Annotated in this window: 55 protein-coding genes and 1 pseudogene (2 of these 56 cut by a window edge); 29 read left to right on the forward strand and 27 right to left on the reverse strand. The window is 69.0% G+C overall.

What is annotated here, in order from left to right; genetic code table 11:
• Positions 1-1,128, forward strand: the 3' portion of a protein-coding gene (locus tag ACWGE0_RS26840) for an ATP-binding protein (RefSeq protein WP_452263662.1). It extends 1,002 nt beyond the left edge of the window; the window shows 1,128 of its 2,130 coding nt (coding positions 1,003-2,130); its start codon lies beyond the left edge, outside the window; it ends in the stop codon at positions 1,126-1,128.
• A gap of 275 nt (positions 1,129-1,403) precedes the next feature.
• Here ACWGE0_RS26840 and ACWGE0_RS26845 read toward each other — a convergent pair whose 3' ends face one another.
• The 3 genes from ACWGE0_RS26845 to ACWGE0_RS26855 all read right to left on the reverse strand — a co-directional run bounded on the left by ACWGE0_RS26845 (position 1,404) and on the right by ACWGE0_RS26855 (position 3,397).
• Complete coding sequence (locus tag ACWGE0_RS26845) at positions 1,404-2,096, reverse strand: DUF6319 family protein (RefSeq protein ID WP_452263663.1); 693 nt, start codon at positions 2,094-2,096, stop codon at positions 1,404-1,406.
• An 89-nt stretch (positions 2,097-2,185) separates the two neighbouring features.
• A complete protein-coding gene (locus ACWGE0_RS26850; protein ID WP_452263664.1) occupies positions 2,186-3,097 on the reverse strand; it encodes a DUF1996 domain-containing protein in 912 nt (303 codons plus the stop codon).
• Between the two features lie 96 nt (positions 3,098-3,193).
• Positions 3,194-3,397: a hypothetical protein gene (locus ACWGE0_RS26855; protein WP_452263665.1), complete on the reverse strand. Its 204-nt coding sequence runs from the start codon at positions 3,395-3,397 to the stop codon at positions 3,194-3,196.
• A gap of 262 nt (positions 3,398-3,659) precedes the next feature.
• On the opposite strand from ACWGE0_RS26855, the gene ACWGE0_RS26860 reads away from it, so the two are divergent.
• Complete coding sequence (locus ACWGE0_RS26860; protein ID WP_452263666.1) at positions 3,660-4,289, forward strand: hypothetical protein; 630 nt, start codon at positions 3,660-3,662, stop codon at positions 4,287-4,289.
• On the opposite strand, the gene ACWGE0_RS26865 is transcribed toward ACWGE0_RS26860, so the two are convergent.
• From ACWGE0_RS26865 to ACWGE0_RS26875, 3 genes are read right to left on the reverse strand one after another with little or no spacing between them, the layout of a single operon-like run.
• Entirely contained in the window at positions 4,277-6,874 is a 2,598-nt protein-coding gene (locus ACWGE0_RS26865) for an NACHT domain-containing protein (RefSeq protein ID WP_452263667.1), read from the reverse strand. The genes ACWGE0_RS26860 and ACWGE0_RS26865 overlap by 13 nt on opposite strands.
• Positions 6,875-6,905: 31 nt before the next feature.
• The gene (gene ligD, locus ACWGE0_RS26870; protein ID WP_452263668.1) at positions 6,906-7,916 is read right to left on the reverse strand and encodes a non-homologous end-joining DNA ligase; all 1,011 of its coding nucleotides are present in this window, start codon (positions 7,914-7,916) and stop codon (positions 6,906-6,908) included.
• Between the two features lie 9 nt (positions 7,917-7,925).
• Entirely contained in the window at positions 7,926-8,525 is a 600-nt protein-coding gene (locus ACWGE0_RS26875) for a TetR family transcriptional regulator (RefSeq protein ID WP_319966879.1), read from the reverse strand.
• 59 nt (positions 8,526-8,584) lie between these two features.
• Here ACWGE0_RS26875 and ACWGE0_RS26880 point away from each other — a divergent pair, with 59 nt between their 5' ends.
• From ACWGE0_RS26880 to ACWGE0_RS26895, 4 genes are read left to right on the forward strand one after another with little or no spacing between them, the layout of a single operon-like run.
• Positions 8,585-9,736, forward strand: a complete 1,152-nt coding sequence (locus ACWGE0_RS26880; protein ID WP_452263669.1) for an acyl-CoA dehydrogenase family protein — start codon at positions 8,585-8,587, stop codon at positions 9,734-9,736.
• A 10-nt stretch (positions 9,737-9,746) separates the two neighbouring features.
• Positions 9,747-10,916 (forward strand): acyl-CoA dehydrogenase family protein, encoded by a 1,170-nt coding sequence (locus ACWGE0_RS26885; protein ID WP_452263670.1) that lies wholly within the window; start codon positions 9,747-9,749, stop codon positions 10,914-10,916.
• A gap of 16 nt (positions 10,917-10,932) precedes the next feature.
• Entirely contained in the window at positions 10,933-11,679 is a 747-nt protein-coding gene (locus ACWGE0_RS26890) for a MaoC/PaaZ C-terminal domain-containing protein (RefSeq protein ID WP_452263671.1), read from the forward strand.
• A complete protein-coding gene (locus tag ACWGE0_RS26895) occupies positions 11,676-12,236 on the forward strand; it encodes a LuxR C-terminal-related transcriptional regulator (protein ID WP_452263672.1) in 561 nt (186 codons plus the stop codon). Before ACWGE0_RS26890 ends, ACWGE0_RS26895 begins: the two co-directional genes overlap by 4 nt.
• Position 12,237: 1 nt before the next feature.
• On the opposite strand, the gene ACWGE0_RS26900 is transcribed toward ACWGE0_RS26895, so the two are convergent.
• Together ACWGE0_RS26900 and ACWGE0_RS26905 are read right to left on the reverse strand one after the other, a co-directional pair.
• Positions 12,238-12,366 (reverse strand): hypothetical protein, encoded by a 129-nt coding sequence (locus ACWGE0_RS26900; protein WP_452263673.1) that lies wholly within the window; start codon positions 12,364-12,366, stop codon positions 12,238-12,240.
• Between the two features lie 103 nt (positions 12,367-12,469).
• The gene (locus ACWGE0_RS26905) at positions 12,470-14,422 is read right to left on the reverse strand and encodes a LuxR C-terminal-related transcriptional regulator (protein WP_452263674.1); all 1,953 of its coding nucleotides are present in this window, start codon (positions 14,420-14,422) and stop codon (positions 12,470-12,472) included.
• A 198-nt stretch (positions 14,423-14,620) separates the two neighbouring features.
• Between ACWGE0_RS26905 and ACWGE0_RS26910 the strand changes: the two genes are divergently transcribed.
• Positions 14,621-15,001 carry an SsgA family sporulation/cell division regulator gene (locus ACWGE0_RS26910; RefSeq protein ID WP_452263675.1) on the forward strand — a complete coding sequence of 127 codons (381 nt, stop codon included), beginning with the start codon at positions 14,621-14,623 and terminating at the stop codon, positions 14,999-15,001.
• On the opposite strand, the gene ACWGE0_RS26915 is transcribed toward ACWGE0_RS26910, so the two are convergent.
• The 3 genes from ACWGE0_RS26915 to ACWGE0_RS26925 are packed head-to-tail and all read right to left on the reverse strand — an operon-like array spanning position 14,993 to position 19,190.
• Positions 14,993-17,326 (reverse strand): helix-turn-helix domain-containing protein, encoded by a 2,334-nt coding sequence (locus tag ACWGE0_RS26915; RefSeq protein ID WP_452263676.1) that lies wholly within the window; start codon positions 17,324-17,326, stop codon positions 14,993-14,995. The two genes, ACWGE0_RS26910 and ACWGE0_RS26915, sit on opposite strands and share 9 nt — an antisense overlap.
• A 33-nt stretch (positions 17,327-17,359) precedes the next feature.
• Positions 17,360-18,526 carry a helix-turn-helix domain-containing protein gene (locus ACWGE0_RS26920; RefSeq protein WP_452263677.1) on the reverse strand — a complete coding sequence of 389 codons (1,167 nt, stop codon included), beginning with the start codon at positions 18,524-18,526 and terminating at the stop codon, positions 17,360-17,362.
• Positions 18,527-18,536: 10 nt separating this feature from the next.
• Positions 18,537-19,190: a GntR family transcriptional regulator gene (locus ACWGE0_RS26925; RefSeq protein ID WP_452263678.1), complete on the reverse strand. Its 654-nt coding sequence runs from the start codon at positions 19,188-19,190 to the stop codon at positions 18,537-18,539.
• Between the two features lie 118 nt (positions 19,191-19,308).
• On the opposite strand from ACWGE0_RS26925, the gene ACWGE0_RS26930 reads away from it, so the two are divergent.
• The 9 genes and pseudogenes from ACWGE0_RS26930 (at position 19,309) to ACWGE0_RS26970 (ending at position 28,542) form a co-directional block, all read left to right on the forward strand.
• A complete protein-coding gene (locus ACWGE0_RS26930) occupies positions 19,309-20,262 on the forward strand; it encodes an asparaginase (RefSeq protein ID WP_452263679.1) in 954 nt (317 codons plus the stop codon).
• 186 nt (positions 20,263-20,448) lie between these two features.
• Positions 20,449-20,739 carry a hypothetical protein gene (locus tag ACWGE0_RS26935; RefSeq protein WP_452263680.1) on the forward strand — a complete coding sequence of 97 codons (291 nt, stop codon included), beginning with the start codon at positions 20,449-20,451 and terminating at the stop codon, positions 20,737-20,739.
• 122 nt (positions 20,740-20,861) lie between these two features.
• Positions 20,862-21,284, forward strand: coding sequence for a peptide-methionine (R)-S-oxide reductase MsrB (gene msrB / locus ACWGE0_RS26940; RefSeq protein ID WP_093605244.1), 423 nt, complete (start codon positions 20,862-20,864; stop codon positions 21,282-21,284).
• Between the two features lie 258 nt (positions 21,285-21,542).
• Entirely contained in the window at positions 21,543-22,439 is an 897-nt protein-coding gene (locus ACWGE0_RS26945; protein WP_452263681.1) for a TIGR04222 domain-containing membrane protein, read from the forward strand.
• A gap of 89 nt (positions 22,440-22,528) precedes the next feature.
• Positions 22,529-23,071, forward strand: a pseudogene (locus ACWGE0_RS26950) (TIGR04222 domain-containing membrane protein); the annotation flags it as partial.
• 106 nt (positions 23,072-23,177) lie between these two features.
• Positions 23,178-24,110 (forward strand): TIGR04222 domain-containing membrane protein, encoded by a 933-nt coding sequence (locus ACWGE0_RS26955; protein WP_452263682.1) that lies wholly within the window; start codon positions 23,178-23,180, stop codon positions 24,108-24,110.
• Positions 24,110-24,928: a DUF692 domain-containing protein gene (locus ACWGE0_RS26960; protein WP_452263683.1), complete on the forward strand. Its 819-nt coding sequence runs from the start codon at positions 24,110-24,112 to the stop codon at positions 24,926-24,928. The genes ACWGE0_RS26955 and ACWGE0_RS26960 overlap by 1 nt, the downstream gene beginning before the upstream one ends.
• A gap of 1 nt (position 24,929) precedes the next feature.
• A complete protein-coding gene (locus ACWGE0_RS26965; protein ID WP_452263728.1) occupies positions 24,930-25,292 on the forward strand; it encodes a hypothetical protein in 363 nt (120 codons plus the stop codon).
• A gap of 175 nt (positions 25,293-25,467) precedes the next feature.
• Positions 25,468-28,542: a S8 family peptidase gene (locus ACWGE0_RS26970; RefSeq protein WP_452263684.1), complete on the forward strand. Its 3,075-nt coding sequence runs from the start codon at positions 25,468-25,470 to the stop codon at positions 28,540-28,542.
• Between the two features lie 55 nt (positions 28,543-28,597).
• On the opposite strand, the gene hemQ is transcribed toward ACWGE0_RS26970, so the two are convergent.
• The 3 genes from hemQ to hemE are packed head-to-tail and all read right to left on the reverse strand — an operon-like array spanning position 28,598 to position 31,775.
• Positions 28,598-29,290, reverse strand: coding sequence for a hydrogen peroxide-dependent heme synthase (hemQ, locus tag ACWGE0_RS26975; RefSeq protein WP_319966897.1), 693 nt, complete (start codon positions 29,288-29,290; stop codon positions 28,598-28,600).
• Positions 29,291-29,313: 23 nt separating this feature from the next.
• Positions 29,314-30,741, reverse strand: coding sequence for a protoporphyrinogen oxidase (gene hemG / locus ACWGE0_RS26980; protein ID WP_452263685.1), 1,428 nt, complete (start codon positions 30,739-30,741; stop codon positions 29,314-29,316).
• On the reverse strand, positions 30,741-31,775 hold the full coding sequence (gene hemE / locus ACWGE0_RS26985) for a uroporphyrinogen decarboxylase (RefSeq protein WP_452263686.1): 1,035 nt from the start codon (positions 31,773-31,775) through the stop codon (positions 30,741-30,743). The genes hemG and hemE overlap by 1 nt, the downstream gene beginning before the upstream one ends.
• A gap of 72 nt (positions 31,776-31,847) precedes the next feature.
• Here hemE and ACWGE0_RS26990 point away from each other — a divergent pair, with 72 nt between their 5' ends.
• Positions 31,848-32,390, forward strand: coding sequence for a DUF3000 domain-containing protein (locus ACWGE0_RS26990; protein WP_030479951.1), 543 nt, complete (start codon positions 31,848-31,850; stop codon positions 32,388-32,390).
• Between the two features lie 16 nt (positions 32,391-32,406).
• Here the strand turns inward: ACWGE0_RS26990 and ACWGE0_RS26995 are convergent, their stop codons facing one another.
• Positions 32,407-33,558, reverse strand: a complete 1,152-nt coding sequence (locus ACWGE0_RS26995) for a dipeptidase (protein ID WP_452263687.1) — start codon at positions 33,556-33,558, stop codon at positions 32,407-32,409.
• Between the two features lie 255 nt (positions 33,559-33,813).
• Between ACWGE0_RS26995 and ACWGE0_RS27000 the strand changes: the two genes are divergently transcribed.
• Together ACWGE0_RS27000 and ACWGE0_RS27005 are read left to right on the forward strand one after the other, a co-directional pair.
• Positions 33,814-34,530, forward strand: a complete 717-nt coding sequence (locus ACWGE0_RS27000; RefSeq protein WP_015099292.1) for a response regulator — start codon at positions 33,814-33,816, stop codon at positions 34,528-34,530.
• 70 nt (positions 34,531-34,600) lie between these two features.
• On the forward strand, positions 34,601-35,875 hold the full coding sequence (locus ACWGE0_RS27005) for an HRDC domain-containing protein (protein WP_452263688.1): 1,275 nt from the start codon (positions 34,601-34,603) through the stop codon (positions 35,873-35,875).
• Positions 35,876-36,004: 129 nt separating this feature from the next.
• On the opposite strand, the gene ACWGE0_RS27010 is transcribed toward ACWGE0_RS27005, so the two are convergent.
• Positions 36,005-36,646, reverse strand: coding sequence for an O-methyltransferase (locus ACWGE0_RS27010; RefSeq protein WP_452263689.1), 642 nt, complete (start codon positions 36,644-36,646; stop codon positions 36,005-36,007).
• Between the two features lie 69 nt (positions 36,647-36,715).
• Here ACWGE0_RS27010 and ACWGE0_RS27015 point away from each other — a divergent pair, with 69 nt between their 5' ends.
• The 3 genes from ACWGE0_RS27015 to ACWGE0_RS27025 all read left to right on the forward strand — a co-directional run bounded on the left by ACWGE0_RS27015 (position 36,716) and on the right by ACWGE0_RS27025 (position 41,063).
• Entirely contained in the window at positions 36,716-37,321 is a 606-nt protein-coding gene (locus ACWGE0_RS27015) for a TetR/AcrR family transcriptional regulator (protein WP_452263690.1), read from the forward strand.
• The gene (locus ACWGE0_RS27020; protein WP_452263691.1) at positions 37,308-37,793 is read left to right on the forward strand and encodes a GNAT family N-acetyltransferase; all 486 of its coding nucleotides are present in this window, start codon (positions 37,308-37,310) and stop codon (positions 37,791-37,793) included. The genes ACWGE0_RS27015 and ACWGE0_RS27020 overlap by 14 nt, the downstream gene beginning before the upstream one ends.
• A gap of 81 nt (positions 37,794-37,874) precedes the next feature.
• On the forward strand, positions 37,875-41,063 hold the full coding sequence (locus ACWGE0_RS27025; RefSeq protein WP_452263692.1) for a S8 family serine peptidase: 3,189 nt from the start codon (positions 37,875-37,877) through the stop codon (positions 41,061-41,063).
• A 37-nt stretch (positions 41,064-41,100) separates the two neighbouring features.
• Here ACWGE0_RS27025 and ACWGE0_RS27030 read toward each other — a convergent pair whose 3' ends face one another.
• The 3 genes from ACWGE0_RS27030 to ACWGE0_RS27040 are packed head-to-tail and all read right to left on the reverse strand — an operon-like array spanning position 41,101 to position 43,041.
• A complete protein-coding gene (locus ACWGE0_RS27030) occupies positions 41,101-41,853 on the reverse strand; it encodes a hypothetical protein (RefSeq protein WP_452263693.1) in 753 nt (250 codons plus the stop codon).
• On the reverse strand, positions 41,850-42,350 hold the full coding sequence (locus ACWGE0_RS27035) for an RNA polymerase sigma factor (protein WP_452263694.1): 501 nt from the start codon (positions 42,348-42,350) through the stop codon (positions 41,850-41,852). Before ACWGE0_RS27035 ends, ACWGE0_RS27030 begins: the two co-directional genes overlap by 4 nt.
• A gap of 46 nt (positions 42,351-42,396) precedes the next feature.
• The gene (locus tag ACWGE0_RS27040) at positions 42,397-43,041 is read right to left on the reverse strand and encodes a MerR family transcriptional regulator (RefSeq protein WP_452263695.1); all 645 of its coding nucleotides are present in this window, start codon (positions 43,039-43,041) and stop codon (positions 42,397-42,399) included.
• Positions 43,042-43,100: 59 nt separating this feature from the next.
• Here ACWGE0_RS27040 and ACWGE0_RS27045 point away from each other — a divergent pair, with 59 nt between their 5' ends.
• The 4 genes from ACWGE0_RS27045 to ACWGE0_RS27060 all read left to right on the forward strand — a co-directional run bounded on the left by ACWGE0_RS27045 (position 43,101) and on the right by ACWGE0_RS27060 (position 47,840).
• Positions 43,101-43,982 (forward strand): hypothetical protein, encoded by an 882-nt coding sequence (locus tag ACWGE0_RS27045; protein WP_452263696.1) that lies wholly within the window; start codon positions 43,101-43,103, stop codon positions 43,980-43,982.
• Complete coding sequence (locus tag ACWGE0_RS27050; protein ID WP_452263697.1) at positions 43,979-44,428, forward strand: ABA4-like family protein; 450 nt, start codon at positions 43,979-43,981, stop codon at positions 44,426-44,428. Before ACWGE0_RS27045 ends, ACWGE0_RS27050 begins: the two co-directional genes overlap by 4 nt.
• A 92-nt stretch (positions 44,429-44,520) precedes the next feature.
• Positions 44,521-45,735, forward strand: a complete 1,215-nt coding sequence (locus tag ACWGE0_RS27055) for a thiolase family protein (RefSeq protein WP_452263698.1) — start codon at positions 44,521-44,523, stop codon at positions 45,733-45,735.
• A complete protein-coding gene (locus ACWGE0_RS27060) occupies positions 45,732-47,840 on the forward strand; it encodes a 3-hydroxyacyl-CoA dehydrogenase NAD-binding domain-containing protein (RefSeq protein ID WP_452263699.1) in 2,109 nt (702 codons plus the stop codon). The genes ACWGE0_RS27055 and ACWGE0_RS27060 overlap by 4 nt, the downstream gene beginning before the upstream one ends.
• Positions 47,841-47,909: 69 nt before the next feature.
• Here ACWGE0_RS27060 and ACWGE0_RS27065 read toward each other — a convergent pair whose 3' ends face one another.
• The 6 genes from ACWGE0_RS27065 to ACWGE0_RS27090 form a co-directional block, all read right to left on the reverse strand.
• Entirely contained in the window at positions 47,910-48,122 is a 213-nt protein-coding gene (locus ACWGE0_RS27065; protein ID WP_452263700.1) for a hypothetical protein, read from the reverse strand.
• A 398-nt stretch (positions 48,123-48,520) separates the two neighbouring features.
• Positions 48,521-49,372, reverse strand: a complete 852-nt coding sequence (locus ACWGE0_RS27070; protein WP_452263701.1) for a type VII secretion target — start codon at positions 49,370-49,372, stop codon at positions 48,521-48,523.
• 3 nt (positions 49,373-49,375) lie between these two features.
• The gene (locus ACWGE0_RS27075) at positions 49,376-49,738 is read right to left on the reverse strand and encodes a YbaB/EbfC family nucleoid-associated protein (protein ID WP_452263702.1); all 363 of its coding nucleotides are present in this window, start codon (positions 49,736-49,738) and stop codon (positions 49,376-49,378) included.
• Between the two features lie 72 nt (positions 49,739-49,810).
• Positions 49,811-50,134, reverse strand: coding sequence for a hypothetical protein (locus ACWGE0_RS27080; protein ID WP_452263703.1), 324 nt, complete (start codon positions 50,132-50,134; stop codon positions 49,811-49,813).
• 78 nt (positions 50,135-50,212) lie between these two features.
• Positions 50,213-51,112 (reverse strand): hypothetical protein, encoded by a 900-nt coding sequence (locus tag ACWGE0_RS27085; protein WP_452263704.1) that lies wholly within the window; start codon positions 51,110-51,112, stop codon positions 50,213-50,215.
• Between the two features lie 5 nt (positions 51,113-51,117).
• Positions 51,118-51,462 (reverse strand): hypothetical protein, encoded by a 345-nt coding sequence (locus ACWGE0_RS27090; protein WP_452263705.1) that lies wholly within the window; start codon positions 51,460-51,462, stop codon positions 51,118-51,120.
• A gap of 20 nt (positions 51,463-51,482) precedes the next feature.
• Between ACWGE0_RS27090 and ACWGE0_RS27095 the strand changes: the two genes are divergently transcribed.
• From ACWGE0_RS27095 to ACWGE0_RS27105, 3 genes are all read left to right on the forward strand, one after another.
• Complete coding sequence (locus tag ACWGE0_RS27095; RefSeq protein ID WP_452263706.1) at positions 51,483-54,416, forward strand: tetratricopeptide repeat protein; 2,934 nt, start codon at positions 51,483-51,485, stop codon at positions 54,414-54,416.
• A complete protein-coding gene (locus ACWGE0_RS27100; RefSeq protein WP_452263707.1) occupies positions 54,417-55,139 on the forward strand; it encodes a CHAT domain-containing protein in 723 nt (240 codons plus the stop codon). It abuts the gene before it with no gap.
• An 88-nt stretch (positions 55,140-55,227) separates the two neighbouring features.
• Complete coding sequence (locus ACWGE0_RS27105; RefSeq protein ID WP_452263708.1) at positions 55,228-55,401, forward strand: hypothetical protein; 174 nt, start codon at positions 55,228-55,230, stop codon at positions 55,399-55,401.
• Between the two features lie 33 nt (positions 55,402-55,434).
• On the opposite strand, the gene ACWGE0_RS27110 is transcribed toward ACWGE0_RS27105, so the two are convergent.
• Complete coding sequence (locus ACWGE0_RS27110) at positions 55,435-55,842, reverse strand: PIN domain-containing protein (protein WP_452263709.1); 408 nt, start codon at positions 55,840-55,842, stop codon at positions 55,435-55,437.
• Positions 55,830-55,864: the final stretch of a type II toxin-antitoxin system Phd/YefM family antitoxin gene (locus tag ACWGE0_RS27115; protein WP_452263710.1), read on the reverse strand. 253 nt of this gene lie beyond the right edge of the window; 35 of the gene's 288 nt are visible here — the last part of the coding sequence; its start codon lies off the right edge, out of view; its stop codon occupies positions 55,830-55,832. The genes ACWGE0_RS27110 and ACWGE0_RS27115 overlap by 13 nt, the downstream gene beginning before the upstream one ends.

The raw sequence follows: 55,864 nt of genomic DNA on the forward strand, positions 1-55,864 counted from the left end.
GCCCTGCCGCAAGCGAAACGGCTCCTGCAGACGCTCGCCGCGGCACACCTCATCCAGGCGAACGGTCCAGGCAGGTACCGGTTCCACGACGTGCTTCGCCTCTACTCGGCCGAACTGGCCGAGTCGGAAGAGCCGGCCGAGTCCCGTCTCGAGGCGGCTCGCCGCATGCTCGGCTGGTACCTCCACGCCGCCGGCGCCGCTGACCACCTCCTGCTGCCGCTGTTCACGGCACCCATGGTCGAACTGCCGGAAATGCCGGCCGCTCCCCCACCCTTCACCTCACGTCGCGAAGCCCTGGCGTGGTGCGAGACCGAAGGGGCCAACCTCGCGGCGGCGGCCCGCTACGCGGCCCAGCTCGGCGAGCACTCACTGGCCGCGAAGTTCCCTCGAGTGCTGTGGAGCTACTACGACCTGCGTAAACCGTGGACCGACTGGATCGCCACCTACGAGCTCGGACTGTCGTCCGCCCGGTTCCTGGGCGATGACAGGAGCCACGCCTGGATCGTCAGGTCGCTCGGCGTGGCGTACTACGACCTCCAGCGCTTCGACAAGGCCGCTGCGCTCTTCGAGGAATCATTGACGATTCGCCGGAACATCGGCGACCTCGCCAGTACTCCCGGCAGCCTCGACATGCTCGGCTCCACCTACCGCAAGCAGGGGAACGTCGACGCCGCGCTCGAATGCCACCGCGAGGCACTCGCGATCCGGCTCGAAGGCGGCAACAAGCGTGGTATAGCCGTCACGCTGAACCGGCTGGGTTCCACCTATCGTGACCTCGGACGCTTCGACGAGTCACTCGATCACCTGAACAGATCGCTCGCGCTCAGGCGGGAGATCGGCGATCTGCACGGACAGGGTTTCGCTCTCCACAGCATCGGAGCCACCTACGAGCAACTCGGCCAGCTGAACGAGGCCATGGAGGCCTACCGGCAGTCGCTGGTCGTCCGCACGGAAATCGGCGACAGGCGCGGGGAGGCCGAGATCCTCTACTGCCTCGGGAGCATTCAGCTCCGCAGAGGTCAGGCCGACCAGGCGCGCCAGGCGTGGACGGAAGCTCTGGCGATCCTCAGTGATCTCGGCGCGCCTCAAGCCTCAGATGTGCGCCGGCAACTGGAAGCACTCGCGTAGCGGCCGAGCATGATGCTGGGGAGCCTTCCGCGTGACCACGACGCGGAAGGCTCCCCAGCCGAATCTTGGTGTCAGCAGCTCGAACAGCAGCCGCAGCCGGGACCCGTGCACCCGGAACAGCACCCACACGTACCCATCAGGGCCTCCCCGTCCTCCAAGCCGGACCTGCGCGGGACCTCCGCGCATCCCACGGTCCGCCCCGGCACCAGCCCTGGGAACCCCTCTCACCCGAACGCGTACGGACAACTACCGGGGAGTCGCAGCGCGTGACGCCGCTATGCGCCCAGGTCGTCCAAAGCCTTCTGCGCTGCCTCCAGTTCGGCCCGCAATTGCTCCACCCGAGCCAGTTGCTGAGCACGCGCCGCGTTCAGAACGCCCTCGACGATCTCGGCGACCTCGGGCGTCAGCAGCTTCGAGGCCTGCGACACCGAAGCAGGTGACACCGGGGTCGGGCGGACCGCCCTTCTGGTGCCCTGCAACACCTCCACGGTCCACTCGCCGTCGCCCGTCGACACCAGGGTCACCGTGACCTCGGGTGTCGCGCCCTTCGACGACGGCTTGCGCGCGGGTTTCGCGGCGGCAACGGGCTCGGCCGCGGGGGCGGCCGCGGGTTTCGGCTTGGGGGCCGCGGGTTTCACCGGCGCCTCCGGGACGTAGGGGTGAATGATCTCAGTCTCGCGCGGCGGCTCCGGTGGCGCAGGAGGTGGGGTCGCCGGCTTCTTGCGCGGCGGGGGTTTCTCCAGCGTCAGCTCGGCCGGGGAGAAGGACATCTCGTCCTTCGAGCCCGTGGGCCGGACCTGGATGAAATCGCCCTCTTCCGGGTCGGTGAACGCCAGCAGCTTCGCCGACCTCCCCGCCTCCATGCCCACCGCGGCCGCCGTGAACCACACCAGCGGCTGGGTGCCTCCATCCAGCTGCGAGCGCAGGCTGTCGACGTCGTCCGCCGACAGCCCGCTCTTCTTCGCCATCGCGCTGCCTCCCCAACCGTTCGAACACCTGTGCCCCAGCATGCCCTACACCCCTGACAATTCTGAGCACCGGGTCGGCAGCAAGATCACTAAGGGTTCCCGTTGGTCCCGCAGATGTAACCCGCGTTGATGCAGTTGCGGACCCGTCGTTCCAGCTCGGCGGGGTCCCAGGCGTTCATGAAGTCACCGTGGAACGTGTAGCCGGGCGCGCTTGTCACATTGGCTCCGCCGACCGTGCCGCCCAATGACAACCCGGCGCCGTTCACCGGATAGGTGATCAGCAGCTCCAGCCGCGGCACCACCACAGGATGCGACGACGGGCAGACCAGCCCCACCGCGAACGTCATGTGGTCACGATGGTTCGCCGAGTCGAGATCCCTGCCGTTCCAACAGGTCGGGAAGTCCAGATAGGTCTCGACCTTGGTGCCTGCCGGGCAGACCAGGAAGTCGCGGCTCGACGGCGACTGCGTCGTGCACGACCACCGCGCCGCGGGGTTCTCCGCGGGCGACGCGGCCTTGGAATTCCCCACCACGTAACGCAACCCCTGCGGATGCGCGACCGCCCGCGTGCGGTCGTGAATGCCCTGGTAGTAGATCGTCACGCTGTCCGGTGCGACGGGCTGACCGTTCTTGTACAGCGTCGGCACCCAGTACGCCGACTTGTCCGAGATCGGATCGCAGTTCGTCGTCCCGGCCCGCAACGACGTCAGCGTCGAGAACGCGTTCGTCGTCCGGTTGCCGAAGAACTCGTGCATGTGGGAGACACCCGACTGGTTCTGAAACACGATCGGGTCATTCTGCCCGCGATGACTGGACGCACAGGTGACCCGGAACTCGGACCCCGGGATCGCCTGTTGCTCGACCATCGCCCGCGCCTGCTCAGCGCTGTAGACGTGACTGTGCCCCGCGTGCGACACCGCCGGCCGCTGTCCCACCACGAGCCCTGCCGCCACGAGCGACATCGCCACCGCCGCGATGCCGATCGCTCCTCGAATCCGCACGTGCATTGAAACTCCTCTCGCACCACAGTGTGTGAGAGCGCTCTCATGACAGGTACGGTAAACCCGGTTGCCTGTGCATGTCCACGTGAGGGTTGCTCAGTCTTCTTCTTCGGCGCGCAGCCGGTACTCACATCCGTACTCGACCGCGTACGACAGGTCGTAGACGTGCACGATCTTGGGCCCGCCGTGCAGGTGCACGTGGGTGACGGTCCGCTTCGGGTCCTCCGGCGCTGACGGCAGCGAGTCGACCCGGCCGTCGAGGGGACCGCCGACGTACCGCACAACATAGGCCTGGGACATCGCGACCTCCTCTCGTATCCGTCTCATTCTACGAGGTCGGCCGCTGGATCCGTTCCCGATACAGCCAGTTGGCTCACATCCCGAACCACCAGACGGCGCGCTCATCGCCTCCATGCCAGGAGCCTCACCCGACCACCGCAGAACACAACCGGATTAACCCCTACGGCCGTTTCGATCGCATCATGCTCTGTATCAGCGTTGTCACATGCTGTGGCATCTGCTCACTCAGGCAACCCGTGACCAGCTGCTCGGGAACTGCGCCGTGTACCAGAAGTTCCTGGAGCACCACTCCGACGTTTCGTTCAGAAGCGCACAAACCGACTGGCGTGTGACCCATTGGAACGATCACACAGTGGTTCGTTCCAACGGCGATGCGGTGATCAACCTTCAGATCCGCGTGCGGGCCGCTGCGCAAGGGGCCAGATACTTCCAGATAGTGCTGGGCTCCGGTCGAGATGACCTGGAATGGCAGGAGATGAGGTACGTCCGGGCAGCGGTCGAGGTACGAGGCGGCGATTCCCGGTGGTACAGCACCACCCGATGGCTCCCGAACGACAAGCTCCAGATAGGAATCCATTGCTTCGCCGCACATCTTCAGATGGGAGAAGAACTACGGCTCTGCTACACGGTGAGCTGGCCTGGCAGGGACCAGGTCCTGATGTCGGGCGAGCCCGACGCTTTCACGTACTACTGGAACTACCCGGTCCCCTACCTGCGCTACCTGGTGGAACTTCCCGAGGGAAGCCGAGTTCACCCTGAGCTGGTGTCGTTGAACCCGGTCGACGACAACTATTCCTTCAGCATCAAGAAATCCGCGGTCGAGCTCATCGTCCACGAGATAGCCGCTCGCCGCAGAGTCGGCATGAGGCTGCAGCTGCTTCAGGCGTTGTAGGCGACGAACGACACGTGCCCGGACTTCCAGGACAGAAGCAACTCGCGGACGGGCTCCATCTCCACGCCCTCACCAGAGTAGAGCCGCATCCGCTCGCCGAACGCCAGGCGTCCGGCCGGACTCGGCGCCGCTGGAACGGGCACCCGGAAGTGGTCGAGCAACCGAACCGGCAACTGCCACGGAACGTTCGCTTCGAAGGCAGCGGTCCCGAGCACGGCGATGAGCCCGGCGAACCCGTCCAGCCCGAACCCGAACGTCTTGACCAGGTGTGCCACCGCAACCCGGTCGAACTCGGCGATGATCGCCGGCAGCGCCGATCGCGGGAGAGGCAGCACCGCACGCCAGCTGGGCGCGAGCACCTTCAACGCGGGATTGGGCGCCCTGCCGTCACCGATCGCCTTGACCACGGGCCCGGCCACGTACTCCACCGGCTCCCCCGGCAACAGGGCGTACACCAGCGACGCCACCCCGTGCCGGGCCACGAACGCACCGGGCTTCATGAGGCTGTGCCGCGCTTCCCCCAGGTCAGCCTCGTAAGCGGCCGCAGGCACTCGTACGACCATTCCGGCGCCCTGCCGCAGGTCTGTCCGAGCGGCACGCTGGGACGCGGTGCGTGCCAGGATCGCTCGAGCCACGGTGGCGGTGCCGGTGCGTTTGACGAACCGAACGGCCCGCAGCGAGGAGTACAGGAACCGGTCACCGGTTCTGCCGAGCAGCCCGAAAGCGTGCTCCAGCAAGGCTTCCGCCGTGCTCCGGCGAATGTTGTTGTGTTCGAGGAACGTCACGCAGAACGTGACGACCGCGAGCTCCGCTCCGACATCCGGCCGGCGCCGCACATCCTCCAGGAACAAGCGAACGCACGCGTCGCCGCCATCAGCCCGGTTGACGTCGTACATCTGCAACGCGATCTGCGGCACGACCGAGCTCTTGCCGGACGTGATCATGGGCAGCAGATACCCGGCGATCTGTTCCGAGCTCTCACAGGTCCGGAGGACGTAGCAAGCGGTGTAGTACTCCATGAACGTGCGGTGGGTGAAGCCGAACCGCCGCTCGCCGTCCAGCGAGGTGTCGACCTGGGTGAGCACCCAAGCCCGCTCCGCGCAGTAGTCCAGGAAGTCCCGCGCCTGCTGGTGGTACGACCGCGCGCCCTCCTCCTCCCGCTCGCGCAGATGAGCGACCACGAGCCGCAGGAGTGTCGTCTCGCCCTCGTCGCCCTGCCCGCCAAGGGTGAAGAAGAAATGTTGCGCCAGTTCCTGCACCAGGAACTTCGCGAGCTTCACCGATGACCTGATGACCGACGGCACCTGGCTCACGGAGTCCCAGCGCACCAGCATGAGCTCGGAACACTCGCGGTAGACGTCGGCGGTGTTCTCCGGGATGTAGCCCTCACTTTGGTACAGCATGCAGAGCAGGGAAAGCATCAACGGATTCGACCGCAGGTCCAGCACGTGGGCGCTGTCGCGCAGAAACGCCGCCGCACGCGACTCACCTCCGTCCACAACCCCGTGCACCAACGAGAACCACATGCGGGCGTAGTACTCGACCTGGTCGCTGTCGAAGTCGGGAAGCCAGTGCACGGGGAACTTGACGGCGTCGAGCATCGCGACCGGGTAGCTCTCCTCCCGGCACGTCACCACGATGTGCGCCAACGGAAAACGTGCGGCGAAGGCCTCGATCGCCACCACCGACGCACGCCTCGAATGGATGTCACCGACCTCGTCCAGCCCGTCGAACACCACGAGCCCGGCGCCCGTGTCGAGGAGGTCGGCGATGTGCTGCCGGGGCACCACCCGCTGCGTCAGCGGCCGCAACTCACGCGCGATGATCGTGACGAAGTCGTCCACGATCTCCTGGTGGCGTTTGAGCTGCACGAGCAACGGCACCCGCGCACCCTCCGCCGCCGCACGATGGATCAGACGCCGGATGAACGTGCTCTTGCCCGCACCGGGATTGCCCACGAGGACGAACCGCCGGTCGGTCATGCTGTCCTCGCTCGTCAGCGTGCCGAGGTCGCCCCTGGCGTCCTTCCTGCACACGTTGCGCGGCACGTAGATCCGCTCGGTCGGGAAGCGGAAGTCCGCCTTCGAATGCGGCATCACCATGCGTTCATACGCCTGGCCCATCGCCGCGCGGACAACCTCGCCGGTCCTGGCCGACTCGGTGCGCCTGCCCAGATCGACGGCCAGCGCGAGCCGCTCTGCGATGGGACGTTCCGGCCCGGTCACCGCGATCACGATCTTGTCCTGCGGATCGACGGCATGGGTGCGGGCCGGCGCGTTGAGCTCGATCAAGTCCCACAGCGAGGACGCGAAGGCCCGTGCTTCCTCACTGTCGTTCCCCACCGCGCGAACCAGTTCGAGCTGGAATGCCTGAGCGAGTTCCGCGCGTTCCTGAGCGTGGTGGAACTCGCCCGACTCGGTGTTCTCCAGCTGGCACAGCAGTTCGAACAAACTCGCGCAGTCGGGTCCGCGCAGGTAGCCCTCGACGCGGTGCAGTTGTGGCTCCGCGATCGGCGTGGGCGACTCGTGCACCCAGGCGACGGCGGTCTGCGCCATCGCGGCCACCACCGTCGAGATCCCCGTCACCTCTGGTGAATCGGTGCCAAACGGTCGGCCGTTACTCCTGCTTGCGGGCGCGCGACGGCTGCACGCGCATCGGCTCGCCCGGCATCTTCGGGTAGTCCGGCGGGTACGGCATCTCGCCGCGCGGGTCGGCGGCGTACCACTCCAGCAGCTTCTCGATGCCGAACGCCTCGAAGTCCAGGCCGGCGTGCAGATTTCGGCGCTCCTCCAGGTACTTCGGCACGGTCAGCACGTCGAAGTCGTCCGGATCCACAGTGGACAGTTCGTCCCAGGTGACCGGCGTGGAGACGGTGGCGCGCGGGGTGCCGCGGACCGACCAGGCCGAGGCGATCGTGCGGTCGCGGGCGGCCTGGTTGAAGTCGATGAAGACGCGCTCGCCGCGTTCTTCCTTCCACCACGCCGAAGTCGCCAGGGAAGGGGCCCGCTTTTCCACCTCGCGGGCCAGGGCGATCACGGCGTGGCGCACGTCGATGAAGTCCCACGAAGGCCGGATCCGGACCGCGACGTGGATGCCGCGGCCGCCGGAAGTCTTCGGGTAGCCCGTCAGACCGGCGTCGGCCAGCACCTCGCGCAGCACGAGAGCGACGCGGGCCGCGTCCGAGAAGTCGGTGCCCGGCTGCGGGTCCAGGTCGATGCGCAGTTCGTCGGGGTGGTCGACGTCGGTACGCCGCACCGGCCACGGGTGGAAGTCGAACGTGCCGAGGTTCGCGGCCCAGACGATGACGGCTTCCGAGGTCGGGCAGATCTCGTCGGCGGGCCGGCCGGACGGGAACTTGACCTGCACGGTCTCGACGTACGAGGGGGCACCCTTGGGCACGCGCTTCTGGTAGAACGCCTCGCCCTCGACGCCGTCGACGTAGCGCTTCAGGACCACCGGGCGGTCGCGCAGCACCTCCAGGAGCGCGGGGGCCACGGTGCGGTAGTACTCGACCACCTGCCCCTTGGTGATGCCCCGCGCGGGGAAGTACGGCTTGTCCGGGTTGGACACCCGCACCAGCTGGTCACCGACCTCTAGCTCGATCGCCTTCGCCTTCGCAGCAGCCACGCCAAGACACTAGAGGCCGCGCACGAACGCCGCGAGCGCCAGCTCGAAGCTGTCGCGGTCGAGTTCGCGCGCGACGCCCGGCAGCAGGTGGGCCCGGTCCAGGTGCGGGTAGCGGCCGGAGTAGTCGGCGGGGTCGGCGGAGAAGCCGCTCGAGAACGAGCTCAGCGCCGAACCGAACACGATGTACATGAGGCCCGCGGCGATCATCGTGGCTTCCCTGCGCGACCAGCCGGCGTCGACCAACGCGCCGTGCAGGATGTCCAGCCGTTTCAGCGACTCGTCACGACCAGCCGGGCCGTACGCCAGGAACGGGACGATGTTCGGGTGCGACGAGAGCGCCGCGCGGTACGAGCGCGCGCACCGGATCAAGCCCTCCCGCCAGTCGACGGTGAATCCGGAGACGTCGACTGTAGACAGGATGGAGGATGCGACGTCGTTGAGCAGCTGGTCCTTGGTGCGGACGTGCCCGTACAGCGACGCCGCCTGCACGCCCAGCGAGGCGGCGAGCTTGCGCATGGACAGGCCGTCGAGGCCGTCGCGGTCGATGATCTCCAGAGCCACCGACCTGATGCGGTCGGGGCTCAGCAGAGGGGTGCTCGGCCGGGGCATGTGAGTTAACCTAACACTGTTCGGTTAATCGGGAGGCCGCACCAGTCGGGAGTTCTGGGTTGGACTTGACGCTTTCGGACGAACACCGGCAGCTCAAGGAGCTGGCGCACCGCTTCACGGAGGAGCGGATCGTCCCCCACGCCACGCGCTGGGACCGTGAGGAAGCGATCGACAAAGAGCTGGTCCCGGCGCTCGGCGAGGTCGGGTTCCTCGGGCTCGGCATCGACGAGCGCTACGGCGGCTCCGGCGGCGACAACCTCGCCTACTGCCTGGTGCTCGAAGAGGTCGCGCGCGGCGATTCAGCGGTGCGGGGCATCATCTCGGTGTCGCTGGGGCTGGTCGCGAAGTCGATCGCGAAGCACGGCACCGAGGAGCAGAAACAACGCTGGCTGCCGGGCCTCACCGCGGGCACCCAAGTCGGCTGTTTCGCGCTCACCGAACCCGGCACCGGGTCAGATGCCGGCAGCCTCGTCACCAAAGCCACCAGAACGGACAACGGCTACCGCATCAACGGCCGCAAGGTCTTCATCACCAACGGCACGTGGGCGGACGTCGCGCTGGTGTTCGCCCGGACCGGAGGACCGGGGCCTAAGGGCATCAGCGCCTTCCTGGTCCCCACCTGCACCGCGGGCTTCGCCGCCACCGAGATCAAGGGCAAGCTCGGCATGCGCGGCCAGGCCACCGCCGAGATCACCCTCGACGACGTCGAGGTGCCCGCGGACGCCCTGCTCAGCAACGAAGGCGAAGGCTTCAAGCTCGCGATGGGCGCGCTCGACAAGGGCCGCATGTCCGTCGCGGCGGGCTGCGTCGGTGCCGCACGAGGCGCGTTCGAGGCCGCACTCCAGTACGCGAAGGAACGGGAGCAGTTCGGCAAGCCCATCGCGGGCTTCCAGCTCGTCCAGGAACTCCTCGCCGACATGGCCGTGGAGACCGACGCCGCCCGGCTCCTCACCTGGCGCGTCGCCGACCTCGCTGACCGCGGGCAGCCGTTCAGCACCGAAGCGAGCATGGCCAAGCTCTACGCCAGCGAGGCCGCGGTCAAGGTCGCCAACAGCGCCATCCAGGTCTTCGGCGGCTACGGCTACATAGACGAGTACCCCGTGGGCAAGTTCCTGCGGGACGCCCGAGTCACCACCCTCTACGAGGGCACCAGTCAGATCCAGAAACTGCTCATCGGCCGTGCGCTGACGGGCATCAACGCGTTCGTCTAAGGGGCAGAAAATGGACTTCACGCTCGACGAAGAACAGAAGGAGATCCGCGACTGGGTGCGGACCTTCGTGCGCAAGGAGATCATCCCGCTCGAGCCCGAGGTGCTCCGCCGCGAGCGCGCCGGCCAGCCGGGCCTGCCGAAGGACGAGCTGAAAGCCCTGCAGGACAAGGCGAAGCAGGCCGGGTTCTTCGGTGTGCTGACGCCGCAGGAGTACGGCGGCATGGGGCTCGGCGGGATGATGACCGCGCTCATCGAGGCCGAGCTCGGGCGCAGCTTCGTCCCGTTCCGGTTCGGCGGGTACGCGGACAACATCCTGTTCCACGGCAACGAGGAGCAGAAGCAGCGCTACCTGCTGCCGACCATCTCCGGCGAACGCGTGTCGTGCTTCGCGATCACCGAACCCGGCGCCGGCAGTGACGCCAAGGCCATCCGCACGACCGCCGTCAAGGACGGGAACGAGTGGGTGATCAACGGCGAGAAGACGTTCATCACGCAGGGCAACGAGGCCGACTTCGTGATGGTGTTCGCGATCACCGACAAGGAGAAGGGCGCCGACGGCGGCGTCACCTGCTTCCTGGTCGACCGCGACATGGGCTGGAAGTCCGAGCCCATCCCGACCATGGGCCAGTGGGGCCCGGCGGCGCTCGTGTTCGACAACGTGCGGGTGCCGGAGGAGAACATCCTCGGCGAGCTCGGCAAGGGCTTCAACCTGGCGATGCAGTGGATCGGCCAGGGCCGGTACCTGCTGCCCGCCCGCGCGCTCGGCAGCGTCGAGCGGCTGGTCGAGATGGCGATCGAGCAGGCCAAGAACCGCGTCACGTTCGGCCAGCCCATCGCCGAGTACCAGGCCATCCAGTGGATGATCGCCGACTCCGCGGTCGAGATCGAGGCGCTGCGCTGGCTCGTGCTGCACGCCGCGTGGCTCGTCGACCAGAAGAAGGACTCGCGGCAGGCACAGTCGATCGCGAAGCTCTACGGCGGCATCAAGGCCAACGAGATCGTGGACCGCGTGCTGCAGATCCACGGCGGCATGGGCTACACCCGTGAGCTGCCGATCGAGCGCTGGTACCGCGAGCTGCGGCTGCTGCGGATCTACGAGGGCACCGACGAGATCCAGCGCCGCACGATCGCCCGCAACCTGCTCAAGGGGCACGCGAACGTCCGCGGCACGCTCGGTTAGCCCTTATCTTGGGGAAATGCTGCGACACGACATCCTCGGCGTCGTCGAACGACAGGTCCGCACCTGGTCGGCCGGCGACGCCGGGGTGTTCGGGTCGGCCGTCGGGGCCTACTCCCCCGCGTTCGCCATCCCGCTGTTGCAGCAGGGCGGCCCGCAGCTGGGGCTGACCGGCGCCGACATGACGCAGGTGCTGCACGCCGAACAGTCGTTGTGGCTGCACCGCAGGCTTCCGTCACACGGCTCGGCGGTCGTCACCAAGACCGTGACCGACATCTACGACAAACGCTCGGGCGCTCTCGTCGTCAGCACCTGGGAGTCGGAGTACGCGAGAACGCGGTCGTCGTGCTTCATCAAGGGCGAAGGCGGTTTCGGCGGCGAACGCGGCGAGACCCGCATGTTCGAGGTGCCGGCGGACGAACCAGCCGTGAGCTACTTCCAGACGTCCGCCGACCAAGCGCTGCGCTATCGCGAGACCGGTGACGTCAACCCGATGCATTACGACCCGGAATTCGCCGCCAGAGCCGGATTCGACCGGCCGATCCTGCACGGCCTGTGCACGCTCGGAATCACCGTGCGCGGCAAGGACTTCACCGAGCTGCACGCCCGGTTCACCGCACCCGCGTTCCCCGGTGACGAGCTCCGGATCGAGCACTGGCCGACTGGCGAGTTCCGCACGTTCGCCGGCGACAGACAGGTGCTCATCGGATCGGTTCGGTTTTCCGAAGTGGACAGCCGCGGAAAGCCTGCACGATCGCAATCATGAGCACAGCCCTGGCGACCGTGGACATCGGGATCGAACCGGTGCGGGTCGCGGTCGAGTCCCGTGACCTGATCAGCGCCGCCGGCGTGGCACACCTGCTGAAGAACTCCCCACGAGTGCAGGTCGTGCAAGACCGTACCGACGCACATGTGCTACTCGCCGTCGTCAACGAACTCTGCACACAACAAGCCGCACGGCTGCGCGCCACCGGTTCGGGCAGGATCGTGGTGATCGCGGCACGGGTGCACGACCTCACACCGTCGATCGCAGCCCAGGCCGGACTCGCGACCCCGGTGCGGCGCGCGGACGTCAATGCCGAACGCCTGATCAGACTGCTCGTCGGCGGGCAACCGGTGCAGGACCGGGCGTCGGTGCTGACCGACCGCGATCTGCAGCTGCTGAAGCTGCTGGCCGACGGTGCGACGATCGCGGAGGTCGCCGCGCGGCTGTTCTGCTCGGAGCGGACCGTGAAGTACGCGCTGCACCAGCTGCTGGAACGGTTCGGGCTGCGCAACCGGGTGCACGCGGTGGCGTGGGCGATCCGGTCCGGCCTGCTGTGAGTCAAGCAGCTTCGGAGCCGTAGTACTGGTCCCACGTGATGGCGCCCTGCAGCACGTCGTGGACGTCGTGCTCGGGCATCGCCGGCACGATCGGGGTGCGCTGGGGCTGGTCGTCACTGCGGCCGGACATCGTGAGCTCCCGTCGTTTCGTTGCTGTTGTTGGCAAAGAACGTCGGGACGGCCGCACGAGGTTCACATCCGTATGGGTGACAACGAATCTCAAATGGCGGGTCTCAACTGGGACCGAAAACCGAAGACAGCTGCACGCGCCTGTTGATGCCGACCTTGCGGTACACGCGAGTCAGATGCAGCTCGACAGCGCGCTGGGTGACGTTGAACCGCGTCGCGATCACCCGGTTCGTCTCCCCCTCCAGCGCCAACCGCACGATGCGCGCCTCATGTGGCGTCAGCTTTCCCCACGCCGCCCCGCGCACCGGCCGATACGGCTCCTCCAGCGCGGCCCTGGCCTCGTCGAGCAGTTCGGGCACCCCGGCTCGTTCGGCGTCGGCCAGCGCGGCCCGCGGCGCACCTAGGGCGAGGTGCATGCGCGCTCGGTGATGCAGCAACAACGTGCACACCCACGCGGGCGGCAACGTGCCCGTGTAACCAAGGCGTACCAACATCTCCCGCGCCTCGCCCGCACGACCGCTGTCCACACAGGACGCTACGAACGCCGCGGCCCCCAACGCCACGCAACCTCGCGCCGGTGACGACCGGGCGAGATCACGCATGAGCCGGAACACCGCCGCGTGGTCACCGTTCGCCCGGTGCGCCCACATCTCCAGCGCCACCAGCCAGTCGTTCTCCGCGCCGACGAGCCGGATTCGCAACCGTGGCGCGAAGTCCAGCACCGCGACGGATTCGGCGAGCACCAGCCCGAGTCCGGCGAGCACGAGCGCCGGCAACAATCGCGGCCCGCTCTCCGGGAGATCGCGGAGCGCCTGCTCAGGATCCGCGGGAACGTCAGGAGAACTTCCCAGAGCGTCCAGGACGTCCTCGTCGCACTGCCAGTCCAGCGCCACCACATCGAGCCAGTCCAACGCATCACCGTCGACAGAAAGTCGTTGCCGGGCAAGCTCATCGGCCCGTGGCGCGATCCCGCACCGCACGTGGAGATCCGCCATCCCGATCGCCACCTGCGCCGCCGTCGGCCCGTCCATCGGTTCCCGCAGAGCCGCTCGCAGGCACTTCTCCGCACGGGCCGGACGTCCAGCGGCCCGGTGCAACCGCGCCGCGCTGTGCAACAGCGGAGCGACCCATTGCGCACCAACGGGTTCCGCGCACGCCACGATGTGGTCAGCAACAGCGGCGGGTGGGTCGCACCGCCGATGCATGACGTCTGAAGCCTTGCGGTGCAAGTGCTCCCGTGCCTCGGGCTCCATCTCGTGCCGGATCGCGTGACCCAGTGCCGGCGACTGGATCCGCATGGGATCGGCGACGGCCAGCCGTGCGTCGACGAGCCGTTCGAACGCGGCGAGCGTCTGGTACGAGCCCGTTCCGACGACCTCGCACAGCAGGTCCAGAGGTGCGTCTCCCAGCACGGCGAGCGCGCGGGCGACCATCGCCGCGTCGGCGTCCAGCACCTGCCAGTGCCGCCGCACGGCACGCAGCAGCCGTGGCAACCGCAACCCGGCAAGCGTGTCGCACGACGAAAGGTCCGGCACGAGGTCCAGCACATCGCTGACCACACCGGGGGCGCCGCCGCTGAAGTGCAGGCACAACGCGGTCAGCTCCGGCGACTCGACGTCGAACCGGCGCCGGATCAGCTCGGCCACCGACTCCGCGTCGACAGGCCGCAACGGCACCCGCACGGCGTCCACCGCAAGGTCCAAGGCGTCCGGATCGACGTCACCGCCGAGCACCACGACGCCGGGGAATCGCGACAACCGCTCGGTCTCCTCCGCACAGAGCTGCTCGACGTCGTCCACCACGAGCACCGTGTGCCGGTCGACCTCCGCCAACGCCCGCAGCCCGCGCACCGGCCGCAACCCGCTCCGCACCGCGATCGACGACGCGACGGCCAGCAGCGCGCTCTTGCCCATCCCAGTCGCGCCGTAGACCACGCACGACCGCGCACCGCCAAGCGCGTCTGTCAAGACCGCGATCTCCCGCTCACGGCCCACGAGAAGGCCGCCCGCCTGGCGCACGACGGTGTCGACGAGGCCGGGGCGAAGTGGGGCAACCATGCCATCCAGCAAATCGCGGGCGACCGGGAAGGACCATGCAGAAGCACCGGCAGAAGTTCCGCAGGTCTGCCCGTTCGCACACCTGAACCAGAACTGTTCGACCGATCAATTGGTAATGGCAACACCGAAACCTTGAACCAATTCGGCACCCGTTGCGTGAGAACTGAAGTACACAGACGAACACTTCAGGGAGTTCCGATGCGGGTCGCGTCACGCACCGTCTTCGACTTCGTCCGGCCGAGCGGCACGACCGCGCCGGTGGAGACCGAACTGATCTACCAGGCGGACGACCCGTTCGCGGTGACGATGAAGTTCCACTCGGGCGGCGCGGTGGCCACCTGGGTCATGGGCCGGGATCTGCTCGCCGAGGGCATGACCAAGGCGTCCGGCGAGGGCGACGTGCGGTTGAGCCCGCACGGCCGTGCACTGGTGCTGGAACTGGTCTCCGACCAGCACGTGACGGTGTTCCGGCTGACGAGAGGCACGCTGCGGAAGTTCCTCGACGCCACCTATCGGCTCGTGCCGCCCGGTACCGAAGTTTTCGACGCCGACGCGTTTCTCAGCACGGTCCTACGCTGACACGTTGATTCCAAGTGCGTCGGCAACCTCGTGCTGCAGTTTGGTCATGCCGGGTGATTCGTAGCGTTCGCTCTCGGCCAATGCGCGCACGCGATGCCGGATCGCCGCGTCGCGGTCGTCCACGCGGTCGCAGAGCCCGGCGAGCTCCATCAGCACCGCCACCTTGACCTCCGGGTCGGCAAGCGACTCCACCGCCATGGTCAGCTGGTCGCGCGCCTCGGCGAACCGGCCCGCCGAGAGCAGCGTCCGGCCACGGGTGAGCCGGGCCATCGACCGCAGGTTCGCCGATCCCCGCCCGGTCAGCGCCTCCGCCTCCGCCACCGCGTCGAGCGCGGCGTCGTGGTCTCCCGCCGCCACGAGAGCGTCTGCCAGCCGAAGAACCAGCTGTGCGGCGTTCTCCAACGCAACGCCGCGTTCGGCACCACGCAGCGTGCGTTCCTCCGCGACACACCGCCGGTGTGTCTCGACGGCATCGGCGTAGCGACCCAGCCGTTGCAGCAGAACTCCGCTGTACGACAACGCGAGCACCACGTTCATCGGCCGGCCGGCCTCCCGGAACAGCTCGGCGGCGCGCCTGGCATGGGCCACGCCCTCCCCGTGGTCGCCGGTGCGGGTCACGATTCCCGCGCAGTAGTAGTGCGCCCACGCCGTCTCGGCCAGCGAGCCGCACTCCTGCGCGGCCCGCAAGGCCTCCTCGTGCCACCTCATGGCCAGCGGGATGTTCGTGTGGCGGGCCATGTAGACCCAGCACACGAAGTTGAGCTGCTGGGCCTGCTGCTCCCGCTCGCCGAGTTCGCGCGCCGCGGTCACACCGCCGGTGTAGACCTCCTGCCACAGGTCGCCCGTTCCGCGGTGATCGGAGTACCAGTGCATCGACCGCGCCAGCCCCAGCACCTGCTCGTGGGCACCGTCGTCAACAGCCTCGCGGAACGCGCCACGCCAGTTCGCGAGCTCTGCGGACAGCCAGCGGTCCGCGCTCATCAGGTCGGACGCGCCGTTGTCGTCCGGGAAGAACGCCGACGCGCACCGCATGGCGGTGGTCAGCAGCCAATCGCGCGTGCGCAAGCGGTGTGTGTCGAGGTCGGGCTCCTCGCTGTGCATGCGTTCGCGCGCGTAGTCACGAATCAGGTCGTGAAACGAGTACCGGCCGGGGACGTCCGGACGGAGGAGGCTCGCGTCGACGAGTTCCTCCAGCAACGTCTCCGCCTCGTCGGCCGGAACGTCCGCGGCGACGGCGGCGAGCGCGACGGACGTGTCCGGGCCGTGGATGAGCGCGAGCCTGCGGAAGATCGCCGCGGTTCCGGGGGCGAGCAGGCGGTAGGACAGCTCGAACGCCGTGCGGACCTGGACGTCTCCGGTCGCGAGCACGTCGAGGCGTTCGCGTTCGTCGGAGAGCTGGCAGGCGAGGTGGCGCAACGACCACGCGGTGCGACCGGCCAACCGGTGGCCCGCGATGGCGAGCGCCAGCGGGACGCCGCCGCACAGCCCCGCGACCAGGTCGGCCGACCGCAGATCCGCCTGGATCCGGTCGGCACCGGCGGTCGCGGCGAGCAGTGCGACGGCGCCGTCGTGCCGCAACGGGCCGAGGTCGAGGCGGTGCCGGGAGTCCAGGCCCGCCAGCACGTTGCGGCTGGTCACCAGGACGAGCGAACCGGGGCTCGCGGCGAGCAGCGGCCGCACTTGGGCCTCGTTCGCGGCGTTGTCGAGCACCAGCAGCACGGTCCGTTCGCGCAGCATCGACCGGTAGAGGCGGACGCGGTCACGCGGATCGGACGGCATCCGGGCGTCCGGGACGCCGAACGCCCGCAGCAGCCGCGCGATCGCCCGTTCCGCGGACAGCGGGGTGGCGTCCATGCCGCGCAGGTCGAGGTGGAGGCTGCCGTCGGTGAACTGCCCCGCGAACCGGTGCGCCGCGTCCACCGCGAGAGAGGTCTTGCCCACGCCCGGAGGTCCGTGCACGACGACGACGTCCAGCACCGACGACGCCGTCGCACGGCTGATGCACTCGGCGAGTTCCTGCTGTTCCGGCTCTCGGCCGACCAGGGTCTCGGCAGGCGGTGGCGCGCAGTCGGTGCGTTCGGGACGGGGTTGCGCCGCCTCCGACGACCTGGCGAGCGCGACGAACTCGTCGGCCTCGGCACCGTCCAGGCCGAGCCCCGTCACCAGCAGGTCGACTGTATGCACTTGAGGTGTGTGCACCCGGCCGCGTTCGAGGTCGCTCAGCGTGCGCACGCCCAGACCGGTGTGCGCGGCGAGATCCTCCTGGGTGAGTGCCGCCCGGCGCCGGTAGAAGCGCAGGAACTCGCTGAAGGTGGTCGCGCGCACCTGATCACCCTCGCAGATGATGGTGGAACGCGCTCACACGAGACTGTTGGCGAACGTCCTGACCAGGCCGTGGATCGAGTAACCGTGGTCGTCGGCGTCGAGCAGGCTGACGTCGGCGAGATCCTCCAGCGCCCGCTGCGCCTCGGCGACACCGATGCCCGCGAGTTCGGCGGCGAGCTCAGCGGTGACGCGGGTGCCGGTGAGCAGCCCGAGCCGGCGGAACACCAGCCGCGCGGTCTCCGGCAGGTGCGCCAGCGACACCTCGAACGCGCCGCGCACGTCGAGATCGCCCGCGGTGAGCGCGGCCAGGCGGCGTTCCTCGATCTGCTCCACCAGGTGCCGCAGCGGCCAGCGCGGCCTGCTGGCGAGTCGGTTGCCGGCGATCCGCAACGCGAGCGGCGACATCCCGCACAGCCGGACGAGCTCGTGCGCGGTGGGCAGATCGGCGTCGACGCGGTGCTGCCCGACGATCGACGCGAGCAACTCGACGGCCGCCTCTTCGGTGAGCCCGCCGAGCCTGATCCGGGTGGGGGCGGCGAGCCTGCGCCGGGACGTCACGATCGTCAGGCAGCCCGGTTCGTCTGCCGCGAGCGTGCGCACCTCCTCCTCCGCGCTCGCACCGTCGAGCACGAGCAGAAGGCGCTTCCCCGTGAGCAACGACAAGTACAGCCTTCTCTGGCCGTTCGCGTCCTCCGGCATGTGCGCGGTGGGGACGCCGAGGTCCTTCAACAACCGTTCGAGCGGAGCGTCGCCGTCGAGTTCGATGAGCAGCTGTCCGTCCGGGAAACGGCCCTCCAGCAGATGGGCGGCCTTCACGGCGAGGCTCGTCTTGCCCGTGCCCGCCGCACCGTGGACGACCACGAGCCGGTCGTGCGTGGTGGCGATCGTGTCGAGTTCCGCGTCCCTGCCGACGAGGTCCGCGACGTACAGCGGCAGCGACCAGACCGGGTTCCGCGGCGCGACCCGGCCGGTGCGGGCGAGCCGGCGCAACTCCTCGCGGCCGCGGTCGTCGAGGCCGAGCGCGTCGGCCAGGGCCTCGGTGGTACGGCGCTGGGGCGAACGGGCCCGGCCGCGTTCCATGTCGCTGATGGCGCGGACGCTGACCCCGGACCGCTCGCTGAGCTCCTCCTGGCTGAGCCCGACGTGCTTGCGGTGGTGCAGGAGCCTCGCCCCGAACGTCAGACCACCGCCGAAATCCATATAACTGAAGTTAGTGCTTCAAACTCGTCAACATCTGCGCACACACCCGAGAGAGGTGTCGCCGCATCACGATCGAGGCCCTGGCCGCGTCGCCGTCCTCGATCGCCTTGACGAGTTCGTCGTGGTCGTCCATCGACGCGTGCTGGTGCGGCGGGTCGTCCTCGAGCGCACTGCGGAGAAGAACAACTCGCTGCTGCACAAGCCGTACCTGCTCGGCGATCCGTGCGCTGCGTGCGGCGTCGAGCAATGTTTGGTGGAACGCGAGGTCCAGTCGGTAGGGGAACGGCTGCCCCGCCTTGTAGTTGCGCCGGCTCTCCGCGCACACCTCGTGCAACCGCACCAGGTCGACGTCGGTCCGGCGGGACGCCGCCAGCTCCGCGGCGGCGCATTCGAGGGCGGTGCGCAGCTCGAACAGCGCCTTGACCTCGTCCGGGTTGGCATCGGGCACGAACGCGCCGCGGTGCGGGACCAGCGTCAGCAGCCCCTCGGAGGCCAGGTGCCGGATCGCCTCGCGCAACGGACCGCGGCTGATGCCGAGCTTCTGCGCCACCTCGACCTCGTTGACCCGGGAGCCTGGAGGGATTTCCCCAGTGAGCACCTGCTCGCGCAAGACGTCGACGGCCTGTCCGGCCAGACTCAGATGCAGCGGGGTCGGAGGTGTCACTTTCGTCTCCTGATCTGGACGGCACCGGCCGTCTCCTGGTTACACTAGCCACGTTGTCAACTGTCGACAGTTGGCAGTTTGGCCAGCTGACGGGCACTTCAGGCGCGGGAGGGACGACATGGGACACGAGGTTGTGGCAGAGGTCTGGCGGGGCGACTTCCTGGAGTCGGTGCACCACGGCACCGTCGTCGCCACCGACGCGTCGGGCACCCCCACCCTGTCCATCGGCCGCCCCGGCGACGTCGCGTTCCCGCGCTCGTCGAACAAGCCGCTCCAGGCCCTCGCGATGCTGCGCAGCGGCCTCGACCTCGACGGCGAGCTGCTCGCCCTGGCCTGCGCCTCGCACTCGGGCGAGGACTTCCACGTCGCCGGCGCGCTGCGGATCCTGGCCTCCGCCGGTCTGACCGAGGACGCGCTGCAGTGCACCCCGGACCTCCCGATCGGCGAGCAGGCCCGCGCGCAGCACCTGGCCCGCGGGCTCGGCCCCGCCCCGAAGTACATGAACTGCTCCGGCAAGCACGCCGCCATGCTCGCCACCTGCGTCGCCAACGGCTGGTCCACCGGCGACTACCTGGACCCGACGCACCCGCTGCAGGTCGCCACGCGCCGGACGATCGAGGACGTGGCCGGCGAGCCCGTCGCCCAGGTCGGCGTCGACGGCTGCGGTGCCCCGATCTTCGCGATCAGCCTCACCGGGCTCGCTCGGGCGTTCGGCCGGCTGGCCGCCGCTCCCGAAGGCACCCTCGAGCACCGCGTGGCCGCCGCGATGAACAAGCACGCGGAGTGGGTCGGCGGTACCGGGCGTGACGTCACCGTGTTGATGGACGCCCTGCCCGGCGTCATCGCCAAGGACGGCGCGGAAGGCGTCTACGCGGTCGGCCTGCCCAGCGGCGAGGGCGTCGCGCTGAAGATCGCCGACGGCTCTTCGCGGGCTCGCGCGGTCGTCGTCGTCGCGGTGCTCAAGCGCCTCGGGGTGGACGTCAGCCTGGTCGAGGACCTCGCCACGGTGCCGGTTCTCGGTCACGGACGCGCGGTCGGCGCCGTCAAGCCCGCACTAGCCCTGGCCGGTTGATCCCGGGCACTAGTGGTGCGGCGCAGAACGTTGCCGGGTGAATTCGCGGTCAGACGGGTGCATCGTGGTGCCGCCCTCGCATCCTCATACTGGACGTATGGGGGTGCGGGGGCGGTACCGCGAGGTGCCCTGCTGAGCGTGAATGCACTCGCCAAGGTTCTGTGCCGCACCACTAGGCTGGTGGTTATGGGCGATTCGAAGGACGAGGGTGAGAAGTTCCAGGAGGAACTGATCGGCCTCGACCCACACGACCCCGAGACGAAGGCGTTCGCCGAGCATCTCGACAAGATGAAGCGGCAGCGCCCCGGCTACACCGTCGAGGGGTACCTGGAAGGTGTGCAGGACTTCGCCGACTCGGCGAACCGCACGAGCGGGCACCAGCGGATGGTGGCCGTCATCGTCGTCGGGCTCATCCTGCTCGGCGTGCTCCTGACGATCTGGTTCGCGCTCGGCGACATCCTCGCCATCATCTTCTGAACCCCGTTTCAGGCCAACACCTTCTGATCCAAACGAGAACGACTCCTTAACGGGCCCTTACGGCGCCGTCCGCCACACCGCCGCCGGGAAGCCCTGCGGCGGTGCTCGCGTTATAAAGGGACATGGAACCTGTTGTCGGCGCCACCCCCAAAGTCGTGCGTTCGGAAGAGGAATGGCGCGCCCAGCTGAACCCCGCCGAGTTCGCGGTGCTGCGCCAGGCAGGCACCGAGCGTCCGTGGACGGGCGAGTACACCGAGACCAAGACCGAGGGCCTCTACGAGTGTCGTGCGTGCGGAGCCGAACTGTTCCGCAGCGACACCAAGTTCGACTCGCACTGCGGCTGGCCGTCTTTCTTCTCGCCACTGGCCGGAGATTCGGTGATCCTGCGGGAGGACCGGGCGCTCGGGATGAAGCGCGTGGAGGTGCTCTGCGCCACATGCCACAGCCACCTGGGGCATGTTTTCGAAGGTGAGGGGTACCCCACTCCGACGGACCAGCGCTACTGCATCAACTCCGTCTCCTTGAAACTCGTTCCGTCCGAATAGGAGACTGAGCTCAGTCCGGCCGCAGCGGCCAGGACCGACCTGGGAGGCACCATGAACTTCTTCGGTACCGACGGTGAAGGCTCCGGCGGAGTCGACGGCGGCTCGTCGAGCTAGCCACGAACAGTGAGCCACAGCCACGAATCAGTGACAGAAACCGGACAACCCTAAGGCTTAGTCAACAAGCCTTGTGAGCATGTGGCCCGGACCACACCATGGACGCTACCGAAGCAACTTCGGGGCAGTCAGGGGGTGGGTCGCATGCAGAGGCCTTGGGGATTGTCCGGACCTGAGTTCCTTCAGCTGTACTGGATCGGACTGGCACTCGCCGTGCTGGTCGCGATCGTCGTTCGGGTACGCGTACGGGCGGGTCACAGCAACCAGCCCGTGCGCTCCCTGGACATGGACGAGCTCGCATATCTTGCGGGAGGTCCACGGCGCGTGGTCGAAACGGCCATCGCACGGCTGCTCACAGCGGGTGAGCTTCGCACTTCACGGCGTGGCACCGTTCAGGCCACGTCCACCACGCAGTCACTCAACTCGGTGGACCGCGCCGTCATCACCGACGCCCAGCGCTACACCAACCGCACGGTCAACCTGATGATCCCGGCCCTCACCGGGGACGGTGCCGTCACGGCGATCGGCCGGCGGCTCGAGGACATGGGGCTGGTGGTCAACCCTGACGTCGCGAAAAGCGCGCTGCGCAAGGGATCCGTCCTGTTGTGGGTGCTGCTCGCGATCGGTGTCGTCCGCTGGGTCAACGGCATCGCGATCGGCGCGAACATCGGCTGGCTGACGTTGCAGCTCGTCATCACCGGGGCGCTGATCTTCGTCCTCACGCGACGTGGCAAGCACGTGCGCACGAGCAAGGGCAACAGCGTGCTGGACGCCGCCCGCACCACGAACACCCGCAGTGCGGCGACGTCCGACGAGGCCCTGTACGCGGGCGCGGCGGGGCTGGTTCTCTTCGGCGGCCTGGCCGTCTACCCGGATCTGGCGGTGCGCAGCTCACTGCTCGCCTCCTCCGGCAGCGGGAGCTACGGCGGCAGCTCCACCGGCTACACCGGGGACGGCGGCAGCGTCAGCTCGTGTTCGAGCGGAAGCAGCTGCGGCGGGGGCGGCGGCTGTGGTGGTGGGTGCGGCGGCGGAGGCGGCTGACCCGTTGATCGGTTCTTTTCAGGTAACAACAGGAACCCGGGGGTAGATCTCACGTCGAAGAAGCACTGGCACCAGTGAGGGGAGTGCTGATGTCCACATCTTCGACACCGCATCAGACGGTCTGGTCAGCGGAGGAGATCGGGTTCCTGGCAGGGGGACCGGGCAGGGCGGCGGAAGCCGTGCTCGCCCGGCTGATGGACGGCGGTCTCGTGCGCGTCTCCCGCGAGGGACTCGTGACCGCCGTCCACCAGAACACCTACGGCGCGATGACAGCGGTCGAGGCGTATGTCCTCGCCGGACTGCACGGCGCCGCCCGCCCGATCAATCAGGTCGTGCAGGTGGCGATGCGCAGCAACGAGATGGCCGCACTGCACCAAAGTCTCATCGCTCGCTCGATGGTGCGCCGAGCGAACGGCAACGGCCGGAACGGGTTGCGGTTCCTGATGTTCCTGCTGGCCGTCGCCACCGTGCCGGCCGCGTTCGTGTTCGACGCGAGGCTGTTCGTGCTGACGGTCGCACTGGTGGTCCTCATCGTGCTCACGCGCAGCAGAGGCCGGCTGACCAAGCACGGCAAGACAGTGCTGCAGTTCGCGTACAGGAATCCGCGCAGTGGTGCGGACCAGGTGGCGTTGTTCGGCCTGCGTCAGGGCAAGCGCCACACGACACGGTCCACTTCGCACGGTGGCGGGTGTGGAAGCAGTTGCAGCACCTCGTACGACTGGAGTCATCACAACTGCGGTGGCTCGTCGTCGAGCTGTTCCAGCATCAGCAGTTCAAGCAGTTGTTCGAGCAGCAGTAGCAGTTGCAGCAGCAGTAGTTCGAGTTGCAGCAGTTCCAGCAGCAGCAGCTGCAGCAGTTCGAGCAGTTGAGGGGGAATCCATGGTCACACCGACGACAACACAAGGGACCCAGCTGTCCCCCGAGCAGATCGGCTACCTGAGCGCAGGACCGGGCAGGGCCGCCGAGACGGCACTGGCGAGGCTGCTCGACGCCGGACTGGTCCGGGTGTCACGCGACGGCCGGGTGTCCGCCGTGCACCAGTACGGCCACCACAGGAACACGCCTGTCGAGGCGCGCATGCATAAGAGCGTGCAGACGCCGGTGTCGTTCAACAAGGTCGTGAAGACCGCCGCATACAGCAACGAAATGCAGGCGCTGCACCGGCAACTGCTCAGCGACAACCTCATGCGCAAGGCCCGCAGGCGCGCCGAGGCGTGGTGGGTCTTCTTCGGGGCCGCCGGGCTGATGACCGTGCTCGGTTTCCTGCTGCCGGGATTCTTCATCGGTGCCGTCGGCTTTCTCGCGATCGGCTTCTGGGCGCGGGGCAGCAGCCCGGTCACCCGAGCGGGCAAGGCCGTGCTGAAGAACGTGACCGCGAGCGACCGGGTGCTCGCCGTGGCGTTGTACGGCTTCGCCGGCAACGTGGCGAGCCAGAAGGTCGGCGACCTCTTCGAGCTGTCCCAGAGCGTGGTCAAGATGATCCCGTTGAAGCGGAAGAAGAAGTCCGGTTCGCGCGGTGGCGGCGGATGCGGCGCCGCGGGATCGAGCTGCGGCAGCGGGTGTGGCAGCAGCAGCTGTGGTAGCAGTAGCAGCAGTTGTTCGTCGAGCAGCGGCAGCAGCTGCTCGTCGGGTGGCAGCAGCTGTGGCGGCGGTGGCGGAGGAGGCAGCTGATGGCGGGGATCACGGACCTGGGTGTCGGCATCGGCTGGCGCCCGGAGATCGACCTGACCGTGGAACGGCTGCCCGGCGTGGACTTCGTCGAGGTCGTCGCCGAGAACCTCCACATCGGACACCTGCCCGAGTCGGTGACGCTGCTGCTGGAACGCGGCATCCCGGTGCTCCCCCACGCCGTGTCGCTGTCGCTGGGCGGCGCGGACCAGGTCGACCTCGACCGGGTCCGGCACCTGGGTGAGGTCGCGGAGGCGGTCGGCGCGCCGATGGTGAGCGACCACGTGTGCTTCGTCCGGGCGGGCGGGCTCGACTCCGGCCACCTGATGCCGGTGCCGCGCACCAAGGACGCCCTCGACGTGCTCGTCGAGAACGTCAAGCTCGCGCAGCGGAACCTGCCCGTGCCGCTCGCGCTGGAGAACGTCGCCGCGCTGCTGGAGTGGCCGGACGGCGAACTGTCCGAGGGCCAGTTCCTCGCCGAACTCGTCGAGCGCACGGACTGCTGGCTGCTCGTGGACGTCGCGAACCTGTACGCGAACGCCTGCAACATCGGCACGGACCCGGAGCGCTTCCTCGACGAGATCCCGTTGGAGCGCCTGGCCTACGTGCACGTGGCCGGCGGCGAAGAGCACGGCGACATCTACCACGACACGCACGCCCACGCGGTGCTGCCGGAAGTGCTCGGCGTTCTCGACGAACTGTGCTCACGCGTCAAGCCACCCGGCGTTCTGCTGGAGCGCGACGACAACTACCCGTCCGACACCGAAATCGCGTCCGAACTGGCCGCGATCCGCGCGGTCGTGGACAAGCACCGTGGCTGAAATGATCGGCGGAAATGAGCATTCGGCCGCACGCGAAAGGCTTGCCGCCCAGCAGGCCGAGCTGTTGAATGCTTTGCTCGCAAAAGGACCTGTTCCGGCGGGATTCGACGAACAACGTCTCAACGTCGAACGGCGTGCGTTGCTGTCGAAACGGCGCAGCATCGTGCGGATGCTCGGCCCTGCGGTCGCCGACGAGCTCGGCGACCGGTTTCGACCGCTGTTCGACGCCTACGCCGTCGAACACCCACGTCGTGCGGGGTCTCGCGCGCGTGAGGATGCCGCCGCGTTCGCCGAATGGTGTCGCGCGTCAGGCGAACTGTCGGTGAATCGCAAGACTCGCTGGAAGTTCTGGCAATCGAACTGACGGGCGAACTTTTCCCCACCAAGAATCCCCCGTTCAGCCCTGTGTGACCCCCGCCACCATCGATACGTTCAAAAGGGTTGGGGGACCTTTTTCGCATTGCTTCACTTTGTCGCGGAAGGCCTTCCGGCCTGCGCGGACCACAGCGCGCAGAAATTCGAACCATGAGGGGATTCGAATGCGCGGAAAATCCAAAGTGCTGGGCGCCGCCTTCACGGCGCTCGCACTGACAGCGGCACCGGCGGTCGCCACCGCCGCACCACCGGCGAGCACACCGCAGAAGACGATCGACGAGGTCACGCTCGTCACCGGCGACAAGGTCCTCCTGGGGCAGGGACAGCACGTCGTCGCGATTCAGCCCGGCGCGGGACGCCAGGGCATGACGTTCAAGACGCACCGCGGTACCGACGGGCACACGACGGTCGTTCCCAAGGACGCGTTCGGGCCCCTGGCGGCGGGCCGGCTCGACCGCAGACTCTTCGACGTCACCACGTTGCTGGAGTTCGGCTACCGCGACCGGATGCCGTTGATCGTGGACGGTCACGCCAGACTCGCGGCGCGGTCCTCCGACGACTGGAGCGCTCTCAAGGCGGAGGCGGCCTCCGGTGACAAGGTCTGGCTCGACGGCATGCGCAAGCCGAGCCTCGACCGCAGCGTCGCCCAGATCGGCGCACCGGCCGCCCACCAGCGCGGCATCACCGGCAAGGGGATCAAGGTCGCCATCGTCGACACCGGCGTCGACGAGAACCACCCCGACCTCAAGGGCCAGCAGGTCGCGGAGAAGAACTTCACGACCGACCCCGACAACACCGACAACGTCGGCCACGGCACCCACGTCGGCTCCACGGTCGCGAGCCACGACGCGAAGTACGGCGGCGTCGCGCCCGGCGCGCAGCTGATCGACGCCAAGGTCTGCGTCGAGTTCGGCTGCCAGGAGTCGTGGATCCTCGACGGCATGCGCTGGGCCGCCGAACAGGGTGCCCAGGTCGTCAACATGAGCCTCGGCGGTGGCGACACCCCCGAGATCGACCCGCTCGAGCAGGCGGTCAACGACCTGACGGCCCAGTACGGCACGTTGTTCGTCATCGCCGCCGGCAACTCGGGTTCGACGGGCTCCGTCAGCTCGCCCAGCACCGCGGAGGCCGCGCTGTCGGTCGGTGCCGTGGACCGCGACGACTCGCTCGCGCCGTTCTCCAGCAAAGGCCCTCGCGCTGGAGACAGCGGGCTCAAGCCGGAGGTGACCGCACCGGGCGTCGGCATCGTCGCGGCGGCAGCGGGCACGAACGGCGACCACTTCGCGGCGAGCGGCACGTCCATGGCGACGCCGCACGTGGCGGGTGCCGCGGCCCTGTTGCGCCAGCAGCACCCGGAGTGGACGCCCGCGCAGCTCAAGTCGGCGCTGGCCACCACGGCCAAGCCGACCGCGGGCGTCAGCGCGTTCGACCAGGGCGCCGGCCGCATCGACGTGGCCAACGCGATCAACCAGGTGCTGACCGCCGACGTCGTCGCGGTGAACCTCGGCCGGCACGAGTGGCCGCACGGTGACGACAAGCCGGAGACCAGGTCGATCACCTACTCCAACCCGACCGACGCGGCGATCACGCTCGACGTCGCGCTGAAGTCCACCGCGCCGCAGGGCATGTTCTCGCTGAGCGCCTCGAAGGTCACGGTTCCGGCCAAGGGCACCGCGGCCGTCAAGGTCACCGGTGACACCCGCATCGGCACCCAGGACGCCGCGTACAGCGGCGAGGTCGTGGCCACGTCCGGTACGCACACCGTCCGCACGCTCGTCGGCATCGACCGCGAGGTGGAGAGCTACACCCTCACCATCGACCTGACCACCAAGGACGGGCAGGACCCCGAGAGCGCCCTGACGTTCATCGACGGCCTGGACAGCAGGGGGTTCAAGGCGATCTTCGGCGCCGGTGACCAGAAGATCCGCATGCCGAAGGGCGTCTACTCGGTCGAGTCGACCTTCAGCTCGCCGCAGGGCCTCGACATGGTGCTCCAGCCGACCGTGAAGCTGACCGGTGACCTGACGATCAAGCAGGACGCCCGGCTGGCGCAGCCGCTGTCGGTGAAGGCACCGGAACCCACCGGCAACTTCGTGGTCGGTGAGCTCTCGTACCGGCGCACGTACGGCCAGCAGATCGTGCAGGCCGGGCTGATCTCGTTCGGTGGTTTCGACGGCATCTCGGCGGCCCAGGTCGGCGGACCGCTCTCGCCGAAGGAACTGTCGTCGCTGGCGACGCTGCACGCGAACTCGGCAGCTGACGCCAACGTCTACTACCGGCTGTCCTACCCGGTCGGCGGCAGCCTGCCGAACGGCCTGACGCGTGCGCCGGAGAAGAAGGACCTGGCTCGCGTCGAGGCCACCATCGGCGGCCTCAAGCCGGACAGCCTGGCGACCAAGGGCGAGTTCCCGACGTCGGTGCACGGCCTGAGCGGCGGCTCCGCGCTCTACCCCGTACCGGTGGGCAGCAAGGCGATCGACTACGTGACGACCGAGGACCTGCGCTGGCAGTCGATCGTGAGCATCACCCACGCGAACGGCGGCCGGGAGCAGACCATCTCCGGACTCCGCACGTACGAGGCCGGCAAGACGTACCAGGAGCGGGAGAACCAGCCGGTCTTCTCGCCGGCGTTGCCCGAGTCCCCGTACCCGTACGCCCAGCGGTCCGGCACGCAGCTGTTCGCCAGCGTTCCGATGCTGAGCGACGCGAACAACGGCCAGGGCGGCTCCACTGTGGACAGCATCCGGGTGGCGCTGGAGCGCAACGGCGTGTTGATCGGTGAAGGCACCAGCGGCAGTTTCCAGAACGTGCCGCTGCCGGAGGCCGACTTCCGTCTCACGGCGGACCTCGACCGGAGCTCGCAGTTCGAGTTCAGCAGCAAGGTGTCCGCGGCGTGGACGTTCAAGTCCAAGGGCGCGCCGAACGTGGTCAGCACCATTCCGCTGAACGTCGTGCGGTTCACGCCCAAGCTCGACGACAACGGCGCGGTGCCCGCGGGCACGTTGCAGCGCATCGGGTTGCTCACGCAGTCGACGGGCGACACGGGCAAGGTGCGCGTCACCGGCGTGCAGTACTCGCACGACGACGGCAAGTCGTGGCGCAACGCGGGTGTGGTCGGCAACAGCGCGTTGGTCTACCACCCGGCGGGCGCCAAGTGGACCTCGTTGAAGGCCACCGCGAAGGACGCCAAGGGCAACACGGTCGAGGTGACCGTGATCCACGCCTACAAGGTGAGCTAGTGCACTGACGGAAAAGGGCCGCCCTGAAATCTCCGGGGCGGCCCTTTTCTCGTTGTCACGGCAGGTTGGTGACCAGCTCGGCCGCCGGGATGCGGGTGCCCGTGTAGAACGGGATCTCCTCACGCACGTGCAGTCGCGCCTCAGTGCCACGCAGGTGACGCATCAGGTCGACGATCCGGTGCAGCTCGTCCGCCTCGAACGCGAGCAGCCACTCGTAGTCGCCCAGCGCGAACGACGCGACGGTGTTCGCGCGCACGTCCGGGAAGTCGCGGGCTTCCTTGCCGTGGTCCGCCAGCATCTTGCGGCGGTCCTCCTCCGGCAGCAGGTACCACTCGTAGGACCGCACGAACGGGTAGACGCACACGTACTTGCGCGCCTCTTCACCCGCGAGGAACGCGGGGATGTGGCTGCGGTTGAACTCCGCCGGGCGGTGCAGGGCGACCTGCGACCAGACCGGCGTGGAGACCTTGCCCAGCGGCGTGCGGCGGAAGCCGGTGTAGGCGGCCTGCACCTGCTCGATCTCCTCGGCGTGCCACCAGATCATGAAGTCCGCGTCGGCCCGCAGACCGGCCAGGTCGTAGACACCGCGGACGATGACGCCCTTGCCCTCCAACGCGTCCAGGTAGTTCTGGGTCTCGGAGGCGGCAGCCGTTCGGTCCTCCGGCAGCTTCCCCGGTTCGACCCGGAACACAGACCACATCGTGTAGCGGATGGTGTCGTTGAGTTCGTTGTAGTTCAGGCGCGCCATAGGTCCATCTTGGCACGGGCCGCTCAACGGCGAACGCGGCCCAGCAGGTGTGCTGCGACACGGGCGGCGGCCGCGTCGGCGGTGGCGATGCACGCGGGCACACCGACGCCGTGCAGCGCGGCGCCCGCGACGGCGATGCCCGGCACGTGCCCGATGCCCCGCTCGATGGTGTCGACCAGGTCGACGTGGCCGACGCCGTACTGCGGCAGCCCGCCGCCCCAGCGCTGCACCACGTAGTCGATCGGTTCCGCCCTGATCCCGGTCAGCTCGTGCAGGTCGTTGCGCACGGCTTTGACGAGGTCGGCGTCGCTGCGCTGCAGGAGCGCCGTCTCGCCGTGCCGCCCGACCGAACCGCGCAGCACGACCGGTTCGCCGTAGTGGGACCACTTGCGGCTGGAGAACGTGAACGCCTTGGCGGTGAACGGGGTGATGCGGTCGCTGTACCGCTCCCCCTCCGCGATCAGGATGCCGGAGCGGTCCGGCAGCTCGGTGCCCGGCGGCAGCGCGAGCGCGACCACGGCCATCGATGCGACCTCGATCTTGCTGTAGGCGGCGGACACCTGCGGCGCGATCTCGTGCAGCAGCTTGCGCGCCGACGGAGCCGGGACCGCGAGCACGATGCCGTCGCAGTCCAGGTACTCCGGCGTCGCGGCCGAGCCGATCTCCAACCGCCAGCCGTCGCCCAGCCACGAGAGCACGCGCACCGGCAGGCCCAGGCGGACTTCCGGCTTCGCGACCTCGGCGAGCCGGTCGACCAGCGACTGAACACCGTTGCTGAGGCTGGCGAAGACGGGCGCACGTGCGGCGCGGGGCTGTGGCGGCGCGGGCATCATCATCGCGGCGGCCGCGAGCAGCGAGCCGACGCCCTTGTCCAGCAGCGACGCGATCTGCGGCATCGTGGCGCGCAGGCCCAGCTCGTCCGCGCGGCCCGCGTAAACACCACCCAGCAACGGACTGACCAGCCGGTCGGCGACCTCGGGACCGAACCGGTCCTTCGTGAGCGCGCCGACGGCGACGTCGCCGCCCCTGAGCTCGATCGGCGGCAGCGTCGGTTCCATCTCGACCCGCAACGCGCCCTCGGACGACAGCATGTGCCGCACGGTCTCGACGCTCGCCGGGACACCCATGAACGTGTGCGCCGGCAGCTGGTGCGTGCGCCCGGCCGCGTGGACCGATGCTTTCGCACCGGTCGGATGCACGACGTGATCGGCGAGCCCGACCTCGTTGATCAACTCCTGCGCCTCGGGTTTGCGGTGCAGGAAGGCCTCGGTGCCGACGTCGAACCGCACGCCCGCGAGCTCGGTGGTGCGCAGCTTGCCGCCGAGGCGGTCGGACTGCTCGATCACCGTGATCCTGGCCTGGGGACCGAGCAGCATCCGCAACCTGTGCGCGGCGGCCAGGCCGGAGATGCCTCCTCCGACAACTGCGACGTGCGGCACTCTTCCGTGCATTACAAGCTGTGGATCAGTTCGACGGTCCGGGTGATGATCTCCGGATCGGTGTCGGGGAGCACGCCGTGGCCCAGGTTGAAGATGTGGCCCGCGGCCGCCTTGCCCTCGGCGTGGATGCGGCGCACCTCGCGTTCGACGGCCTCGAAGCCCGCGAAGAACAACGCCGGGTCGAGGTTGCCCTGCACGACCGGCTTCGGCAGCTCGGGGTTCGCCTGCTGGAGACGCTGCACGGCGACGTCGAGCGGGATCCGCCAGTCGACGCCGACGACGTCCGCTCCGGCCTCGCGCATCGCGGGCAGCAGCTCACCGGTGCCGACGCCGAAGTGGATGCGCGGCACGGTGCTGATCGTCTCGAGGACGCGGGTGGAGTGCGGCAGGACGAACTCGCGGTAGTCGCGCTCGGACAGCGCGCCCGCCCACGAGTCGAACAGCTGGACCGCCTGCACACCGGCGTCGAGCTGCGCGTGCAGGAACGCCGCGGTGACGTCCGCGATCTTGGCGAGCAGCGCGTGCCACAGCTCGGGGTTGCCGTGCATGAGCGCCTTGGTGCGCTCGTGGTTCTTGCTCGGCCCGCCCTCGACCAGGTAGGAGGCGAGCGTGAACGGCGCGCCGGCGAACCCGATCAGGGCGACCTCGGCGGGCAGTTCCTTGAGCAGCAGCCCGATCGCGTCCGCGACCGGCTGGACCTGCTCGGCGTGCAGCTCGGGGAGCCGTCGCACGTCTTCGAGCGTCCTGACCGGGTTCACGACCACGGGACCGGTGCCCGCGACGATGTCCAGGTCGACACCGGCGGCCTTGAGCGGCACCACGATGTCGGAGAACAGGATCGCGCCGTCGACGCCGTGCCGCCGGACGGGCTGCATGGTGATCTCGCAGACCATCTCCGGGTCCATGCAGGCGTCGAGCATCGCGGTGCCCTGGCGAAGTGCCCGGTACTCGGGCAACGACCGTCCCGCCTGCCGCATGAACCAGACAGGGGTGTGCGACGGGGTGCCGCCACTTGCGGCCACGAGGAGAGGAACTTGTGCGCTCATATCGCTTTCATGGTCCCACGTCTCGGCGTGCCGCCATCACTCGGTCGGTTTGCGAGGCATACAGTCAGTTGCGTGACCGAGCCGGAAATCTTCCGCCGGGCGGTGGGGACGCTCAAGTCGGTTCGCCACAGGCCCGAGATCGAACTCACCGAGGTTCGCCCACCGCAGCGGCTCGCGCCGTGGGCGTACGCGCTGACGGCTGAGGTCACCGGCCCGTCGGACGAGCTGTCGACCGGGAGGCTCGTGCTGCTGCACGACCCGGACGGCGACGAGGCGTGGGGCGGTGTCCTGCGTGTTGTCGCGTACGTGCGCGTCGAACTGGACCACGAGCTGGCGTCCGATCCACTGCTGCCCGAGGTCGGGTGGTCGTGGCTGACGGAGGCCCTCGAACAGTCCGGTGCCGGGTTCACCGCACTGGGCGGCACGGTCACCCAGACGTCCTCGGCACGGTTCGGCGACATCGCGGGACCCGCTCGCACCGACGACCTGGAGCTGCGCGCCTCGTGGACCGCGCTCGACGGAGAACTCGCCGAGCACGGCACCGCGTTCTACGAGCTGATGGCGACAGCCGTGGGACTGCCGCCGGTCGGCGTCACTCTCTTCGGGCAGCGTTGATACAGCCAGGGCTGTTTCAGACGGGCTGATCAGCGTCGCGCAGGACACGCAGGATGTTCGCGCCCGCGAGCTTCGTGCAGTCGTCCTCTGACCAGCCCTTGTCGAGCAGTGCGCCGATGAGGTTCGGATAGGTCGAGACGTCCTCTAGTCCTTGCGGAAGCGATTTCACGCCGTCGTAGTCGCCGCCGAGACCCATGTGGTCGATGCCGACGACCTCACGCGCGTGTTCGAGATGCGCGACGACGTCGTCGAGGGTCGCGCTGGGCTTCGGGTTGTCCACCGACCACTTCTCGCTGAACGTCTTGCGCTCCCCCATGTCGGCGTGGCTCGCGCCGGCGGCGGTCATCGCGTCACGAAGGGCTGCGTCCCATTCAGCGACACGGGGTGAGACGAAGTCCGGGACGAATGTGATCATGGCCACACCGCCGTTGGACCTCAGCTTGACCAGAACGTCGTCCGGGATGTTGCGCGGGTGGTCCGCGACGTGGCGGCAGGACGAGTGGCTGAAGATCACAGGCTTGACGCTCGTGTCGAGCGCGGCGTGCATCGTGCTGGGCGCGACGTGGCTCAGGTCGACGAGCATGCCGATCCGGTTCATCTCGCGCACGACGTCGCGGCCGAACTCGGTCAGCCCGCCGTGTTCTGGCTGGTCAGTGGCGCTGTCGGCCCACGGCGTGTTGTCGTTGTGGGTGAGCGTCATGTACCGGACGCCCAGACGCCGCAGCGCTCGCAGCACCCCGAGTGAAGAGTTGATGGAATGTCCGCCCTCGGCACCCAGGAGGGAGGCGACACGCCCGGACGCGAAAACTTTTTCAGCCTCGGCGGCGGTCGTGGCGATGCCCAGGTGTTCGGAGTAACGCTCCGCCAGTTCGTAGACCAGTTCGACCTGCTCCAGCACGGCGGTCACGGCGCCGTCTCCCGCCAGCCGGCCGGGAATCCAGACGGACCAGAACTGCATCCCCAAGCCGCCCTCGCGCATTTTCACGATGTCCGTGTGCAGGCTGGGATGACGTTCCGTGAGATCGATCTTGGCGGCGGTCGTGTAGACGTCCTCGCCCGTTCCATCACCGAACTCGCGCAGAGCCCACGGCAAGTCGTTGTGGCCGTCGACGAGGGGCACACGCTGCAGCAACGCACGGGCTCGCTCGTGACCGGTAGAGCTCTGCACAACCAACTCCTAGATGTCGTTCTGAGAGGGACGCGTGTTACTCCCCCTATCTAGTTGTCATCCGATCGTGTGACACATGAGGCCATCTGTCACAACTCAATAGGGATAGATACCCGATTGATCGTCCCGTAGACCCGCATGGGCGGCTACGCTGCCCCAGACGACACCACTTTCGGTCGATCAGTGGCGCGGCTGATTGGACGAAAGTCTCCGGTGCCGGTCGGGGGGCACGACCGACTCCAGGGAGGTAGTGACGTGGCTGCCGTCGGCTTAGGTCAGGCCGTTCGTACCACGCCAGCCGGCTCGTTGCCGGCGAACATGGTCCCGCACCCGCGGGAAGAGCTTTTTTCAGTGCTGGTGGTCGACGACCACCCACTGCTGAGGGAGGCGATATCAGCCCGGCTCACCCAAATGGGAGCCGGCACAGTTCATGAGGCCGCTTCGGTGGCGGAGGCTCGGGCGCGGGCACTCGCTACCGGACCATGCGACCTCGCGATCCTCGATCTGGGCCTGCCGGATGGCACCGGCATCGACCTGGTCACGGAACTCCGTGCTCAGGGCTGGCCCCGCATCGTGGTCCTCGCATCCTCCGACGACCCCTACGCGGTCAGGTCGGCCTTCCAGGCGGGCGCCCAGGCGTACCTCCTGAAGTCCGCCTCTCCGATGGTGGTCACCGACGGGGTGCGCAGGGTTCTCGATGGTGGCGTTTACGCAGATCCGAGCGTGGCACCAGTACTCGCAGCGGGTACTCGGGTGCCGGGCACGGACAACACGCCGCGGGAACTCTCCGCGCGTGAGGTCGAGGTGCTCCAGCTGGTCGCCGATGGCCAGAGCAACAAGGAAATCGGCGAGGCTCTGAGCTTGTCCGCGTTGACGGTGAAGTCTCACCTGTCGCGGATCGGCCGGAAGCTGGGCACCGGGGATCGCGCTCAGATGGTCGCGCTGGCAATGCGTGCCGGCGTGATCCGTTAGATACCGGTTTGAAGCACTGAACCGGCCGAGAACACCTGTGAGTGGTGCGATCGTCGTAGGGTCATCCGCTGTGGATGTACCCGCCGACGAGCCAACCGCACCAACCGGACCAGATCCGGTACCGCTGACGGAACCTGCTGATGGGGTCCCGCCCGTGGTCGCCGATCCTGCTGCGCTCCGGCGAGCCGCTGACGCGCTCGCCGGGGCGAAGGGCCCGGTCGCGGTGGACACCGAGCGAGCCTCGGGCTACCGCTACTCACAGCGTGCCTATCTGGTGCAACTGCGCCGGGAAGGCGCCGGCACATGGTTGGTCGACCCGATCGCCCTAGGCGGACGGCTCGACCCACTGGTGCAGGCGTTGGACGGCACTGAGTGGGTGTTGCACGCGGCGTCTCAGGACCTGCCGTGCCTCGCCGAACTCGGGCTGCGACCCGGCGCGCTGTTCGACACCGAGCTGGCGGGCAGGCTGGCTGGGTTCGAACGCGTGGCATTGGGCACGCTGGTCGAGCGGCTGCTCGGCTTTCGGCTGGAGAAGGGGCACGGCGCGGCCGACTGGTCGCGCCGCCCCCTTCCTGCCGACTGGCTGACGTACGCCGCTCTGGACGTGGAGCTGCTCGTGCAGCTGCGCGACGTTCTCGAAACCGAGCTGGAGCGCCAGGGCAAACTCGCCTGGGCGCTCGAGGAGTTCGAGGCGGTACGGACGGCGCCGTTGCCGCGCCCCCGTACCGACCCCTGGCGGCGCACGTCGGGTATCCACCGCGTGCGCAACCAGCGGCAACTCGCCCTGGTCCGCTCCCTCTGGGAAGCCCGCGACACAGTGGCCCGCGATCGCGACATCGCCCCCGGCCGAGTCCTCCCGGACTCCGCGCTGATGGAGGCGGCCGCCCGCAACCCGGCGTCCGAAGCCGAACTGCTGGCTCTCCCGGTCTTCCGCGGCCGAGCTCAGCGCCGCATGTCCGGCGTCTGGATGAACGCCCTGCGCAAGGGCGCCGCCCTGACCAAGTCGGAGCTCCCGGAACCCGCGGGCCAGCACGACGGCCCACCCCCGCCCAACCGCTGGGCGGACAAGGACCCGGACGCCGCTGCCCGCCTGGCCGCGGCCCGCACGGCACTGGCGACCATCGCCGAGGCCAACACCCTGCCGGTGGAGAACCTCCTGCTGCCCGACCTGGTGCGCCGCACCTGCTGGCAGCCGCCGGCGGACCTCTCCCCCGAATCCGTGGCCACCGTGCTGCGCGACGGCGGGGCCCGCTCCTGGCAGATCGAGCTCACCCTCGAAGCCATGGCCAAGGCCCTGTCCGCCACCGCGCCGGCACCTCCGCCAGCACCCTCACCCACCACCTGATATCCGATATATCAGTTCACCCTCCGGCACACCGGTGGGCTACTCGTCGCTGACCTGGCCCTTAGCAATGAGTCTTTTGACATCGTCCGCAAAAGACTCATTGCCAAGGGCCGGTAGCGGTGGATCCGGTCAGGCCCGGCAGCTGATCTCCATGCCGTCCTCGACCGGGAACGCGACGCTGACGTAGCCGTTCGCCGGGTCGCGCACGTAGGCGAGGTAGCCGGCCATCGACTCCTGGTCGATGTCGTCGGCGACGACCAGCGCGCCGGGTGCGAGCCGGGGTTCGAGGTCGCGCAGCACCGGCAGGCAGAGGTCCTTCCAGCCGTCGAGCAGGACGAGCCCGATCGGGCCGGCCAGCCCGGCGAGCGAGCGACGGGCATCACCGGGCAGGATCGTCGCGACACCACCGAGACCCGCCTCGTCGAGGTTCTTCCGCGCGGTGGCGACCTTCGCCGCGGACATCTCGGTCCCGTACACGTGCCCCTTGCCGTTGTCGGCGACGGCCGCCGCCAGGTAGAGCGTCGAGATGCCGAACGACGTGCCGAACTCGACGACGGTGTCCGGCCGGCTGGACCGCACCAGTCCGTAGAGGAGCTCGCCACCACTGGCGGAGATCGGCATGTAGACATCGGCCAGCGCGTCGGCGCGTTCCTGCGCGCTGACCGAGCGCACGTCGTCCCACGGCGTGTCGAAGGTGTCGTCCGACGCGGCGGCGCCGAACAGCCGGTCGAGGAGTGAGCGAACCCGCGGTTCGTGCAAGGTGATGGTCATGGCGGCCAGAGTAGACGCAACGTTGCGTCTAGACTAGCCCGAGCTAAGGTACGGCTCCTGGAGGTGGCGATGGAGAGCAGCACCGCGCATCGCGGAAACCGGCACGGACGCAGCGAGGAAGCGCGGCAGGCCGTGCTGGAGGCGGCCGACGACCTGCTCGCCGAACGCGGTTTCGCCGGGGTGACGATCGAGGGCATCGCCGCACGGGCCGGCGTCGCGAAGCAGACGATCTACCGCTGGTGGCCGTCCAAGGTCGACGTGCTGCTGGAGGCGTTCACCGAGGACATGGCCCAGCACCTCACGCCGGAAGACCACGGCGACCTCGGCACCGATCTGCGCACCCACCTGGCGCGGCTCGCCGAGTTCCTCACCCAGTCCGATCCCGGCGCGGTGTTCCGCGCACTGACGGGCCAGGCCCAGCACGACCCGCAACTCGCGACCCGGCTGCGCGACGACCACCTCAGCGCCCAGCGAGACCGCGACCGCGTCCCACTGCTACGCGCGATCGAGCGCGGCGAACTGCCCGGCGACCTCGACGTGGACGTCGCACTCGACCACCTCGTCGGCCCCGTCCACTACCGCGCCCTGGTCACCGGCGCACCCGTGCCGCGCGCGTTCACCGACGACCTCGTCGCCGCCTTCCTGCACCGCCACCAACTGCATGATCAGCACTGACCGGCTGGACCTGCTGCCGCTCCAGGTCGAGCACGCCGAGGAGATGGCCGGCGTGCTGGCGGACCCGGCGCTGCACACCTTCATCGGCGGTGCCCCGTACTCCCCCGGCGCCCTCCTCGCCCGATACCGGCGACTGGCCACAGGCTCCCCCGACCCGGCCGAACGCTGGCTCAACTGGGTGATCCACCTCCGCGACGAAGGCCGTCTCGTCGGCACCGTCCAGGCGACGATCGCCGACCAGGTCGCCGAGATCGCGTGGGTGGTCGGCACGCCGTGGCAGGGGCGCGGCATCGCAGGCGAGGCCGCCCGAGGTCTCGTCGGCTGGCTCGCGACCGAACCGGTGCACACCGTCGTCGCCCACGTCCATCCCGACCACCACGCGTCCGCCGCCGTCGCCACGTCCGCCGGGCTCGCCGCTACCGACGTGCGGCAGGACGGCGAGGTCCGCTGGCAACGACTCCTGCGACTTTGACAGTTGCCGTTGCGAAATACCTGGGCCTCTTGACGGACATATGCCCTCCGAGGAGCAGTCCGTCCCGAGGAGAGGCCTCCGTTGAAACGAAATCTCCCCCTCGCTGTGGTCAGCCTCGCGCTGGCCACCGCGCTCTCCGGCGCCACCCCCGCCGCCGCGACCACGGCCGACACCACTCGGCCGACCACCCGATCCGGACAATCCGAACAGGCTGGGCACTGGATCACCCTGATCACCGGTGACCAGGTCCGCACCGGCGACAAGGGCAGGCCGGTCGAGTTCAAGCCCGCACCGGGTCGTGAGCACATCATGGTGTCCACCAGAGAGGACGGCGCGCACTTCTACGCCATCCCCGCCGACGTGGAAGCGATGATCACCGAGGGCAGGCTCGACCGGCGCCTGTTCGACCTCGCCCTGCTCAGCCGCCCCGAGTACACCAAGCGCAAGGGCCTCGGCCTGCTCGTGTCCGCAGGATCCGGTATGCAGAATGCGCGCTCGTTCAACCGCATCGGCGTCGACGCCGTCACGGTGACCGCCCAGGACGCCGCGAATGTGTGGAAGTCGCTGGCGACCAGCCGCACCGCGAAGACATCCATCTGGCTGGATGCTGTGTACAAAGCGGAACTCGACCGCAGCACCGCCCAGATCGGCGCACCGCAGGCGTGGCAGCAAGGTTTCGACGGCAAGGGCGTGAAGATCGCCGTGCTGGACACCGGCGTCGACAACACCCACCCCGACCTCGCCACCCAGGAGATCGCGGAGAAGAACTTCACCGACTCCCCCGACAACCAGGACCGCGTCGGCCACGGCACGCACGTCGCGTCCATCGCCGCCGGCACCGGCGCGAAGTCGGGCGGGAAGTTCAAGGGCGTGGCGCCGGGAGCGCGCATCCTCGACGGCAAGGTGCTCGGCGACGACGGATCGGGCTACGAGTCCGGGATCCTCGCGGGCATCGAGTGGGCCGTCGAGCAGCAGGCGGACGTCGTCAACATGAGCCTCGGCGGCGAGGACGGCCCGTTGCTGGACCCGATGGAGATCCTGATCAACAGGCTCTCCCGGGAGACCGGCACGCTGTTCGTCATCGCGTCGGGCAACTTCGGCCCGAACACCGTCGGCTCGCCCGGCAGCGCGGATGCCGCGCTCACCGTCGGCGCCGTGGACCGCGACGACAAGCTCGCGAGCTTCTCGAGCACCGGTCCGCGCAACGGCGACGGCGCGATCAAGCCGGACATCACCGCCCCCGGCGTCGGCATCGGCGCGGCGGCGGCAGGCAGGCTCGGGGAGACCCAGCCGAGGCCGGCCGACGGCTACATCTCGCTCAGCGGCACCTCGATGGCCACCCCGCACGTCACGGGCGCGGCGGCGATCCTCGCCCAGGTGCACCCGGACTGGAACGGCGACCAGATCAAGTCCGCGCTGATGGCGAGCGCGAAACCGGGCGCGCACAACCCGTTCGAGCAGGGCGCGGGCCGCACGGACGTCGCCAAGGCGATCAAGCAGACCGTGTCGTCCGGCTCGATCTCCTTCGGCACGGCGCTGTGGCCGCACCACGACGACGTCGCGATCAAGCGGGATGTCCTCTACCGCAACGAAAGCGACCAGCCGGTCACGCTCGACCTCGCACTGGGCACCACGGCACCGCAAGGGTTCTTCACGCTCGGGACCACCAAGCTGACCGTCCCCGCGCACGGCACCGCGAGCACCACGCTCACCGCCGACACCAAGCTCGGCGGCGACGGTTCCGGCACGTTCAGCGCGTACATCAACGCGAGCGGCGGCGGCCAATCTGTTGTCACCCCTGCGGCTGTGACCCGCGAACCCGAGCGGTACAGCGTCACGGTCAAGGCGATCGGCCGTGACGGCAAGCCCGCCGCGGACTGGCGCACGGAACTGCAGGGCGTCACCGGCGAAGCGAAGGGCAACTACGTCGGCCTCGGCACCGGCCTGGAGACCCTGCGCGTCGCCAAGGGTCGTTACCTGCTGACCGGCCGCCAGTGGGTCGGCCCCGAGCAGGCGAACCCGAACTACAACTGGTTCAACGGCACCAACATCGAGATCACCGGCGACATGACGATCACGCTGGACGCCCGTCAGGCCAAGCCCGTCGACATCACGCTGCCGGGCAACCCGACCGAGCGGCACTCGTACATCAGGGTCGGCCACAAGGTGCCGTCGATGGAGTACGGCTTCGGCCTGCTGGGCCTGCCGCTCACCGTCCTCAACACCGCGCACGTCGGCCCGGAGGGCAAGTCCGGTGAGATGAACGAACTGGTCGTCGCGTCCTACACCGGCGCCGACCAGAACGAGTTCCACGTCGTCGACCAGTCCACGACGCTCACCAAGTTCTGGACCGGCAACCGCAAGCACCTGAAGGCCAAGGACCTCGTGACCGTCGAGGCCTCGGCCGGCACCACCGCCGCGGGACGCACGGGCTTCCTGCACGCCGAAGCCGCCGTCGGTGAGAACCCGGTGTTCGGCGTCGCCTTCGGATACGCCCTGCCGCACACCCGGAAGCTGCACCTGTACTCGCCTACGCACACCTGGGGATTCCGCTTCGAGCAGGACAACGGCGACACGACCCAGGCGTACTGGCAAGGCGCGGAAGAACAGTTCAAACCGGGACGCACCTACCGGAAGACGTTCAACACCGGCGTTTTCGGTCCCGCGCTGACGAACGAACGCCGCGTCGGCCTGTACCGCGACGGTGACATCCTGTTCGGCAGCCTGCCGTTCTTCACCGACGGCCAAGGCCGCCCCGGCGGTTCGACGGTGGACTCGGGATCGACGGTGCTGAAGCAGAACGGCAAGGTGATCGACTCGACCGACCGGCCGCTGGACCTGGAGACGTTCTTCTCCATGCCCGAGGCACCCGGCCGGTACGAGCTGACCACCACGGCGAACCGTTCTGGCGTCGCGGCGATCAGCACGTCGATCACCACGACGTGGGGCTTCGACTCGGCCAGGACCGACGGCGTGGCGCAGATTCCGTTGTCGATGGTCCGGTTCACGCCGGAGATCGCCCTCGACGGAACCCTGCCCGCGCACCGGTTCCAGCGGATTCCGCTGACGCTGCAAGGCAAAGCCAGGTCGCTGACCACGCAGGTGTCCTACGACAGGGGCGCTACCTGGCAGCAGGCGTGGGTCGTCGGCGACTCGATGTTCGTCGTCAACCCGGCCAAGGGCGGCAGCGTGTCGTTGCGGGCCACGATGGTGGGCAAGGGCGGTGACTCGGTCACCCAGACCGTGCTCAACGCCTACCTGACGAAGTAGCGCGACGGGCCCGGCTCCGGCCGGGCCCGTTCTCGTTTCAGCGCTTCGGGAACGCCTCGTCGTAGACCGCTCGCAGCTCCGGCTCGTCGAGACCGCTGTAGCCGCACCCCATCACCTGCGCGTCGGACGCCGCCACCAAGTACTTCCGGCCGACCTCGGGCTCGAACCCCGCCAGCACCGGTGCCGCGGTGGTGTTCCGAACCTCCACAAGATCAGCCTCGCCGATCCAGGCCCGGTGCACCTGCAGCGTCACGACGTTGCCCTCGATCCGCAGCACGGTGGCCTCGAACGCCATCTGCGCGCTCTCCGCGAGAACCGCGGCTTCCGGTTTGCGGCAACGAACTTCGGGATCCGCCGGGGTCTCCGTCAGCACCGCGACCGTGGTCTTGCGCCCCTCCGACGAACTGGGGCTGACCGGCGGCGGGATCACCGGCGACGTGCCGGCGCTGGGCTGCGGCCGCGCGGTGACCGTCGGCCGTCCGCCACTGCCGTCCGGCGCACCGGAACCCGTCGCGAGACCAGGCAGGGTCGACGGCGGCAGCGCGACGGTCGGGCCCGTCTTCTGCTCGGAACCACCGTTCGCCAGCACGAGAACTCCGGCGACCACCGCGATCGCGGCCGCCGCGCCGACCAACACCGGCAACCTCCGCGCCGTCGCAAACCTTGGTGTGGAAGGGAAATCGAGCTTGGCACCGGCCACCAGCCGCTGCGCTTCCTCCTCCGGCAACGGACGCAACGACGCCGCCGGATCGGCGCGGCGCATCCTCTCGCGCAGGTCGTCCCCGCTCATGGCCGCTCTCCTTCCTCGTCCAGCATCGCCTTCATCTTCTTGCGGGCGCGGTGCAACCGGATGCTGACCGCGTTGGCGCTCATCCCGACGACCTGGGCGATCTCGGCCGGACCCAGCTCCTCCCACGCCCAGAGCCGCACCAGCTCGGCGTCCGCTGAGGACAAGCGGGCGAGCGCACCGGCCAGCGCCGGATCCGGGTCGTCGCGCGCCGGGGCGTGTTCGGGCGGTCTGGCCAGCTGCCAGATCCGCACGAGCAGCCGGTCCTGTCTGCGGCGCGTGCGCTCGGCGTTGGCGAGACAGTTGCGCGCCACGGCGTAAGCCCAGGCCAGCGGTTCGGCCGGCATCTCGTCACGGCGCCGCCAGGCGACCAGCAGCGTCTCGGACAGCACGTCGTCAGCGGTCGCCGAATCGGTCCGCCGGGCCAGGTACCGGCGCAGCGGCTCGATCAGCTCCTGCGCGACGGCCTCGAAGCCCGTCTGGCGCGGTTCCACGTCCACCTGCTCCACCTCGGGACATGTCCGGCAGGACGCCCGGTCTTTCAGTTCAGGACGACAGGTCGGCGGGTCCGTCGCCGATCACGTCGCGCGACACCTGGACGTGCGCGAGCCGCCGGACCGCCTTGAGCACGGTGTCGCCGATGAGGGTGCCGATGATCATCGCCTCGATGACGTCGTCACGGGACCTCTGCCTCGCGATGTAGTCGACGTCGGCCTGAGCGATGATCTTCAGCCCCTCCAGGTACGGGTCGAGCAGGTCGCGGAAGTGGTCGTGGCCGACCGAGCGGGCCGCGGACAGGGCGGCCGCGAGCATGTGGGTCACGTTGCTCTCGGTGACGTCGGCGCACTCGGCCTCACCCTGCCGCGCGAAGAAGGCCTGGACGTCCTCGACCGCGAGCGGGTCGAGCTCGGCCGTGCCCGGCTGGCTGATCGCCTCCTGCACGGCGCCGAGCTTCTTGTGCAACGACTCGCGGGTGTCGATGGCGGCGAGGACCTCGCGCACCGACGCGATGGAGAGGCCACCGACGTCCACAAGAGCACGGACGAGCCGGAGCCGGCGCAGGTGCTCGTCGTCGTAGTGGGCCTGGTTCGGGCTGGTCAGCACGCCGGCGGGCAGCAGTCCCTCGCGCAGGTAGTACTTGATCGTCGGCACGGGAACGCCGCTTCTCTTCGAAAGCTCGCCAACACGCATATGGATAGTGTAGCTTCCGGATAGTAGAGAGTGCCGCTATCCATTCAGGGGGTATAGAGATGCTTCGCACGTGGCACCGGCCATTAGTCGTCTTCGGCGGGCTGATGGTGGTCCTGATCCCGATCGCGCTCCTCGGGCTCCTGATCGACGACCGGACGCTGGTCAACTCGCCGATCTGGCTCAAGCCGTTCAAGTTCGCCGTGTCGCTGGCGCTCTACGCGTTCACGCTGGCGTGGCTGCTCACGTACCTGAAGAGGTTCCAGCGCCTCGGCTGGTGGACCGGCACCGTGCTGGCGACGGCCGGAACGATGGAGATGGTCGTCATCGTCGGCCAGGTCCTGCGCGGCAAGCGCAGTCACTTCAACTTCGAGACGCCGCTCGACGGGGCGTTGTTCTCGATCATGGGCGCGACGATCGTCGTGCTGTGGGTCACCCACGCGATCGTCGCGATCATGCTGTGGCGCACGAAGATCGAGAACCAGGCCCTGTCGTGGGCGATCCGGCTCGGGCTCGTCATCTCGTTCCTCGGACTCGGCGTCGGGTTCCTGATGACGCAGCCGAAGCCCGGCCAGGCCCTCGACGGCGGCACCCTCGGCTCGCACACGATCGGCGCGGCCGACGGCGGCGCGTACATGGCGATCACCGGGTGGAGCACCGAACACGGCGACCTGCGGGTCGGGCACTTCGTGGGCATGCACGCCCTGCAGGTGTTGCCCCTGCTCATCGCGCTGCTCGGCAGTCGCGCCACCACGAAGCTCGCCTGGGTCCTGAGCGGCTCGTTCCTGGGGATCTTCCTGCTCGTGACCTGGCAGGCGCTGCGCGGTCAGTCCCTGGTCCAGCCCGATGGCACGACACTGCTCGCGCTCGCCGGGATCGTCGTCGCGACCGCACTGGGTGTGGTGTGGGCGCGCGAACCGAAGAAGGAGCTCGTGCACGCATGACCGACACCCTGTTCGACCTGACGTTCCTGCTGATCGCGCCGTTCTGGCTGCTCATGATCTTCGCGCCGAAGTGGTCGTGGACCAGGAAGATCGCCGAGTCGTACCTGATCGTCCTGCCGCCTGTCGTGATCTACATCGTGCTGATGATCCCGGTGCTGCCGGAGCTGATTCCGCTGGTCACGCGTCCCGAACTGGGCCCGCTGGCCGAGTTCATGAGCACGCCCACCGGTGCGGCACTGGTGTGGGCGCACATGATCGCGTGGGACCTGTTCGTCGGGCGCTGGATGTACCTGGAAGGCCGCCGTCTCGACGTCCACCCGCTGGTGATGGCACCCGTTCTGGTGATCACGATCCTGCTGGCGCCGGTCGGGTTGCCGCTGTTCCTGATCGTGCGCAAGGTGTGTGACACAACGAACAGGGGTGCCACTGTGGTTACTCACCAGTAACTAGGGTTAGAGTTGGCGTTACCGACCGGTAGGGATGTCGCGCACCCCCTGCCGGAGTGGACAGAGTTGTCACCACAAGTGGAGGAGACGCCGTGGCCGCACCAGCAGCGCCGGCACGCGTTCGGAACGTGGTCTTCGTCGACGGTGTCCGTACGCCGTTCGGCAAGGCCGGTCCCAAGGGCATTTTCGCCGAGACACGTGCCGACGACCTCATCGTGAAGGTCATCCGTGAGCTGCTGCGCAGGCATCCCGAGCTGCCGCCGGAGCGCGTCGACGAGGTCGCCATCGCGGCGACCACGCAGATCGGCGACCAGGGCCTCACGCTCGGTCGCACGGCGGCGTTGCTCGCGGGCCTGCCGAAGTCGGTCCCCGGTTACTCGATCGACCGCATGTGCGCGGGCGCGATGACCGCCGTGACCACCGCCGCGAGCGGCATCGCGTTCGGCGCGTACGACATCGCCATCGCCGGCGGCGTCGAGCACATGGGCCGCCACCCGATGGGCGAGGGCGTCGACCCGAACCCGCGCTTCCTGTCGGACAAGATCGTCGACACCAGCGCGCTCGTGATGGGCCAGACCGCGGAGAACCTGCACGACCGGTTCCCGCACATCACCAAGGACCGCACCGACGCGTACGCGGCCGCTTCGCAGGCCAAGTACGCCGACGCGATCAAGAACGGCAAGATCGGGCCGGAGCTCGTGCCCGTCGCGACCCGCTCCGCGGAGAACGGCTGGGGCCTCGCGACGGCGGACGAGCCGCCGCGTCCGGGCACCACGGTCGACGACCTGGCGAAGCTCAAGACGCCGTTCCGCCCGCACGGCCGGATCACCGCGGGCAACGCGGCCGGTCTGAACGACGGCGCGACCGGCTGCATCCTCGCCGAGGAGGAGACCGCGCGCGAGCTCGGCCTGCCCGTCGGCATGCGGATGGTCGGCTACTCGTTCCTGGGTGTCGAGCCCGAGGTCATGGGCATCGGCCCGGTGCCCGCCACCGAGAAGGCCCTCCAGCGCGCCGGTCTGTCCATTGAGGACATCGGCCTGTTCGAGGTCAACGAGGCGTTCGCCATCCAGGTGCTCGCGTTCCTCGACCACTTCGGCATCGCCGACGACGACCCCCGCGTGAACCAGTGGGGCGGCGCGATCGCGACCGGCCACCCGCTGGCGTCTTCGGGTGTGCGCCTCATGACGCAGCTGTCGCGTCAGTTCGCCGAGCGTCCGGACGTGCGCTACGGCCTCACCACCATGTGCATCGGCATCGGCATGGGCGGGACCGTCATCTGGGAGAACCCGAACTGGAGTGGCAAGTGACCATCACCGCTGAGGAAGCAAAGGCGATCTTCCCCGACGAGGTCGTCACGGTTGCCAAGACGCGTCTGATCTCCGTGCCTGGCTTGGACAAGCCGGTCGCGTTCATCACGATCGACAACGGCCTGGACCACACCCGTCCGTCGACGTTCGGCCCGCAGTCGCTGGTGTCGCTCGGTGCTGCGTTCGACGAGGCCTACGCGGCCTCGCCCGCCGCCATCGCGGTGACCGGCAAGCCGTTCATCTTCGCCGTCGGCGCGGACCTGTCCGCCGTCGAGCAGGCGACGGACCGCTCGCAGGGCCTCACGATCGGCAAGCTGGGCCACGAGGTCTTCAAGAAGTTCACCGACTCGGACATCCCGACCTTCGCCTTCGTCAACGGCGCGGTCATGGGTGGCGGGCTCGAGCTCGCGCTGTCGTGCCACTACCGCACGCTGGCGTCGAACGCGGCCGCGATCGCGCTGCCCGAGGTGTTCCTGGGCCTGTTCCCCGGCTGGGGCGGCACGCAGCTGCTGCCGAACCTGATCGGCGCCGACGACGCCGTGACGGTGATCTTCGAGAACGCGTTGAACCAGAACAAGATGCTCAAGCCGGCCGACGCGCTGAAGCTGGGCATCACGGACGTGCTGTTCGACTCCGCCGACTACCTGGAGCAGTCGCTGCTGTGGCTGTCCGGTGTCGTGCGCGGTGAGATCACCGTGCCGCGCAAGGAGATCGACCGCGGCGAGGCGTGGGACGCCGCCGTCGCGCGCGCCAAGGCGATCGTCGCCGGCAAGACGAAGGGTGCCGCTCCCGGTGCGGAGAAGGCGTTGGCGCTGCTGGAACTGGCGCGCGAGAACGACCTGGACAAGGGCTACGCCGCCGAGACCGAGGGCCTCGCGGACCTCGTGATGAGCGACGAGCTGCGCGCGGGCCTGTACTCGTTCAACCTGGTGCAGAAGCGCGCGAAGCGCCCGGCCGGTGCGCCCGACAAGTCGTTGGCGCGCAAGGTCACCAAGGTCGGCGTCGTCGGTGCGGGCCTGATGGCCTCGCAGATGGCGCTGCTGTTCATCCGCCGCCTGCACGTGCCGGTCGTGCTGACCGACATCGACCAGGCGCGCGTGGACAAGGGCGTCGGCTACGTCCACAGCGAGATCGACAAGCTGGCGGGCAAGAAGCGCATCTCGCCGGACGAGGCCAACCGCCTCAAGGCGCTGGTGTCCGGTTCGCTGGACAAGTCCGCGTTCTCCGACGCCGACTTCGTGATCGAGGCCGTGTTCGAGGACCTCGCCGTGAAGCAGCAGGTGTTCGCCGAGGTCGAGGAGCACGTCTCCCCCGAGGCCATCCTCGCCACGAACACCTCGTCGCTGTCCATCACGGACATGGCGTCGAAGCTCAAGCACCCCGAGCGGGTCGTCGGCTTCCACTTCTTCAACCCGGTCGCGGTCATGCCGCTGCTGGAGATCGTGCGCGCCGAGCAGACCGACGACGCCACGCTCGCCACGGCGTTCTCGATCGGCAAGCAGCTCAAGAAGTCCTCGGTGCTCGTGAAGGACGCGCCCGCGTTCGTCGTGAACCGCCTGCTGACCCGCTTCATGGGCGAGGTCATCAAGTCGGTCGACGAGGGCACCTCCTTCGAGGTCGCCGACAAGGCCACCGAGCCGCTCGGCCTGCCGATGTCGCCGATGATCCTGCTGCAGCTGGTCGGTTCCGCCGTCGCGCTGCACGTGTCGGAGACGATGCACGGCGCGTTCCCCGACCGCTTCTCGGTATCGGAGAACATGAAGAAGTTCGTCGCCGCCGGCAAGGGCGCTGTCTGGCAGTGGGACTCCACCGGTGCGCAGAGTGTCGACCCCGAGGTCCAGGCGCTGTGGGAGTTCGGCTCCTCGCCCCTGACCGGTGAAGAGGTCAAGACGCGCGCGCTGGAGGCGTTGGCCGAGGAGATCCGGATCATGCTCGACGAGGGCGTGGTCGCGGAGGCGCAGGACATCGACCTGTGCATGATCCTGGGCGCCGGGTGGCCGTTCTGGCTGGGCGGCATCACGCCGTACCTGGACCGCACCGGCATCTCGGAGAAGGTGACGGGCAAGCGTTTCCTGGCGCCTGGTGTGGCGTCCGTGCCCGCCTAGGTCGCACATGGCAAAGCCCCGGCTCTCTCGACGGAGCCGGGGCTTTCCTGTGTTCTCAGGCCTGGTAGATCAGCTTTTCCGGGGCTGGCCGCTGATCCACGCCTTGGCGAGCTTGCCGGCGGCCGCGCGGAAGACCCCGTCGGTGTTGCCGTCATCGGGCAGAATCGTCTCCGCCTGCTTGTCCAGCACGAGGTAGCGCACCGTGCCGCCGTCGGTGTGGAACCGGTAGCGGACCGCGGTCTGCGTCTCCTCTTCCTTGTGCAGGTACACGAGCATGGCCATCCGGTACTACCTCCACGGCTTGCTGAAGTCTTCGTTGCCCCGTTGCCGCCCGGCGCAGTGAAGCCGCGGCTGCCGTCCACCCGCGGCACGTCGCTGACGTTGCGCGCGACGTCACCGACGTCGTCCGATCCCCTGATCGACGGGTAGGCGTCGTCCGACCATCGCTCGGTCCGCTCGTAGGACTTCAGCGAGCCGTCGTTCTTGGGCCGGGCACCACCGGTCTGGCCGGGTACGGGCGCCTCGTCTCCCCTGCGGGCCGGCTTCTTGAGGTCGTCCATCACCTTGCGGACGCGTTTGAAGATGTCGCCGATCTTCGCGCCCCACCCGGCGACCGCGGAGGCGGCCTGCGCGGCGACCACCGGAGCCGCGAGTCCCGCCGTGAACGCCAGCTCGCCCGCCTACACGATCAGCCGCCCGACCAGATCCGCCACCAGGTCGCGGACGAACTCCCGCACGACCCCCACGACGGTCCCCGCCATCTCGACGGCCGACCCGAACCCGTCGGCCGCACTGGACGCGCCCTTGAGCACGTCGGCGGTCTTGGCCGCGGCCGCCCGGTACGCGTCGCCGGCGGCACCCTGCCAGCCCGCGGTGTCCGCGGCGACGTCCCGGGTGTAGTCGTCGTGGACGTCACCCACGACCTTCGCGACGTTGTGCCACGTCCTGCCGTGCGCGCCGACCAGATCCGCGTTGCCCGCGAGCCAGTCCAGCGCGTCCGACAACGGCTTCACGTGCTCGATCAGCCAGGACGCTCCGGCCGAGGCCAGCGACCCCAGCGGGTCGACGTAGATGCTGAGCCCCTCGAGCGCGACCCCTGCGACACCGAGCCCGATGTCGACCCAGTTGCCGCTTTCGATGCCGGCCTTGAGATCCGCCGCGGAGTCCGCGATGCCGATCCCGGTGTGCCAGGTGGTGCTGTCTTCTTCCGGGGCGATCAGCGGGTTGGTCACCGCAGGCCCCCCGAACCTCACCGCGTTGTCGTCGTCGCGGCGTTCGTATTCGTCCGCGGTGTGCCGGATGTTGGTCGCGATCTCGGTGACGCCGTTGTTGCCCGCGGCGAGCGCGTCGTAGGCCTCCTGCTCGATGCCCCTGATCAACGGCGGCAGGAAGGCGCAGATCTTGCCGTACGCGGCGTCGTCCATGCTCACGTACCGCGCGGCGTACAGGGCCTGGCCGAGTCGTTCCGCGAGCCCGTCGAGCTTGCTCGCGTGCGACCGCAGTTCAGTGGGCAGAACATCGAAGCCACCCACCGGTCACCACCCCGGCCTGATGTACGAGTCGTCACCGACCGCGGCCGTCGTCGCCTCCCGGACCTGCTGGGCGATACGCGACTGGGCGGTCCTGACACACCCCATGACCAGCGGTCCGAGCTCGCTCGGCGGCACGTTGGCCGCACGGTCACCGAACCGGATGTCGACCGGCTTGCCGGTGGCGTCGACCGTCACCGCGACGGCGCCGTTCTGGCTGGTCTCCGTCACCTGGATCCGGTCGACCTGGGATTTCAGCTCCTGCAAGCGGTCCGCGCGTTGCCGCAGACCCTCCACCCACTGGTCGACACCTCGTTCGACCTGTGCGGGGTCGCCGTCGAACAGCGTGTCCCATCGAGGCTCTGGCATGTCGTCCCCCCCGCGTTCGGTCATAGCGGGCGGTGGATCGGTTCGCCATCGAATCGGTTCACACGGTCGGGGTTACTGGCCGTCGATCTCCGGCTGGTACTGCTCCGCGCTGCCGTCCTTGCGGATGAAGTAGGCGTCGATGTTCGTGGCCCGCAGCGTCACCTCGGAGCCCGCCACCAGGTCCCGGTAGCGCAGCAGGTCCGGCAGGCCGATCGCGACGATGTCGAACGGGTGCTTCTGACGCAGCATCAACGACCTGCGCAACGCCTCGCTGAACGCCCGGCGCGGTGAGTCGTCGTCCTCGGGGACCTCCACCAGCGCGCCTTCGAGCTGACGTTCGAGTGCGGCCCGCACGTGGTCTGCCGTGCCCCAGGCCGCGATCTCCGTGAGAGTCATGTGTCCCGTATCGCCATCTGAGCCGGGATCATTAGCCGTCTCGATGTCTCGATCCGGTCATCTTCGCGCCGGACGCCGCTACCGGCCCTTCCTCATCAGGTTCGTCGCCCGCTCACCCTCAGCGACCGTCAGCGGGCCGGTGCCCTCCTGGTCGACGACGCCCAGCGCGGCGGCGAGCTCACGTCCGTGCAGGTCGACGGCGGCTTCCGCAAGCGAGGACAGGTCGGTGATCGCGGACCGGGCGCGCGCCCAGCCGGTCAGGCCGGCCGCGACGGCCATCAGCGCTGCGGGCCACCACAAGATCCCGAGCAGCAGGTACGGCACGGCCCAGGTACCGGTGGCCACCGCCGCGGCGAAAGCGGCATGCGCGTTGCCGAGCTCGGTTCGCGTGGTCTCCGGCAGGAGCAGCCAGAGTCGTGGCCATCCGAACGTCAGGTCGAGTCCGCTGCGGTGCAACGCGACCGATTCGACGGCGTGCACGCGGTCACCCATCCAGGTGGGCCTGCCCGGCTCGGCCATGGCCATCCGGTTCACCCGGTCCGCGGCGGCGTCGATGCGGTCGTGGTCCGCCTGTGCGCGCGGTTCCCGGCTGTCCTCCTCGAGCCGCCGGCGTTTCGCCACTAGCCGGTGCCACCGCGCGCGACGGCGGCGGACCAGCGGGGCCGCGAGCCAGTGCGGCCACTGGCCGAGCCACAGCCGCCTGGTCAGGCCGGCGAGGGCCTGGACGACGAAGCCGACCCCCGCGGCGGCGGCGAGGAACGCCACCACACCGAGCACCAGCACACCGGCGGGGAGCTTCGTCAACGTGGTGGTCGCGGCGTTGACGCGCTGAACCAGCAGCGCGTGGTCCCACGCCCTCGAGTGCCCGAGGACGACCGCGGGCCAGGCGGCCGCGATGAAGAACGCGCCCGGCAACGCGAGCAGGCTGAGCCATCGCTGGGCCAGCACCTTGGCCAGCTCCTGGAAGAAACCGCCCATCGTGGCTACACCGGTCGCATGGGGTGGCCGGTCACCCGGCACCGCGGCAGGGCGCCTGCCGGCGGCGGCACCTCGGTCCGGTCACAGGCACCGTCCGGACAGCTGAACCGCTCTTCACTCGCGCGACCGGGGCCCATCCCCGGCAGCCCCGCGCCCAGCGCGCGCAACGTCGTGTCGGTGTCGGCACCGAGCAGCCGGCTGAGCAGGCCGAGCACAGGCCGCCGGTCTCTGGCCTCGGCCAGAATCCGGTCCAGCAACTGCTCTCGGTCGGCCGAGTGCCGCCGCGCTTCTTCGCGCAGCGCGTCGACTTCACCGCACAGGCTTGTCAAAGCCGCCCGTTCAACATCCACACCAGCGATACTGTCAGATTGTGGTTCCGGGATCCGACCAAGCGCTCTCACTGTCCGACACAGGGCTCACGCTCTGGACCCGCGCGCAACAGACCGGGCAACTGGACGACGTGGACCTGGCCATCGGCATCGCGCGCAGGGCACTGGCCGCCGGAGGTACCGGGCATCCCGATCACGCGACCTTCCTGGGCAACCTGGGCACCTACTTCCAGACGAGGTTCGGTCTCAGCGGCCAGGTAGCCGACCTGGACCAGGCGATCAGCTGGCTGGATCAGAGCGTGAGAGTCCCCGGCGGACCGAATCACGCGCTGTTCCAGGGCAACATCGGCGCGGCGTACCTGGCGCGGTTCGAGATGACCGGGCAGGTGGTGGACCTCGACCGGGCCGCAGAGCGCCTTCGCGCGGCACTGGCCGCAGGGTCCGGCGGCCCGCACACCAGCACGTTCCTCGGCAACTTGGGCGTGGCGAGCTGGACCCGGTTCGGGCACACCGGCGACCCGGCTGACCTCGGTCACGCCATCGAGGCCCTGCGGCAGGCGGTCGCCACGGGTGACGCGGACCCCAACCGCGTGCTGTTCCTCGGCAACCTGGGCGCGGCCTTCCACTCCCGGTTCGAACGCACCGGCGATCTCGCCGACCTCGAACTGGCCATCGACGCCGCGCAGCGGGCTATCGCGGAGGGCGCGGACAACCCGCACGTGGCGTTGTTCATGAGCACGGCGGGGACGGCCTGCCTCTCCCGGTACGAACGCACCGGCCTGCTCACCGACCTCGACCAGGCGATCGAGCACCTCGAACGGTCGATGGTCACCAACCCGGACCAGCTCACCGGCCTCGCGGCACGCTGGTCCAACCTCGGCCAGGCCCGCCTGTCGAGGTTCGAGCGCATCGGGCTGCTGACCGACCTCGACCGGGCCATCGAGGCGGGAGAGCGGGCGGTCGCCCTCGCCGGTGACTCTCCCCGGACCGCGACCTGGCTCACCAACCTCGGCATCAGCTACCAGGCGAGATTCGACCGCACCGGCCGGCCCGCCGACCTCGACCTGGCCGTCAGCCTCAAGGAACGGGCCGTCGCCGCGACCCCGGACGGACACCCCGAACTGGCGATCCGGCTGACCGGTCTCTCCAGCGCGTACAGCCTGCGGCACGAACGCACCGGCGACCTCGCCGACGCCGATCGAGCGGTCGAGACCGGCCGGCGGGCGGTGGCCGCCGCGCCGGACGGCCACCCCGTGCTGGCCACGGCCGCAGCGAATCTCGGGCTGGCCCACCACTTCCGGTTCGACCGCACCGGTGAGCTGAGCGACATCGAGCAAGCTGTCGTGCACAAGGAATGGGCGGTTGCACTCACCCCCGCCGACCACCCGGAGCGCGGACTGACGCTGTCCAGCCTGGGGCTCGCCTACCAGGCCCGGCACCTGCGCACCGGCCGTCTCGCCGACCTCGACCTCGCTGTCGAGAACGGACGGTCGGCCGTCGCGGCCACGCCTGCCGACCATCCCGACCGCGGCCTGCGGCTGAACAACGTGGCATCCGCCTACCTCGAGCGGCATGCCGCCCTCGGTGGCCTGTCCGACCTGGACCGCGCGATCGAGTTCTTCGAACGCGCCGTGGCGGCCACGCCGGACGATCACCGCCGGATGGCCGGTTTCCTGAGCAATGTCGGGAACGCCTACCTGGAGCGGGGTAGACGGACGTCCTCGGTGCCCGATCTGGACACCGCCGTCGCCACGGCCGAGCGCGCGATCGCGGCCACCCCCGCCGGTCACGCCGACCTGGTGCAACGCCTGAGCAACCTCTCGCTGATGTTCCTGGAACGCTTCGAGCAGACCCGTTCCTCCGCCGACGTCACCTCGGCCGTGGAATTCGCCCAGCAGGCGGTGAGCACGGCACCTCAGGACCATCCTCAGCGCGCGGCCTGCCTGTCGAACCTGAGTGCCGCCCACCAGGCCCGGTTCCGCCACACCGGATCTTTGTCCGATGTGGACAGAGCGGTCGAGACGGCCGTCATGGCCCTCGCCGCGACGCCGGAGAACCACCCGGTCCGCGCGGCTCGGATCTACCGCCTCGCGGTCGCACGGCAGAACCTGGTGAACGCCGCCGGGCAGCGACCGGACCACAGCGAGTTCGCGGCGTTGGTCAACGAGGTGGAGGCGCTGCGCACGGCCCCGCCGCGCAGCCAGATCATGGCGGGATGGGCGACCGGCCGGCTGGCCCAGACGCTCGGCGAACACGAGACCGCGCGCCGTCTGCTGGACGCCGCCGTGCGACTGCTGCCGTCAGTCGCCGCCCGCGAGACGCCGCACCTCGACCAGGAACACCGTCTCGGCGGGCGAATCGGCCTGGTGGGTGAGGCGATCGGCGCGCACTGCGCACTGGGCGACCCCGCCGGAGCGCTCCAGGTGGCCGAGCACAGCCGGGGCGTTCTGCTCGGCGCGCAGCTGGACAGCCGCACCGACCTGACCGACCTCGCCGCCGCTCACCCGGACCTGGCCCGGCGGTTCCGCGAGGTGCGGGACCAGCTCAACGCCCTCGACCTGGGACCGGACGTGGTCGAACGCCGCGCGCGGCTCTGGAAGGAGTACGACGCGCGGCTGGCCGACATCCGGCGGCATCCGGGACAGGACCGGTTCCTGCTGCCGCGCACGTGGGAGGAACTGCGGCCGCGGGAAGGAGTAGTGGTGCTCCTCAACGCCGGCCGCGGGCACGGCGACGCCGTCGTCATCGCGGACGACCGGCCCGTGCACGTGCCGCTGCCACGCCTGACCGCGGCCGACGTCGCGTCGTGGGCGACCGACCTGTCTGACGCCATCAACGACCCCAGCGCGTTCGCGGGTGAGCTGCGGCGGCAACGGGTCGTGTCAGAACTCCTCACCTGGCTGTGGGACGCGGCCGTGGGACCGGTGCTGGACGTCGTCGCCCCCGCCGGCACCCCGGTCCGTCGCGTCTGGTAGATGCCGACCGGCAGGCTCGGCATCCTCCCCCTGCACGCCGCCACCCCACCGGGAGGACCGGGAGCGCTGGACCGCGTGATCTCCTCGTACACACCGACTCTGCGCACGCTCGCGAACTCACGGGACCGCGCACCCGCGACGGCACGCCGTCAGGTCGTCGTAACGATGCAGCACACCCCGGGCCTGCCGGACCTGCCCGCGACGGTCGCCGAGGCAACCGGTCCGCAGTCACGCCACCCCGGCACGTTGATCAGCGACGACCAGGCCACGGTCAGCCGGGTGCTGGCCGAGCTGCCGGTCACGAGCTGGGCGCACTTCGCCTGCCACGCGAGCACAAACCCCCGCACCCCTTCGGAAGGCGGGCTCCACCTGCACGACGGCGTGCTGCCGATCGCGCGGATCAGCCGCCTCGAACTGCACGAGGCAGAGCTCGCCTACCTGTCCGCGTGCTCGACCGGACAGGCCGGCTGGCGTCACGCCGACGAGTCCATCCACCTGGCCTCGGCGTTCCAGCTGGCCGGATTCCGGCACGTGATCGCAAGCCTCTGGCCGCTCGACGACAACACCGCGGCCACCGCCGCCGAACGCTTCTACGGGCTCATGCCGGCCACACCCTCCGCCGAGCACAGCCCGAACGTGCTGCACGCCGTCACGCGGGAACTTCGAGCCACGTTCCCCGATCGGCCACACCTCTGGGCACCGCTCGTGCACAGCGGTCCGTGATGTCCCGTCCCGCGATCCGAGCTCGAGTGGATCGACTTCGGCGGACGCGGCGCCGACCACGTCGACGGCCCACCACGGCAAGGTTCCGGTGATCACCGAATGGGCAGGCACCCGGCGGTTCGCCTGGCTGGACGACGATTTCCAGCGGCACGATCCGGAGTGGGCGGCAGCACGGCCAGGAACGCTGCTCGTGCCGGTCGACCCGCGCAAGGGCATCGGGATCGAGCACCTGGAGCGGGTCCGGGCGTTCCTCAGCGCATGATCACCGGACGTAGGCCATCTTCCACGGCGCCGGTCAGACCTGACGGATCGGCACGACCTCCACGAGCCGGTCGAGATCCTTGAAGTCCTTGACGTTCATGGTCAGCACCGGAATCCGGGCGACCGCCGCCGTGGCCGCGATCTGCAGGTCCATCCGGCGCGGCCGGGGACTGCGCCCCGCGCGCCGCACCAGCGAGGCCATCTGCCCGTAGACCTTGGCCTCCTCCAGGCCGAACGGCAGCACCTCGAACGTCTGCTGCGCCGCGTAATACCGTTCCGTGCGGGCAGCGCGCTCGACCGGGTCGTCGATGTCGATCCCGAACGCCAGCTCCGCGATGGTGACAGCACTGAGATAAGGCTGGGCATTGACGTACGCGCCCAGGTTCGCCCGCTCGAGCCTGATCAGCACACAGGTGTCGAGCAGACAGCTCAGCTCTGCCACGGGTCTTCCAGCGGATCGTCCG

It is taken from the genome of Lentzea sp. NPDC054927 (assembly GCF_053610285.1).

Excerpts from the sequence above, each read along its gene's own strand:
- ACWGE0_RS27075 (WP_452263702.1), bottom strand. The coding sequence starts at position 49,738 with ATGCCAGAGCCTCGATGGGACACGCTGTTCGACGGCGACCCCGCACAG.
- ACWGE0_RS26875 (WP_319966879.1), bottom strand. The coding sequence starts at position 8,525 with ATGCCCCGGCCGAGCACCCCTCTGCTGAGCCCCGACCGCATCAGGTCG.
- hemQ (WP_319966897.1), bottom strand. The coding sequence starts at position 29,290 with ATGGCGCGCCTGAACTACAACGAACTCAACGACACCATCCGCTACACG.
- ACWGE0_RS26890 (WP_452263671.1), top strand. The coding sequence starts at position 10,933 with ATGCTGCGACACGACATCCTCGGCGTCGTCGAACGACAGGTCCGCACC.
- ACWGE0_RS26935 (WP_452263680.1), top strand. The coding sequence starts at position 20,449 with ATGGGCGATTCGAAGGACGAGGGTGAGAAGTTCCAGGAGGAACTGATC.
- ACWGE0_RS26900 (WP_452263673.1), bottom strand. The coding sequence starts at position 12,366 with ATGTCCGGCCGCAGTGACGACCAGCCCCAGCGCACCCCGATCGTGCCG.
- ACWGE0_RS26845 (WP_452263663.1), bottom strand. The coding sequence starts at position 2,096 with ATGGCGAAGAAGAGCGGGCTGTCGGCGGACGACGTCGACAGCCTGCGC.
- ACWGE0_RS27100 (WP_452263707.1), top strand. The coding sequence starts at position 54,417 with ATGCCGACCGGCAGGCTCGGCATCCTCCCCCTGCACGCCGCCACCCCA.
- ACWGE0_RS26920 (WP_452263677.1), bottom strand. The coding sequence starts at position 18,526 with ATGGATTTCGGCGGTGGTCTGACGTTCGGGGCGAGGCTCCTGCACCAC.
- ACWGE0_RS26855 (WP_452263665.1), bottom strand. The coding sequence starts at position 3,397 with ATGTCCCAGGCCTATGTTGTGCGGTACGTCGGCGGTCCCCTCGACGGC.
- ACWGE0_RS27085 (WP_452263704.1), bottom strand. The coding sequence starts at position 51,112 with ATGGGCGGTTTCTTCCAGGAGCTGGCCAAGGTGCTGGCCCAGCGATGG.
- ACWGE0_RS26895 (WP_452263672.1), top strand. The coding sequence starts at position 11,676 with ATGAGCACAGCCCTGGCGACCGTGGACATCGGGATCGAACCGGTGCGG.
- ACWGE0_RS27050 (WP_452263697.1), top strand. The coding sequence starts at position 43,979 with ATGACCGACACCCTGTTCGACCTGACGTTCCTGCTGATCGCGCCGTTC.
- ACWGE0_RS27015 (WP_452263690.1), top strand. The coding sequence starts at position 36,716 with ATGGAGAGCAGCACCGCGCATCGCGGAAACCGGCACGGACGCAGCGAG.
- hemE (WP_452263686.1), bottom strand. The coding sequence starts at position 31,775 with ATGAGCGCACAAGTTCCTCTCCTCGTGGCCGCAAGTGGCGGCACCCCG.
- ACWGE0_RS27045 (WP_452263696.1), top strand. The coding sequence starts at position 43,101 with ATGCTTCGCACGTGGCACCGGCCATTAGTCGTCTTCGGCGGGCTGATG.
- ACWGE0_RS26885 (WP_452263670.1), top strand. The coding sequence starts at position 9,747 with ATGGACTTCACGCTCGACGAAGAACAGAAGGAGATCCGCGACTGGGTG.
- ACWGE0_RS26965 (WP_452263728.1), top strand. The coding sequence starts at position 24,930 with ATGATCGGCGGAAATGAGCATTCGGCCGCACGCGAAAGGCTTGCCGCC.
- ACWGE0_RS27065 (WP_452263700.1), bottom strand. The coding sequence starts at position 48,122 with ATGGCCATGCTCGTGTACCTGCACAAGGAAGAGGAGACGCAGACCGCG.
- ACWGE0_RS26945 (WP_452263681.1), top strand. The coding sequence starts at position 21,543 with ATGCAGAGGCCTTGGGGATTGTCCGGACCTGAGTTCCTTCAGCTGTAC.
- ACWGE0_RS27030 (WP_452263693.1), bottom strand. The coding sequence starts at position 41,853 with ATGAGCGGGGACGACCTGCGCGAGAGGATGCGCCGCGCCGATCCGGCG.
- ACWGE0_RS27010 (WP_452263689.1), bottom strand. The coding sequence starts at position 36,646 with ATGACCATCACCTTGCACGAACCGCGGGTTCGCTCACTCCTCGACCGG.
- ACWGE0_RS26930 (WP_452263679.1), top strand. The coding sequence starts at position 19,309 with ATGGGACACGAGGTTGTGGCAGAGGTCTGGCGGGGCGACTTCCTGGAG.
- ACWGE0_RS27020 (WP_452263691.1), top strand. The coding sequence starts at position 37,308 with ATGATCAGCACTGACCGGCTGGACCTGCTGCCGCTCCAGGTCGAGCAC.
- ACWGE0_RS27040 (WP_452263695.1), bottom strand. The coding sequence starts at position 43,041 with ATGCGTGTTGGCGAGCTTTCGAAGAGAAGCGGCGTTCCCGTGCCGACG.
- ACWGE0_RS26960 (WP_452263683.1), top strand. The coding sequence starts at position 24,110 with ATGGCGGGGATCACGGACCTGGGTGTCGGCATCGGCTGGCGCCCGGAG.
- hemG (WP_452263685.1), bottom strand. The coding sequence starts at position 30,741 with ATGCACGGAAGAGTGCCGCACGTCGCAGTTGTCGGAGGAGGCATCTCC.
- msrB (WP_093605244.1), top strand. The coding sequence starts at position 20,862 with ATGGAACCTGTTGTCGGCGCCACCCCCAAAGTCGTGCGTTCGGAAGAG.
- ACWGE0_RS26970 (WP_452263684.1), top strand. The coding sequence starts at position 25,468 with ATGCGCGGAAAATCCAAAGTGCTGGGCGCCGCCTTCACGGCGCTCGCA.
- ACWGE0_RS27080 (WP_452263703.1), bottom strand. The coding sequence starts at position 50,134 with ATGACTCTCACGGAGATCGCGGCCTGGGGCACGGCAGACCACGTGCGG.
- ACWGE0_RS26910 (WP_452263675.1), top strand. The coding sequence starts at position 14,621 with ATGCGGGTCGCGTCACGCACCGTCTTCGACTTCGTCCGGCCGAGCGGC.
- ACWGE0_RS26905 (WP_452263674.1), bottom strand. The coding sequence starts at position 14,422 with ATGGTTGCCCCACTTCGCCCCGGCCTCGTCGACACCGTCGTGCGCCAG.